The following is a 56,016-nucleotide window of genomic DNA, read 5'->3' on the forward strand; positions in this document are numbered from 1 at the left end:
GGCGGCCGAAGCCGATCTGGCGATCGCGACCGGGAACCAGGAGGCCGGGCGGGAGATCCTGCTCGCGACCATCAAGAAGGCGGAGGCGCGCGGGGATTCACAGTTCGCGACCGCGTACCAGCAGATCCTGGATGCCCACGACCAGGCCGACTGAGCTCAGGGGAAGCGGGTGGCGGTGGCGATCGAGGCGGCGCCGGCCAGGAACGTGAGCAGCATCGCGATACCGGCGAACCGGGACGTGATCTCCTTGTCCTGCTTGTCGTAACCGACCGACGAGCCGATGTCCTTGTACACGTCGTCGAGCTGCCCGGCCGACTGCGCGGTGTACGCGTGACCGCCGGTGATGCCGGCGATCTGCTCCATCTCGCCGCGATCCGGTGGTACCCGCTGGCGGATGCCGTCCATCTCGATGTACCCGGAGTCGGTGCCGAAGGTGATCGTGTACACCGGCACGTTCTTCGCCTTCGCCGCGGCGGCCGCCTCCTGGATGGTCCGGCCGACGGTCCGTTTGCCGTCCGACTCGAGCACGATCCGGGCCGGCGCGGGCTCGGTCGGGTGATCCGGGTCCGGCGGTACCTGAGTGATCGCCTGCAGCGCGGCGAAGATGCCTTCGCCGGTGCCGGTCGACTCGGCCAGTTGCAGGCCGTCGATCGAGCGCATCACGACGGCCCGGTCGGTGGTCGGGGGCACGACGATGGTGGCCGTACCGGCGAACGCGACCAGGGCGACGTTGAACTTCTTCGGCAGCCGGCTGATGAAGCTCTTCGCCGACTTCTTCGCGGCCTCGAGCCGGCTCGGTTCGATGTCGTTGGCCATCATCGACAGCGACACGTCGATGGTCATCACGATCGTGGCGCGCTCCCGCGGTACCTTCACCACGCTGCTCGGCCGGGCGAACGCGACCACCGACGACGCGGCCGCGAGCAGTACGAGGCCGACCGTGAGATGGCGCCGCCACTGCGGACGGCGCGGCACGACCCGATCGATCAGCGCGATGTTGGTGAACCGCGCGGCGTACGTCGCGCGGCGGCGGCGCAGCACCAGGTACGCGGCGACGGCCGCCGGCACAAGCACCAGCAGCCACAACCGCCCAGGGTCCAGGAAGCTCATCGCCCGCGGTCACCGCAACCGGCGCCCGCCACGATCATGTCGGCATCCCGCCACCGCAACTCATGGTCCTGCCACTGTAACCCCGGCCGGCGAAGGAGGTACTGGCAATACCTGGATCACCAGGGACTCCCACCGCACCGGATGCGCGCGTTCACTGATACCCCAACGGCCAAACCCTCCACGTCGCCGAAGGCAACCTTCTCGAAGGCGTGTACGAAGCACGTCTCCCGACCGGATACTGAGGAATTCTGATGCGTGCCACCTATCTGTACGGCGCCGGTGACGTCCGCGTGATCGACGTGCCGGACCCGATCGTCAAAGAGCCGACCGACGCGATCGTGCGGGTCGTACGGGCCTGTGTCTGCGGGTCGGATCTGCACCCGTACCACTCGATGCCCGCGACCCCGGGAGGGACCTCGATCGGGCACGAGTTCGTCGGCATCGTCGAAGACGCCGGGGCCGAGGTCCGCTCGGTGAAGGCGGGCGACTTCGTGATCGCGCCGTTCGCCTGGTCCGACGGTACGTGCGACTTCTGCCGTGAAGGTCTGCAGACGTCGTGCCGGCACGGCGGGTTCTGGAACTCGGGCGAGGTTGGCGGCGGGCAGGCCGAGGCCGTCCGGGTGCCGCTCGCTGACGGGACGCTGGTCGCGGTTCCGGTCGAGGAGAACAGTCCGCTGGTGCCGTCGCTGCTGACCCTGTCCGACGTGTACGGGACCGGGTACCACGCCGCGATCAAGGCGCACGTCGGCCCGCGTACGACGGTGACTGTGGTGGGCGATGGTGCGGTCGGCCTGCTTGCGGTTCTGGCCGCGCGGCAGCTCGGTGCGGAGCAGATCATCTTGATGGGGCGGCATGCCGCTCGTACTGACCTCGGCCGCGAGTTCGGTGCCTCGGAGGTCGTCGCCGAGCGTGGCGAGGAGGGCATTGCCCGTGTACGTGAGCTGACCGGCGGTGACGGTACGCACGTCGTACTGGAAGCGGTGGGTCACATGCCCGCGTACGACCAGGCGGTCGGCGTCGTGCGTGCGGGTGGTGTGATCAGCCGGGTCGGCGTACCGCAGTACGACGATGCGCCGGTCGGGTTTTCGAGCTTGTTCGGCCCGAACATCACGCTCACCGGCGGGCCGGCGCCGGCCCGGGCGTACATCGAGACGCTGCTACCTGGCGTACTCGACGGCAGCGTGAACCCGGGCCGGGTCTTCGACCTGGAGCTCCCGCTGGCCGGCATCGCCGACGCCTACCGCGCGATGGACAACCGCGAGGCACTCAAGGTCATCATCCGCCCCTGACGTGGACGCCCGGGGCCGCTGTCAGGTACCGGAGCGGCTCGCGCCGAGGGTGGCCTTCGCCTTGTCGGCGGCGGTCGTCATCGCACCTTCGAGGTCCTCCGGCAGGCCGGCAACGACGGTGATGGCCAGCAGCACGTCGTCGATGCCTGTGGTGGACATCGTGATCTCCAGGCCGTCCATCGACCCGCCACTCGCGCTGAACCGGACCGCGACCGGATCGGTCCCGGCCTTCGGCGCCGACACCTCGCGTACGTTGATGGTGGACCGCCCTTGACCGGCGATCGTCAGCGTCATCGAGCGGCATCCGGCGATCGCCTTGCGGAACGACTGCTGGAACGCGCCGACCGCCGCCTTCGACCCGAGCGCGTCCAGGCTTTCGTCGACGAACGGACCCTGCTCGCCGCCGGAGTACGACCGGCCGGCCGACGCCTTGGAGCCGGGCAGCTTGTCGGCGTTGGTCAGCGCGACCAGCCGCGCGCACTTCGGGTCCTTGGACGAAACCTTCACCCCGGACCCGTCGTCGCCGGCATCGGTGTCGATCGCGAACCCGGCGGGCAGATCCGTCAACGCGAGTAACGCCTTGGTCAGCTCGGCCGCGGTGCGCGCCGGCACGCTCGGCGCCGCAACCGAAGGACTGGGTGGCGGGGTCGCGACGGTAGGAGTCGAAGAGGTGGACGGGGTGCTCGGCGTGGGGGAGGAGCTGCTCGGGGACGCTCCGGCCGCATCGGTAGCTGCCTTGTCCGAACCACCCGAGCAACCACTGACGACCAGCACCACGGCCGCACCGGCGACGGCAACAGAACGACGAACTCTCGACATCTTGGGCTCCTCAGGTTCTCGGGCAGGTGACAGCACATCGCCGACCAGACTTCCCGGCACACCTGAAAGCACCGCCCCGTACGGGTACTTGTCCGGTAAATCGCGGTGCCGCCCACTCGCGTTACAGCAGTCACCGGATCGTGACCTCCACCCCGGGACGGGTACGCTTCGTGTGCTCCCGGCCCGGCGGAGTAAGGTTTCGGTCTTATGCCTGCTCCTCGTACGCGTCGTCCGCGCCCGCCCGACATGACCATCCCGAGCGGAGCGCGCTCGGTGTTCACCGACGGTGCCTGTTCGGGCAATCCTGGCCCCGGTGGCTGGGCGTGGGCGCTGTCGAAGACCGAGTTCGCCTCCGGTCACGAGGCCGTCTCCACGAACCAGCGGATGGAGATCCGCGCCGCCCTGGAGGCCGTCCGCGCCAACGACGGTCCGCTGCTGGTCGTCTCGGATTCCACGTACGTCGTCAACTGCTTCCGCGACCGCTGGTACGCGGGCTGGCTCGAGCGCGGCTGGACCACGTCCGCGAAGAAGCCGGTCGCGAACCGGGACCTGTGGGAGCCGCTCGTGGAGCTGGTCACCGTCCGCGGCGACGTCGCCTTCCAATGGGTAAAGGGCCACTCCGGCCACGAAATGAACGACTACGTCGACAAACTGGCCGTCGCTGCCTGTACGGGTCTGCGGTGAGGATTGTCACCAGCTGAGCGGCTCCGGCTCTCGTACACTGATGGTGGGACCTGTTGATCGGGTCCGCGGACGAGGGAGCCGTACCCGCCCACGACAAGACGGCCACGAATAGGTGGTCGTGATGGCATGGCTGGTGCTTGTCCTGGCCGGCGTCCTGGAATCGGTCTGGGCGACGGCGTTGTCGGAATCGAAGGGCCTGACGCGTGTACGCCCCGCGGTGCTCTTCGTGGTGTCGCTGGCGCTTTCGATGGCCGGTCTGGCGTGGGCGATGAAGACGCTGCCCACCGGCACGTCGTACGCGGTCTGGGTCGGCATCGGCGCGACCCTGACCCTGCTCTGGGGTTTCAAAACCGGCAAGGACCGGGCCACCTGGACCAAGTCCTTGCTCCTGGTCCTCCTGGTCGGCTCGATCGTCGGCCTCAAGGTGGTGAGCTGACATGCCGTGGATCGTTCTGCTGATCAGCGCGGTCTTCGAGTCCGTCTGGGCCACCGCCCTGGGCGAATCCGCCGGCCTGACCCACCTGACCCCGACCATCATCTTCTTCGTCGCCCTGACGATCAGCATGGCCGGCCTCGGTTGGTCCGCCAAGCACATCCCCATCGGCACCGCGTACGCCATCTGGGTGGGCGTAGGCGCCGCGCTGACCGTCCTGTACGCGACCATCGCCAACCACGAACCCATCTCGGCCCTGAAAGTCCTCTTCCTCACCGGCATCATCGCCGCCGTCATCGGCCTGAAACTGGCCCCCGGCAAAGCGACCGAAGAAGGCTGATCGTCGTGAAGTAGTTCCGGTATGGACCCTTTGCTCGGTGAGAATGGCCGGCATGGCGAAGGTGGAACGCAGGTTTTCGTGGGGTTGGCTGGTTGTGGTGCTTGCCGTCTTGGTTGCCGGGGGCTACATCTGGTGGTCGCGGCAGGATCACCGGGAACGCGCCGCGCTGGGACGGGTCGTGCGGGCGGGGGCGTTTACTTCCGGTCAGGTGATCACGGTGATGACGCCGGCGGGCAAGGTGACCGTGCGGGTGGCGGATCGGGTGCGTGAGCTGCCGGAGGGTGCCGACGTCCGGGCGAGCGACCTGCGGGCGCCCGCGGAGGGCAGCTTCGTCGGGGTCAGGATCGATGCGGCGGAGCTGAGCCGGCCGATCCTGCGGACCGCGACGGCCACCGAGGTGAAAGTGCCCGAGCTCACTCTCGTTGCCGACGGCCACCGTTATCCGCTCGGCAGCCTGCGCCCGGGCCGGGCGGACTCGCTCAGCGGCTTGTCCGGCACCAGATCCGGGTACGTCGCCGTGGCGGGGACGAAGGGCCCGGCGCAGCTCGAGGTCGCCTTCGACGGTGAGCGCGGCAGCTTCGGGCTCTGGGACGGCGGGACCGATCCCGGCCGGTTCGGGAGCTCGGAGGAGCCGCCGTACCCCGCCGACAAGGTGACCTGCGACGAGCCCAGGACGATCTCACCGGCGTACGCGCTGCAGGACATGCGGTTGTCCGCCTGCCGCTACGCCAGCGTACGAGCCGCGTACGTCACCGGCCTCGGCTGGGCCGCGCCGGGCAAGGACTGGCTGGCCGTCGCCGTCGGCCTGAAGCCGAAGGTCGTCGTGGCTCCCGGCAGCGCCGTCTACGGTCCGGTCGGCAGTCCGGTCATGACCTATGTCTTCGGCGCGAACACGAAACCCACCGCCACCAATTCGCCTCGCGGTGCGACGCCGATCCTGTTCACCGCAATCCCGACCAGCGCCAACCTCACTCTCACCGCCAGCGTCCGCTACACCGCGACGCAGGAGGATTGGGCGGCAAAGGCGAACCACAGTCCCAAGTCCCTTGCCATCGCCGCAACCTGGATCCTCCCGGTCGCCTAGCCCTGGTGGTCAGCCGCCAGCAACCGGCGCAGGTTCGCGCCGTAGATGCCGGTCCGGTCGGCGATCGGCAACGCCCGCAAGGGCGGGAGCGCGATGGTCTGTTCGTACGTCATGTGCCCGAGGGCGGGGGAGAAGTCGCTGCCCCAGAGCAGCCGGTCGGCGCCGGCGGCCGCAAGCAGCCAATCCATCCAGGCCAGGCTCGCCGCCGACGGGTCCTGGTCACCAGGTCGCGCGCAGGCGTAGGTTCCGGACAGCTTGACCCAGCAGGGGTGGTTGAGGACGAGGTCGCGAGTGGCGGCCAGTCGGTCGGAGTCCGGAGCCGGCGCGACCCCGGGCAGACCGAGGTGGCTGAGCAAGATCCTCGCCCCCGGATGCCTGCCGGCCAGCTCGGCGATCGTGGCGTGGGTCGCTGCCGGCGCGTTGATGCTCAGCAGCGCGGAACGCGCACCTGCCAGCGCGAAGATCTGGTTCGCCCAATCCTTCCAGCCGGCTGATGCGCATTGGCCGGGATCGACGTACACCGAGATCCCGGCGTATCCACGGTCCAGCAGGGCGGCTGCATGATCCGGGTCCGTGGATTCGTCGACGTACATGACGGGGTGGAGCCAATTGCGACCGTCGGCCAGGCCCAAGATGTACGCGTTGTTGCCGGCGAACCTCGCATCACCTTCGTAACCGATGACGAGGGCGTCCTCGATGCCGTACGTGGTCCGGATGCTCTCGTACTGAGCCAGCTCGCCTTCCGGGTGACGCTGACGCAGCTCGTCGCTGAACGAGTTGGCGAAGAGATGGATGTGCGCGTCGGCCAGTCGTAGCGAGGTCACCATGAAGACCGCCCGTCGAGTGGAAGCGGCTATTTGTAGAGGCCCGCGTGCTTCGACGCGATTGTCTGCAGTACGTCGATGAGTTCGTGGGCCGACTCCTCGATCTCGGCGCGGGAGAAATCCGGGCCGTGGTACCAGGCGCAGATGTCCGCGATGAGCTCACCCTTCAGCTCGCCCTGCTCCAGCCAGTCGGCGCCGCGGGATCGGGCCGTCTCGATCGCGGTGACGCGGTCGCTGAAACGGGATGGGTAGTACTGCTCGATGGCCGGCTGCTCGAACGTGATGAAACGATCCGGCGGCCACCGGGTGAAGGTCGTGGCCAGCTTGGTGGCCGCCCGCTGTCCTGACTGGTCGCCGTCGACGAGTACCCAGGCGCGCGGCTCCGGCTCCGGGTCGTCCGACTTCTGGACGAACAGCATGAAGCGGCGCAGATCCTCGAACGTCCGCTGTACTTTGCCGGTTCCGCCGGCGGCGAGTACGCGGAAGCCGGCCAGCTTGGGCACGAACTCCGGGATCAGGATCTCGCGGAAGAACCGTTCGGCCGTACTCTCCTCGAAGATCAGCCAGCCGACCGGCGCGCTGACGTCGTACCCGAGGTCGGCGAGTGCTTCGCGGCGTTCGATGGCGCTGCCGAGCCGCGTGTACGTGGTGGTCGGCACGCCGTCGGCGGACGGGGCCTGCGTGGTCCGGTAGATGACCGCGTCGGTCGCGGAGCCGAGCGTTCGGAGGACGACATCGCTGTGCGTCGAGACCACGACCTGGTACCCGTGGTCGGTGACGGCCTCCAGGATCACGTTGAGGAGTTCGTGCAGCGCTTCGGGGTGCAGGTCGTTCTCGGGCTCTTCGAGCAGCAGGACGCGGCGGCCGGGGCTGGCGAGTTCGGCGAGGATGGTGATGACGCCACTCACGCCTTCGCCCATGCGGTCCAGCGAGACACCCTGGTACTGATTGAGCTGGAACCCGGGTTGCTGGCCGTTGTCGGTCGCGTACGTACCGATGGACGCGCCGTCACCGAGCACCCGCTTGACGAGCTGACGAAATCGCTGGCCTGCGGCGTGCTCGCCGGACAGCGAGCTGATCAAGGCGGTCAGATCGTGATCGGTCACCGCAACACTTCTCGAACGGGCCGCGTCGACGCTGGAGTCATACGCGCTCACCTTGCGGCGGGAGAAGACCGGTACAAACAGATGATTCGGACGCGCAGAAGGCATTGCAGCGGCTTGAGTGGCAGCTCGGCCATTGTTCCAGACAAGAAGACTGCTGACACTCTGCGCCGCCTCGACCTTGAACGCCAGATCGGCCGGTACGGTTCCCTGACGGCCCTGGCTGCGGTAGTAGGCATCCAGCACGGGCGGGGCGTACGGGGCTGCCACTTCCATGACAACTTTGGACGATTGATAGCTGAGCAGTCGGCGGTCCCCCGTGGAGAATCGTGCACCGCCCTGCGCCAAGTACATTGCTCTGAGCAGGGCTGACTTGCCGGAGTTGTTGCGGCCGATCAGTACCGTGACCGGGCCGAGTTGCAGTGGGCCGGAGGTGTCGATGGAGCGGTACGCGTCGACGCTGACCGACTTGATGATCACTGACGGGCTCCCGGTCGGAGGGCGGATCGTGTCATTCGGGTTTGGTCCAGGCGATCGTGTGGCGGAAGCCGAGCCGGTGCCGCATCTCGGCGCCCGGCATCACGTCGTCGACGAGCCCGCGCAGTTCGTCGAAGGACTGCGCCGGGTCCTGGACGGGGAAGGGCGGCGGCTGTTTGCCCGCCGGGCTCGGCCAGGGGTGTTTGACGTACCCGATGACGGGGTTGGTCACCGCCGACGCGAGGTCCCAGGCGTGATCGCGGAGGTTCCGCGGCGTCGCGAGGCCGACGGCGAGGAACTTGCCGCCCGGGGCGAGCAACCCGCGTACCTCCCGCAAGGCCTTCGTGACGTCGAGGTGGTGCAGCACCGCGATCATCGTCACGAGGTCGAACGGGGCGCCTGGGCTCGCGGTCCAGTCGACGGACTCGACGGCGACGTTGGCCAGGCCGCTGCAACGTCGCGCGGCCTCTTCGCGCATGGTCGCGTCGGCGTCGGCGCCGTGGACGCTCGCGAAGTGTGGCGCGAGCGAGGCCAGCAGTTCGCCGCGCCCGCACCCGACGTCGAGCGCCGACTGCCGTCGCTCGGGGAGGTTCGCGAGAATCCAGCTGTGGAAGTGATCGTTGTGACTCCACGGGTGCCGCGCGTTCAGGCTCTCCATCGTCGCGAGCACGGTCCCGTTGGCGAACGTCGCCGCCCATCGTCGTAAGGCCATGCCGGCCATTCTGCCCTGCTGGTGACGGCGTAGGTTACTAACCTGATGTAAGAAATGCGGGAGGGAGCCGGATGGCTGGGAACGTCGGTCGGCCGAGCGCGGCGGAGACCTCGGATGCGATTCTCGGTCTGATCCGTTCGATCGGTTCGGTGAGCCGTACGGAGCTCGCGACCTCTACCGGCCTGACCGGCGCGACGATCACCCGGGTCGTACGGCAACTGCTCGATGCCGGCCTGATCGTCGAAGGCGGGCAGGCGGCCCGTTCGGCGCCGGGGAAACCGCGGACCCTGTTGCGGATCAACGGCCGGGCACGCAGCGCCGTCGGCGTCTCGCTGGACTATCTGCGGACGAGCTACGTGCTGGTGGATCTGGACGGAACGCTGATCGCTCGGCAAGTCAGCAAGGGGGCCGGGAGCAGGCGGCCGGCGGAGGTGACGGCGCAGCTCGTCGAGGAGGCCCACCGCCTGGTCGGCCAGGCCGGTATGGGCGGCAACGCGCTGCGCGGAATCGGAGTCGCGGTGGCCGGCCATCTGAACGTCCGCGAGCTGGCCTACCGGCTGAACCCACGGACGCATTACTGGCGGCAGTACGACCTGGAGTCCGCGCTCCGATCGATGACGTCGGCACGGGTACTGGTCGAGAACGACTCGACCTGCGCCGCGGTAGGGGACTTCTGGCTGGGCCGGTATCCCGAGTCGACGAACTTCGCGACGGTGTACATGGCGACCGGTTTCGGTCTCGGGCTGATGATCGACGGCAAGCCGTACCGCGGCAGCTCGGCGCTGGCGGGGGAGATCAGTCACATGGTCGTCGACCCGTCCGGCCGGGAGTGCGCCTGCGGCCGGCGGGGTTGCCTGCACACCATCGCCGCGGCGGAGTCCCTGGTGGAACACGCGCTGGCCAACCCGGATCTGGTGTCTCGGCTCGGGCTGAAGGGCAGTCCGCGTTCGCTGCGGGCAGACTTCAACCGGCTCGCGAACGCCGTACCCACCGACCCCGACGCGGCCGCCCTGATCCGAACCTCGGCGGAGGCCCTCGCGTCCGTCATGGTTTCGGTCACCAACCTCCTCGACCTGGAGCGCGTAACGCTGGCCGGACCGGGCTTCGCCGCCGCGGGTGACGTGTACGCGGACGTACTGCGGCACGAGTTCGAGAACCGCGCCTTGTCCCGTGGACGGCACCCGATCCACGTCGAACTGTCCACCCACGGCGACGATGTAGCGGCGCTCGGCGCCGCGAGTCTGGTACTCAGCTCGGGTGTTGCTCGATCCAGCGTTGGGCATCGGGGCGGAGGTCGTTCAGGCGGCTGAGTAGCTCGGTCGGGAGGTTCGCCGCCAGGGACTGGATGAGTTGGTCGACTCGGGTGGGCTTGCTGATGCCGGCGACGGTGGCGGTGATGGCCGGGTTGTCGACCGAGTGCCGGAGCGCGGCGGTGGCCAGGTCGATGCCGTACTCCTGACATGCCTTGTCCATTTCGGCGACGGCGGCGAGCAGTGCGGCCGGGGCGTCCCGATAGGCGTACTTCGTCGCGCCCGCCGGGTTCGCGAGGATGCCGCCGCCGTACACGGCCGCGTTCACCACCGCGATGCCGTCCGCGCGCGCCCGGTCGAAGATGCCCTGCGCCGAGTGGTCGACCAGGCTCCACCGGTTGTGAACCAGTAGCACCTCGAACCCACCAAGGTCCAGGTAGCGGGACAGTTCGCGGGTATCACCGCCGGCCAGCCCGACGTGCCCGATCTCGCCGTCGGCGCGCAGCTGCATCAGGGTGTCGACGGCGTCGCGCATGGTGTCGAAGTCGTGGAATTCCGGGTCGTGCAGATACACCAGTGGCAGGTCGTCCAGCCCGAGCCGTTCTTTGCTCTCGGCAACACTCGCGCGGACGCGGGCGCCGGAGTAGTCGCCGTCGCGGGCGTCGACCTTCGTGGCGACCAGGAAGTCGTCGGGCAGTCCGCCGTACTCGGCGATGGCCTGGCCGATCCGGGTCTCGCTGGCGCCGTCGCTGTAGCCGTTGGAGGTGTCGATCCAGCGGATCGGGCTGTCCAGGAGCCGGAGCACGACGTCGACTGCCTGCCGGACCGGCACGTCGTACCCGAAGACCGCCGGCATGCCGCCGATGCCGCTGCCGCCGGCGCAGACCGCGGTCACGGTCAGCCCGGTCGAGCCCAGCGGCCGCAAGAAGCCCGTCATGAGGCGACTGGGTAGGAGACGAAGGCGAACCGCTCGTTGTCCGGCGACCAGCTGTTCACGTTGATGGTGCCCTGACCGCCGAAGAGCGGATAACGCTGCAGCGGCACCGACCAGTCGGCCGTCGCCACTACCCGTACTTCGACGTCGAGATCGGCCGGATGCCCGAGCGTACCGGCCGGGAAGGAGATGTACGTCGCGTGCCGCGCGTCCGGCGCGACGTGCGGGAACCAATCGACGGTGTCGCTGGTGACGAGCCGCTTGGTCGTACCGCCGGAGTCCGCGATCCGCGCCAGCTGGGCGTGCCCTGGCGTACTGGTGAAGGTCTCGGTGTTGAAGTAGATCCACTTCCCGTCCGCGGACCACTCCGGCCCGTCGAGGTGACCGGCGCCGGTGTCGACGATGGTCGGCGATCCGTTCGGCGCGATGATCGCGAGGCGGCCCGGTTCGGCGAACGTGCTGATCTCGACGTACGCCAGCCGCTGTCCGTCCGGCGCGACCCCGTGCAGGAAGTGCCACTTGCCGTCGTCGGGCGTGACCCGCTGGACGGCGCCGCCGGTGAGCGCGCCGCGGTAGATGTGGCCGTCCATGGCGGAGAGGTAGATGTGCTCGCCGTCGGGGTCGAGGACGTGGTCGTTGTTGATATCGGGCAGGTCGTCGTACTCGATCCGGCTGAGGCCGGGGGTGGCGACGTCGAGGCGCCAGAGGGCGCCGTTCCCGTTGACCAGGAGCGCGGAGCCGTCGAGCGACCAGTTCGGCGCCTCGATCAGTAGGTCGGAGGTCTCGAAGAGGAGCTCCGGCTCGGTCCGGCCGGGGCCGCCGATCCAGACCTGGGACCGTTGTCCGGTGGCGAGGGTGCGGTAGTTCGGCACGTGCTCAGCCTTTCAGTTGACGGGCTCGGGGGCGTACCAGGTGGCGTGCTGGCCGACTTCGTTGATCACGAGCAGAAGGTTGTCACGCTTGATGCCGAGCGCGGACACCTCGTCGACAATAGCGGCCATCGTGGCCTGCTTCTGGGCGTCGCTGTAGCCCTTGCTGGCGACGAGTTCGATGAAGACGATGTCGTCGCGCTGCTGGTTCGGGAAGGTCGGCGAGTAGACGAGTTCGCCCGGCTCGTGCAGCCGGAAGATCTGGAACAGGTCGTCCGCGGGCATCTCGAAGCCGGTCACCATTCCGCGCAGGATGGCGGCGCTGATGTCCGCCATTCGCGGCTCGAGGGAACGGTGCATGTCGATGCGTGCGTGGGGCATGGAAGTCCTTTCACTTGAGTGCGCCGGCCGCGAGGCCGCGCTCGAAGAAACGCTGGAAGCTGATGTAGGCGATCACCACGGGTAGCGCGGTGAGCACCGCGGCGGCGAGTACCTTGGTCTGGTCGTTGTTGTACTTGCCGACGAAGTACTGCGGAACGAGCGTGATCGTCTGGTGCTCTGGTGTCTGCAGGAACAGCAGCGGGAACAAATAGCCGTTCCACGAGCTGATGAAGACGAGCACGACGATCGCGGCGACGATCGGGCGCGTGAGCGGCACGATGATGTGCAGGAAGATCTTCCAGGTCACCGCGCCGTCCACCCGGGCGGCCTCGATGAGCTGGCTCGGAATGCCGTCCATGAAGTTGCGGGCGAGCAGCACGCCGAACGGGATCTGTAGCGCCGCCGCCGGGATGATGACGGCCCACAAGGTGTTGTAGGCGCCGGCCGCGGTGACCGTGGCGAACAGCGGCGCGAGCAGTACCACTTCCGGCAGCGTCAGCGCCGCGAGCAGCATCCAGAAGTAGATCTCCTTGCCGCGGATCGCCAGCTTCGAGAACCCGAAGGCCGACGTCAGCGTGCAGAGCAGTACGAGCGCGATGACGCCGACCGAGATCAGCGCGCTGTTCAGGAAGAACCGGGGGAGCAGGTCGAGGGACAGTACGGTCCGGTAGTTTCCCCAGCCGAGCCCGGCGAGCGATCCGCGCACCATCGCGACCAGCGGGAACACGAACGGTACGACGAGCAGCGTGAGGATCACCTGCGCGATGACGACGTGCCGGCGGAGCCGGAGGTCAAACATGCTTCTCCTTGCCTGCCGCGTTCAGAATGATCGCCATCGTGAGCGCGAGGACGAGCAGCACGATCGACAGCGCCGCGCCGTACCCGACCTGTCCGAGCGCCACGCTGACGCGATAGATCTGGGTGCCGAGGAACTCGGTGGAGTACGTCGGTCCGCCCTGCGTGATCAGGAACGGGATGTCGAAGGTCTTGAGCGAGCCGATCGCGGTCAGGATCGCGATCGCCAGCGTCGTACCGCGGACGCCGGGCCAGACGATGCTGGTGATGACCCGGAGGCTGCCGGCACCGTCGAGCCGGGCCGCCTCCAGGACGTCGTCGTCGATCTGGCTGACGGCCGCGTAGTACAGCACGAACACGACGCCGGTGGACTGCCAGATCGCGACCGACGCCACGATCAGGAAGGCCGCCGTACCGTTGGCCAGCCAGGCGTAGTCGAAGCCGCTGAGGCCGAGCGCGCGCAGGATCTCGTTGAGCTGACCGTCCGGCGCGTAGATCTGCCGGAACACCGGTGCCGCGGTCGCCGGCGCGATCACGACCGGGATGAAGATCAGGACCTTGTACACGCCGCGCAGCCGGACCCGGGAGTGCAGGATGACGGCGAAGGTCAGCCCGAGGAACACCTGCACCGAGAACGTCATCACGAAGAAGACCGCGGTGTGCGCGAGCGACCGCCGGACGATGGGATCGCTGATCAGCTGGCTGTAGTTGCGCAGTCCGACGAAGAGCCGTTCCGGACTCGCGCCGTCCCACTTCGTCATCGAGATGAAGCCGGTGTAGCCGATGCAGTAGTACAGCACGCCGACGGACAGGATCAGTGCCGGAACGATCCACGCGAACCCGGAGCTGCGCCGTGATCGCAGCATCTCAGCCCGAGACCGGGTTCGCATCGAAGACCTTCTGTACGCTCGCCGCTGCCTGCTCCGGCGATTGCTTGTGGGTGAGCACGGCCTGGTTGGCGTCGAGCAGCGCCTGCACGTTGACGGCCGGCAGCAGCCCGGTACGCGACTCGGTGGTTTCGGCGGCCTGCTTGTAGAGGTCGACCAGGAGCGGCTTCTGTACCGTTGGGTTGACCAACTTGATCGAATCCCAGTCGGCGGTCACGCCCTTGAGCGTCGGCAGCGAGTCGACGTTGTTCGACACGGCCGCCTGGCCTTCCTTGCTCCCGCCCAGCCAGAGCGCGAAGGTGGTGGCGGCGTTGCGGACCTTCGACTTCGCGTTCACTGCCTGGGCCGCGTCCGGGTCGGCGAAGACCGTACTCGGGTTGCCCTTGCCTGCGACGTCCGGGAAGGCGATCGGGGCGATGGTGATCTTCGGGGTGTTCGCCGGTACGCCCGCTCCGGCGAGCGCGGCCTGCAGGCTGTCGACGGTCGCGTACTGGGCGTACCAGGAACCCATCTGGACCATCGGGACCTTGCCGGACAGGAACGCATTGTTCACGTCCGGGTACTGCTGGATGCCGACCGCGCCGGGGTCGAGAATGCCGGCGCCCTCCAACTGGCCGAAGATCCGGTACGCCTCGACGATGCCGGGGTCGGTCCATTTGGCCTCGCCGTGTGCGGCCTTGAGGAACAGGCCGGGCTGCACGCTGTTCACGATGCTGTGGAACGTGTCGACGTCGAAGCCCGCGCCGGCGCCTTCCTTCAGGCAGCCGAGCCCGTTGGCCCGGAACGTCTTGCAGACCTGAGTCCATTCGGCGAGCGTCTTCGGCGGCTTCAGGTGGTACTTGTCGAACAGCCCCTGGTTGATCCACATGTTGCCTGCGGCCACTTTCGCCCAGGGGAACGCGGCCAGCTTGCCGTCCTTGCTGAACGCCTTGGTGCTCTGCTCGTCGACCTTCGACTGCCAGTCCTTGCCGAGCAGTTCCTCGGTCTTCGGCGTCAGATCGAGCGCGTACGAGGCGAAGACGCCGACCGCGCCGGTCGTACCGCTGGCCGAGACGGTGAAGACGTCCGGCCCGTCCTCGGAGGCGAGCGCGGGCCGCAGTACGGCGGTGTAGTCGTTGTTCGGGACCTTCTTGTAGATCACCTTGATGTTCGGGTACTGCCGGTTGAACGCGGCGATCTCCCGCTCGGCGAGATCGTTGTCCGGGGTCCAGCTCCACCAGTGCACGGTGCCTTCGTTGGCCGGACCACCGTCGCCGGCGGCCTTCGAATTGCCCGCGCAGCCCGCGAGCACGAGTGCCGGAACGCCTGCCAGCGCAAGGATTCGGGCGATGAGTGAGTGACGGCGCACCACGGTCGGACCTCCCTGGATCTTGAACCCTGCTGTTTCGAGGAGCGTAGGATCGATCCGGGAACTTAGCAATAGTAGGTTGCGAAAGTTATTATGAGTTCGCCGCTGGTGACGAGTAGCGGACAATGAGGGACGAGATCCGGACGACAGGGAGGTTCGACGGTGGCGCGCAGTCCGTTCAGAGGTGGGACGGCGGTGGAGACGGTAGGAGCGATCCTGGATCTGATCCGCTCCGGCGGCACCGTCAGCCGGACCGAGCTGATCGAGCAGACCGGGCTGACCGGCGCGTCGATCACGAAGATCGTTCGGCAGTTGCTGGACGACGGTCTGGTCGTCGAGACCGGCTCGGGTGACTCGACCGGCGGCAAACGCCCGACGCTGCTCCAGCTGAACCCCGCTGCCCGGGTGGCGATCGGTGTTTCACTGGACGAGGACCGGGTCACGTACCTCGCGGTGAACCTGGGCGGGCAGGTGGTCGCCCGAAGCTCGTCCAAGGGCACCGGAAGCCGGAAGCCTTCGGAGGTGGCGCCGCGGATGGGGGAGGAGATCGCCGCGTTCGTGGAGTCGTTGGAGCTGGACGCGGTGGTCGGGATCGGCGTGGGGATTCCCGGCCGGCGGGACACCGCGTGGTTCGACGCGACCGCCTGGGAGCACCGCGCGCTCGAGGACGCGCTGATGCAGGCCACCGGCCGGAAGGTGATGGTGGAGAACGACTCGACCTGCGCGGCGATCGGCGAGTACTGGGTCGGGCGGATGGCTTCGACCGACGACTTCGCGACGGTGTACATGGCCAGTGGGTTCGGGTTCGGGCTGATGATCCAGGGCCAGACCTATCGTGGCTCCGCTGCCAACGCGGGCGAGCTCGGCCACGTGCTGGTCGACTCGCACGGCGAGCCGTGTATCTGCGGGCGGCGCGGCTGCCTGCATGCGATGGGCGGCATGGTCCGCATCGTCCAGCTCGCCCTGCTGGACGAGGATCTGGCGACGGAGCTGCGGCTCCGCGGGACCGCCCGGACGACACATGCGGACTTCGATCGGATCGCCCGGGCCGCGGTGAAGGGTGACGATCGGGCCGGCGCCTTGATCAGGCAGTCGGCGCGGTACCTGGCCTCGGCCGTTGTGTCGGTCAACAATGTTCTGGACCTGGATCAGCTGATCCTGGCCGGTCCGGGTTTCAGCCTGGTCGGCGAGATCTATGCCGAGGCGGTTTCGGAACGCCTGTCCCAGGACAGTTGGTCGCGCACGGCGACGACCGTACGCGTCGGCCTGTCAGGCCTCGGTAACGACGTCGCCGCGATCGGCGCCGCGACCCTCGTCATGCACTCCGAGCTGACCCTCCAGAATCGCCCGCGCCGGAATCGGGACTAGCCGCGTAGCCGTCGAGGAGCTCGGCCAGCTCGGTCGGGCGGCTGAGTGAGACGCAGTGGCTGGCGGCGATCTCGTTGGGAGTGACGCCAAGGCGCTCGATCGCGAGTTTGCGCAGGAAGTCCGGCGGGAAGCAGCGGTCCTCGGTGCACAGCACGAACCTGGTCGGGATGTCCGGCCAGGCCCGCATCGGCCACGGCTCGGTGCGCCCGGCCGGCGACGGGTGTTCCCGCGACCGGCGCATCGCTTCGTCGGCGAGTTCGCGGGGTACGTCGTGGAGGAAGCCGACGTACGGATCGTCGCTTCCGGTCAGACCGCCGTCGAGTGCTGCCTGTGCTTTCACCGCCTCGGTGTAGCCGGTGTTGCGTCCCCAGTCCGCCGGTGACTCACCGGGCGCGGGGATCATCGCGGCCACGAGTACCAGTTGCTTGGCCGCGAGGCGATCGGCGACCATCGGCGCGGTGTACCCGCCGAACGAATGCCCGACGACGATCACGTCATTCTGGTTGCCGACGGCCTCGATTACCGCGTCGGCGTAGTCGGTGAAGGTGGCGGACTCGTCGCCCGGCAGATCCGGGGTCAGCACCTCGTGACCCCGGCCCCGGAGCTCGTCGGCCACCAGGTGCCAGGACCATCCGACGTCGCCGCCGCCGTGGATCAACACATACGTACTTTTGCTGGTCATGGCTCAACCCTAAGGCGACGCTTGAATCACGAAAAGCGATGATTCACGATCATTTCGATCGCCGATGCTTATGATGTGTGGATGGCGGACGTCGAACTGCGGTACCTGCGGACCATGGCGGCGATCGCCGACGAAGGCACCTTCGGGTACGCCGCGGCCAGGCTCGGGTACACCCAATCGTCGGTGAGTCAGCAGATCGCCGCGCTGGAGAAGGCCGTCGGTGGCCAGGTCTTCGACCGGCCGGGCGGGCCGAGGCCTGTGCGGATCACACCGCTCGGCGAGGTGGTACTCGCCCACGGCCGCGAGCTGCTCGCGAACGCGGAAGCACTGACCAACGCCGTCGATCGTTTCCGGGCGGGCAACGGCCGGATCGACATCGGCACCTTCCAGAGCGTGTCGAACCTGATCCTGCCGACCATCATCCGCCGCCTGCTCGACGAGCATCCCGGCTGCGACATCAGGCTGTCCGAGGTCACACCGGACGATCCGCGAATCGGCGAGCTCGACCTGCTGTTCCACGACGGCCCGGTCGAGGGTGACGTCGAGCGTGTGAAGCTCTTCGACGAGCCGTACCTCCTGGTGGCCGGCGCGGGCACGTTCCCCGCCGGCCCCGTCCGGACGAAGCTGCTGGACGACGCCCCGATGGTCGGCTGGCCCCTGACCTACCACCAGCGCTGGCTCGAACGAACCCTCGCCCACGCCGGCGCCCACCCACGCTTCGTCTTCCGCACCACAGGCCACGAAACCATCCTGTCCATGGTCCGCACCGGCATCGGCTGCGCCGTCCTGCCCTGGCTGGCCCTCCACGGAGCAGACGCCTGGTCCGACAACGCCCTGACCATCCACCCCCTGAAACCGTCCCCCTCCCGAGAACTCTCCCTGTACTGGCCGTCCGCCCGCACCGAGTCCCCTCTGACCCGGCGAACCCGAGAAATCGCCCTTGAGGTAGCCCACGACCTCGGCCGCCAGATCTAGCAGTCACCCGGCGCGGCGGTGCTTCGGCGGGTTAGGTGCCGCGGCGGCCGGAGTGGAGCATTGCTCGGTAGAGCGCGGTGGGAGTCGGTGCGGCAGGTAGGGGTGGGAGGTCGGCTTCGGGGGTGCCGTATGCGCGCAGCATGTGGCCGACGAGGCGGCGCCACGTGTCGGGTGCGTCGTCGCCGGTGGCTGCGACGACGCCGGCGTTGGCCATCAGGAGGATGACTAGGTCCTCGGGGCTGAAGTCGGCGCGCAGCCGGCCGGTGGCTTTCGCTCGGGCGACCAGTTCGACGTACCCGTTGTACGCCTCGGTCCGCCGGGCCTCGAGTGCTTTCGCCGCCGGGAAGGTCATCGCCAGGACGTCGGCGAATCCGCGGTCGGCGGCCTGCATCGCGCAGACGGCCTCCAGGTAGCCGGTGAAGCCGTGCCATGGGTCCGGGTCGGTGAGTGCCTGGCCGACCGCGGCGGCGTACGCGTCCATCCGATCGGCGAAGACCGCGGTGACGAGCTCGTCGCGGGTCGCGAACCGGCGGGACAGGGTCGCCTTGCCGACGCCTGCCTCGCGCGCGACCGACGCCATCGAGACGGCGAGGCCCTCGGTCGCGTACAGGCGGCGCGCGGCGGCGAGGATGCGATCGCGGTTCCGCTCGGCGTCGGCACGCAGCTCGTTCATGTCCACAGTCTAGCTAACTAGAACGCACGGCCCACTTGTGGCTATGCTGGAGCTGGAAACGGGTAGGCCGTTCCACTTATGAAAGGTGATGGACATGCGCGCCGTACTCCTCGACTCCACCCCCTCGACCCCCGCGATCGGCGAGGTGGAACGCCCGCGCCCGGTCGCGGGCGAGCTGTTGGTGAAGGTCGCGGCCTCGTCGGTGAACGGGTTCGATGCCGCCACGGCCGCCGGGTATCTGCAGGGAATGATGGAACATCGGTTCCCGCTGGTGGTCGGGATGGACTTCGCCGGGACCGTCGAGGCGGTTGGCGACGGCGTACTCGGGTTCGCCGTCGGCGACGCGGTTTTCGGCGTGGCGCGTAGGCCGTTCCTGGGCGCCGGCTCGATGGCGGAGTACGTGACCGTACCGGCCGGTGCCGGCGTCGCGGCGATCCCCGCCGGTCTGCCGGTGGCGCACGCCGGCGCGCTGGGCCTCGCCGGGTCGGCGGCACTGGACGCCGTCACCGCGGTGAACCCGGCGGCGGGGGAGACGCTGCTGATCTCGGGCGCGACAGGCGGGGTGGGCGCGCTGGCGGTTCAGCTCGCCGCCGGTCGAGGCGTACGGGTGATCGCCACCGCGCGCCCCGGCGCCGAAACCGACTTCGTCTTGGGACTGACCGGGACGAAGGTGTATCCGGTCGACTACACCGCCGACCTGGAGTCCCAGGTACGCGCCGTCGCGCCCGACGGGGTCGACGCCGTGCTGCACCTCGCGGGCGACCCCGAGCAGTTGGCCGGCCTGCTGCGTCCGGGCGGGCGGCTCGCCTCGACGCTCATCCCCGGCGCGGACGCGATCGCCCGCGCGGACATCGACGTACACGCGGTGATGGCCGACACCAGTACACAAACCCTGTCCGACCTCGCCACACGGGTCGCGGCGGGGGACCTGCGCGTTCCGATCACGTCCACCTATGCACTCCACGAGGCACCGGCGGCGTTCGCCGCCTTCACAACCGGTGCCCTCGGCAAGCTTTCGATCACCTGCCCGTAAACCCAGCAAAAGAAGGAATTCTGAATCGTGTCCACTATCGCTGTCATCGGCGCTGGATCAGGTCTGGGTCTCGCGATCGCCCGTACCTTCGGCCGCCGCGGCTTCGACGTCGCGCTGATCGCGCGTACGCCGGAGAAGCTCGATATCCTGGTCGACCAGCTCGGCCAGGAAGGCATCAAGGCCGCCGCGTTCCCGGCCGACGTGATGGATCGGTCATCCCTGACCGCCGCCCTCGAGCGCGCGGCGGCCAGGTTCGGCGGCATCGACGTACTGGAGTACTCACCGGCACCGCACACGCCGGTATCCGGCTTGACCATGGTCACGCCGAGCGAGACGACCGTCGACGACCTACAGCCTCAAGTCGAGTACAACCTCTACGGCGCCGTCACCGCGGCCCGCGCCGTGCTCCCCGCGATGCGCGAGGCCGGAGCCGGTACCCTGCTGTTCACCACTGGCGGCGGCTCGGTCAACCCGATCCCAATGCTCGGCAACGTGAACGCCGCGGCCGCCGCGCTCCGCAATTGGGTTCTGAACCTGCACAACGAACTGAGCGGCACCGGCGTGTACGCCGCCCACGTGGCCATCAGCACCTGGATAGGAGCCAACGCGCCGGAAGGCTTCCCCTCGGCCAGCCCAGAGCAGATAGCCCCGATCTATTGGATGCTCCACGAGGAGCGATCCCACCCCGAACATATCTTCACCGGATAGGTACAACCGCGGGTTCAGCGGATGGTTGCGGATGGTGCGGTGGGGGTTTCGTTTGACCAAGTGGACTGGAGGAGGAGGTGCTGTACGGGCTTGTCGGTGGTTGCCAGGGTGAGGAGTTGGCCGGATGCTGGGTCGACGATCAGGCGGAGTCCGCCGGTCCACGCGACCTCGGTGCCTACTCGGCCGAGGGAGTCCCGTACCTGCGGGGTGACCTGGGCTCCGGGTTGGGTGGCGAGCAGCTTGAAGGCGGTTGCGCGGACCTGCGGCGAGGTTGGCAGGTCGAGGAGGAGCTTCGACAGCATCACGGGCAGCCACTTGGCTTCGGGCGTACCGGACGGCTTGTCGCGTAGGAGCCGCTGCCGCAGCAGGGCGGGGTCGGTCGGTAGTTCCTTGACCTGTTGGAAGGTCAGACCGACGGGGCTGCCCAGGTAGAACTTGGCTGCCGCACCGCTGGCCGCACTGAGGGTTGGGGCTGATGCCGCACCCGAGATTGTGATCGGCTTCCCGCTTGCCGTGTCCGGGTGCTCGATCGCCCAGTTCGTCGGGCTGCCGGCCGCGCGCCACTTGGCTTCGTCGGCCGGCGTCGCCGGACGGGCGCCGAGCTTTCGGACCCCGAACCACATCCGCGAGCCATCGGCCGCGAACCAGGTCTCGGTGATCGTACGCTGCTCCACCGTGTACGCCGCCGCGCCTGAGCCAGTCCGGAACGACGTGTCCGCGTCGAGAACCCGAGTCCGGTAGAACTTGCCCGCGGTTGTCTCGGCGCGGGTCTGGTACGAAGCGGCCACCAGCATCAGGTCCTTCGCGGACGACTTCGTCAGAACCCGGTCAGCCGGTGCGGGAATCGCGGTTTGACTCTGCGCGGGCGGTCCCGCCGGCAACGCGTTCACGCCGACGACCAGGCCGGCCGTGAGTACGAGGCTGACCCCGGCGACCTGACGGCGGCGACGGCGAACCAGCGCTCGCCCCTTGCCGATCTGTCGCTCCAGATCGATCCGCTCGGCGCCGGGAGCGTCCTCGCTGAGGTCCTGCAGCAGTTCCTTGATGTCGTGACTCATCGTGCCTCCTCGATGTCTACCGAAGCGGTTCCGCCGGCCGGTAGGTGGGAGCGGACGTTGGACAACGCCCGCTGAGTGAGCTTCTTGACGGCCGCGCTGCTGATCTGCAGCAGTTGAGCGGTGTCGTCGACTGACAGGTCCTCGTAGAAGCGCAGCACCAGGACTGCGCGCTGCCGCACCGGCAGCCGATCGAGGAGGCGACGCAGGTCCGCTCGCTGCAGCGCTACCTCGGCGGCTCTGTCATCCACTGATAGTTCCGGCAGGTCGGCCGTTGGTTGCTCCTGCCGCCAAGACCGCCGCTGCCCGTCGATCCAGGTCCGCACAACCACCTGACGCGCGTACGCCGCGGGATGCTCGGCCCGGACCACCCGCCGCCACGACCGGTACAGCCGCACCACGGCCGTACCGACGATGTCCTCGGCCAGATGGTGATCTCCACACAGCAGATAGGCCGCCCGCAAAAGATGCGGCATCCGGTCACTCATGAACAACCGGAATGCCTCTTCTTCGTGACCCCTCATTCGCTCCCTTTCGTCCGCCTACCTCTAAGACGGCTCAAGCCCCCAACCAGGTGACGCTCCTTCGCCGCGGCCCTGACGTCCACTGGATGCGCCCTCGAACCCCGATGATGTAGTGGACGGACCAGTCGTCGAGGTTGCCAAGGAGGAATTGTGGGACGTTTCGATCGTCGTCGCGGTCACCTGCTGCTGAGCTGCGCGTTGGCTCTCGGACTGCTGGCCGGACCAGCCGTGACCGCGAGCGCCACGCCCGGACCGGCGTCGCAGTTCACGCCGGGCGCGCCGGGCGCCGGGGACCCGTACTTCCCTGACATGGGCAACGGTGGGTACGACGTCAGCCACTACGACATCAGGCTGGCGTTCGACCCCCGTACCAAGGCGATCAGTGCGACGACGACGGTCATTGCCAGGGCCACCCAGAATCTGTCCCGGTTCGACCTGGACTTCAGGGGACCGCTGACGATCAGCAAGCTCACGGTCAACGGGCGTGCCGCGGCTTTCACCCGCAGCGGTGCGCAGGAGTTGGCGATCACCCCTCCGCACGGCCTGCGACGGGGTACGACGTTCGTCGTGGCGGTGACGTACGCGGGTGTTCCGCGGCGGATCGACGACCCGGCGCTGGGAGTTTCCGGCTGGGTCGCCACCAAGGACGGCGCGGTCGCACTCAACCAGCCGATCGGCGCGGCGACCTACTACCCGGTGAACGACACCACCGGCGACAAGGCGACGTACACCCAGACCATCACCGTACCGACCGGCCTCACCGTGCTGGCCAACGGCGAACCCGGCCCGACCACCAAGCACAACGGCCGGACCACCTTCCGCTGGCAGATGAACCAGCCGATGGCCAGTGAGCTCGCGATGCTGGCGATCGGGAAGTACAACGTCACCCGCGGCGTGACCGCCGATGGCCGGCCGAACCTCACCGCGATCGGTCAGTCGATCGACACGAAGGCCGGGCAGGGCAAGGTGTTCAACCGGACCACGGCGCGGATCGTTCAATGGGAGTCGTCGCTGTACGGACGTTACCCGTTCGGCTCGACCGGCGGCGTACTCACCGATGCCCGGGTCGGCTACGCCCTGGAGACGCAGGGCCGACCGGTGTACGACCAGCGTACGAGCGAGGTCGACGGTGACCTGCTCGCACATGAACTCGGCCACCAATGGTTCGGCGACAGTCTTACGCCGGTGCACTGGTCGGACATCTGGCTGAACGAAGGCTTCGCCACCTACTCGGAGTGGCTGTACCAGGAGAAGTTCAACGGCGTCCCGGTGCAAAAGAGCTTCGCCGAGACATACGCGGGGGAGAAGGACTGGTCCGGCAAGGTGGCCGACCCTGGACGGGATCAGATCTTCGACGACCTGGTCTACAACCGCGGCGCGATGACGTTGCAAGCGCTGCGGATGAAGATCGGCGACCGTGCCTTCTTCCAGGTGCTCAAGCAGTGGCCCGCGACGTACCGGCATGGCAATGTGTCGACGCAAACCTTCATCCGGTTCGTCGAGCGCCTGACGCACCGCGACCTCGGCGCGTTCTTCCGGACCTGGCTCTATCAGCCGGGCAAGCCGAAGATCTGACCGTTCGGATAGCGTCGGGGCGTGTTGCTGCCTGAGTCGTCGGTGCCGGGGGCAGAGCTGCCCGTCCGAGCGGTGCTGCCTGCCACGGTCGAAGCGGTGCGTTCGCGCGGTACGGCGGTGCTGGTCGCGCCGCCCGGATCGGGGAAGACCTCGCTGCTGCCGCTGGCGCTGGGCGACGCGCTCGACGGGACGATCATCGTCGCGGAGCCGCGGAGGTTGGCGACCCGTGCCGCCGCGACCCGGCTGGCGATGCTGGTCGGCGAGCCGCTCGGGCAACGGATCGGGTACGCGATGCGCGGGGAACGCAGCGGTGGGCGAGGGCTTCGAGTCGAGGTGGTGACGACAGGTCTCCTCGTACGGCGCCTGCAGGCGAACCCGGAGCTGCCGGGGGTCGCGGGGATCGTGATCGACGAGTGTCACGAGCGGCATCTTGATGCGGATCTGCTGCTGGCGTTCTGCGTCGACGTACGGGCGAACCTGCGGGAGGACCTGGCTATCGTCGCGACCTCGGCCACGCCGGACACGGTCAGGCTGAGTCGGGCGCTGGGTACCGACGAGGTTCCGGCGCCTGTCATCACCGCGTCCGCCGCGCTGTTCGACGTGGCCGTCGAGTGGGCGCCATCGCCGGTTCCCGTGCCGCTGCTTCCGGGCGGGCGGGTCGATCCGCGCCTACTCGATCATGTCGCGGCCGTTGTCCGGCGGGCCTTGATCGAGAACGACGGCGACATCCTCGTGTTCGTACCGGGGGAGGCCGAGATCAACGGCGTGACGCGGCGGCTGGCCGGTGCGAACGTGCTGGCGTTGTTCGGTCGGCAGACCAGGGCTGAACAGGAGCGCGCGCTGGTCCCGACTACCACTCGCCGGATCGTGGTGACGACGTCGGTCGCGGAGAGTTCGCTGACCGTGCCCGGGGTCAGGGTTGTGGTCGACTCGGGTCTCGCCCGGGAGCCCCGGACCGACCAGTCCCGTGGGCTCGGTGCGTTGGTCACCTGCCGGGTGTCGAGGTCGTCGGCCGACCAGCGGGCGGGTCGCGCCGGCCGGGAGGCACCCGGGCGGGTCTATCGGTGCTGGTCGGCCGCCGACCACGCACATCTCGACGATCATCCGGCGCCGGAGATCGCGATCGCCGATCTGGCGGCCTTCGCGCTTGATCTCGCGGCGTGGGGTACGCCTGGGGGTGACGGGCTGACTTTGCTGGAGGCACCGCCGGCGGTGGCGATGACTGCCGCTACCGAACTGTTGCGTCGCCTGGACGCTGTTGACGACAGTGGCCGGATCACTGAACGGGGACGGCGGATGGCGGCGATCGGGGCGCATCCCCGGTTGGCCCGGGCGCTGATGGACGGCGCACCACGAGTCGGCGCCGACCGCGCCCGCGAGATCGTCGCGATGCTCACGGACGACATCACCCGCGCCACCGACGACCTCCCAACCCACTGGCAATCCCTCCGCCGAGGCAGCAACCGCGCGGACACCACCCGCTGGCAAGAAGAAGTCAAACGCCTCACCCGCGCTGCACGGGTGGACCGCGCGGCGGATGTGTCGGGTGGTGGGTTGGTGGGTGGGGTGCCGGATGAGGTTGCGGTGGGGGTTGTGGTGGGGCTGGCTTATCCGGATCGGATTGCTCGGGTTCGAGGAGCTGAGTCGGTGACGTATCAGATGTCTGGTGGTACGGGTGCCGCGCTGGACCCGCACTCGCCGTTGCGCGGTACGACCTGGCTGGCGATCGCGGTTGCTGACCGGGCGCCCGGTCGGGCCGACGCTCGGATCCGATCCGCGGCGCCGATCGACGAGCGGACCGCCCGCGAAGTCGCGGCCGAACTCGTCTCGACCACTGACCAGATCCGCTGGGACAACGGCCGGATCGTGACGCGGCGGGTCGAGACACTCGGCGCGATCGTGCTCAACGACCTCCCGCTGGCAAAACCAGATCCGCTACTCGTACAAGCCGCCGTCCGCGACGGCATCCAACGCAGCGGCCTCGCCGTACTGCGCTGGTCCGACGCCGCTCGAGCCTTGCGCGAACGGCTCGCGTTCTGCCACGCCCACCTCGGACCCCCCTGGCCCGCCGTCGACGACGGAACTCTGCTGACCGTCCTCGACGCCTGGCTGGGCCCCGAACTCACCTCGGTACGAACCACGCGCGACCTGACCCAGATCGACGTGACCTCAGCGCTCCGGCGCCTCCTGCCCTGGCCCGAAGCATCCAGATTCGGCGACCTCGCACCCGAACGCCTCAAAGTCCCCTCAGGCTCCGAGGTACGACTCACGTACGCCGGCGCGGAACCGCCCGTCCTGGCAGTGAAACTACAAGAAGTATTCGGCTGGACCACCACCCCGACCGTCGCCGACGGACGCGTCCCAGTCGTCCTCCACCTACTGTCGCCCGCCCGCCGCCCAGTCGCGATCACCAGCGACCTGACCTCGTTCTGGAAACAGGGCTACCCCCAGGTCCGAGCAGACCTACGAGCCCGCTACCCCCGCCACCCCTGGCCAGAAAACCCCCTGACCGCCACCCCGACCAACCGCCCCAAACCCCGCGCCTGAACCGGTCAGCTGATCGTGAGAACAGAACAGCGCGCGACCCCGGGTGGGCCGCGCGCCGTTGTGGGTTGCCGATCAGACCTTCTTCGCGAGACCTGCCATCAGGATCCGCTGGTACGCCGCGAGGTCCTCCGCGGCCGGGACGTCGGCGTCCGGGTCCTCCGGGTACCAGCGAGCCAGGAAGTCCAGGCCGGGCTCGACCAGCGGCATGCCGAGGAAGTGCTGCGTGATGCGCTCCGGGGTCCGGATCCAGCCGTTGCCGAGGCTCTCGAGGCCGGCCCGTTCGATCGACTTCTGGAGCGGCTCGCCGGTGTCGACGAAGTCGGTGATGAACAGGTAGCTGCCCGGGGCGAGCGCGTCCATGATGGTACGGACCCACTCGTCGGGCTTCTCGTCGTCGTGGAAGTGCATGTGCAGGCCGACGACCATCAGCGCGATCGGACGGGTGAAGTCCAGGTGCGCCCTGATCTCCTCGTTGTCGAGGATCGACTGCGGCTCGCGCAGGTCGGCGGTGACAACGATCGTGCTGTTGTTGGTCGCCAGCAGCGCGCGGCCGTGCGCGAGCACGATCGGGTCGTTGTCGACGTAGGCGGCCTTGGCCTCAGGGTTGATCTCCTGCGCCGCCTGATGGGTGTTCTTCTGCGTCGGCAGGCCACTGCCGATGTCGAGGAACTGGTCGATCCCGGCCGTCCGCACGAGGTACTGAACCCCTCTGACCAGGGCCGCGCGGTTGTCGATCGCGCAGCGCCCGGCGTCGGGCACGTACTTCAGGTACAGCGCGGCGCCCTCGCGGTCGGCCGCGAAGTTGTCCTTACCACCGAGCAAGGCGTCGTAAACGCGGGCGATGGTCGGCTGGGAGGTGTCGAAACCCGGGTTGTAGTCCGGATCGTCTGATGGGGCCATTTGGCGCAGCCTTCATGTCGGGAGATAAACCTGCTGTCATCCTAGGGGAGCCGAAAGTCACTTTGCCTGCGGGTACGGCCTGTCGGAACGCCGGACCGAATCCTCGGCAAAGTAGCTGATTCTTCAAGTGATAAAGGTGCTCGGGACTCGGGGTGCTTCAGAGGGTGGACGTCAGTGGGTCCCAGTCGCTCGGGAGGACCGGTGGTACCTCGGCGGTGCTGTGGACGGTGATCGACTGGTGTTGCTCGGCTGATTCGGCGATCGAGATCATGATGTCGAGCACGTGGTACGCCAGTTCGCCCGAGGCACGTTCGGTACGGCCGGCGCGGATCGCGCGGGCCAGTTCCAGTACGCCGAGGCCGCGCCCGCCGAACGTTGGCTGGGACGCGAGCTGTACCGGCTCGGTCGTACCGTTCCAGAGGCTCGTCGTGCCGTCGAAGTTGTTCGGGTTCGGCAGCACCGCGGTGCCGTCGCTGCCGGAGATCTCGACAAGCCCGTCCCGGCTCAGGCCCGACTCGAAGCTGAACGTGCACTGAGCGGACTGCCCGCCCGCGAACTCGATCAAGGCCCCGATGTGCGTCGGCACCTCGACCGGGAACTCCGTCCCGGCCCGTGGACCCGCTTGGATTACCCTGGTACGCCGGGCGAGTGACGCCGCCGCCGTGACCTTCGAGACCGGCCCGAGTGTGCACACCAGCGTGGTGAGGTAGTAGGGCCCGATGTCGAACAGCGGCCCGCCGCCGGCCGCGAACAGGAACTCCGGGTCCGGGTGCCATCGATCGGGGCCTGGTCCTTGCATCATGGTGACGGCGGTCAGCGGCCGGCCGATGCTTCCGGACTCGATCGCCCGCCGCGCCTCCTGGAGGCCGGGACCCAGTACGGTGTCCGGCGCGCAGGCCAAGCGCAGTCCCGAAGCCTTTGCGTGGTCGAGCAGGGCACGCGCCGACTCGCGATCGGTACCGAGCGGCTTCTCACTCCACACATGTTTGCCGGCCGAGAGCGCGCGCAGGCCGAGGTCGACATGCGCGGCCGGATTCGTCAGGTTGACAGCGATCTCGATGTCCGGCCGGGCGAGCAACTCGTCCACCGACCCGGCGCCCGGCACGTCGTACTTCGCCGCCCGGGCGCGCGCACGATCGGCATCGAGATCCGCGACGAACAGCACCTGCAGATCGGGAAACCGCCCCAGCGAGTCCAGGTACTGCTCGCTGATGTTGCCGGCGCCGATCAGGCCGACGCCGACCGGGCCGGTCGATCCGTTCGCCGGCATCAGGCGCCGGCCGGCTTCAGGTTCTGGAAGAGCATGGTCGTCTCGGGTCCTCCGTACGGGACCGGGATGTAGGCCGGCTTGGAGTCCGCGGTCGGCATGCCGGTCCACTTCTTGCCGGACATCTGGACGAAGTTGCCGGCCTGGTTGTAGGTGACGTACGGGCGGTCCGCGACGAGGGCCCGCTGCACCACGTACCCGAGCTGGGTGATCCGGTCCTCGTCGAGGGACGAAGCCATCTCGTTCAAGGCCTTGGTGACTTCAGGGTTGCCGTACCGCATCGCGTTCGTGGTCGCCGGGTCGCCGAGGGGTACGGCGTCGCCGCCGTTCAGCCCGGCCGACCCGCCGGCGAAGAAGTCGCTCAGCAGCGATCCGCCGCCGCCGAACTCCATCGCCAGGTCGAAGTCGCCGGCCAGCACCTGCTTGGTGTGCTGGTCGCTGGTCAGCTTGATCACCCGCAGGTCGAGCCCGAGTCCGGTCTGCAACTGCTCCTTGAACCCGTCGGACCAGGTGGACCAGTCGGTGTACTGCGACACCGTCTTGAGCGTCAGCGTGTACGACTTCCCGCCCTTCACCAACTTGCCGTCCTTCACGGTCCAACCGGCCGCGGCCAACTCCGACTTGGCGCCGGCGACATCGGGCGCCAGCAGCTTCCCGCGGAACTCCGGCGCGAGCTTCTCGCCCCAGACCGCCTCCGCCATCCCGGTGACGTTGGCCAGCGGCGTCCCGACCGGATACAGCGTCAGTACCTTGGCGAAGTCGATCGACATGCTGATCGCCCGGCGTACCGCCTTGTCGGCCGTCGCGCCCTTGGCGCAGTTGAACAGCAACGCCTGCCCGCCACCGGTCGGAAAGACCTGGTAGGTATTGCCCTTCCCCTTGTCCATAAAGGTTTGCTGCGCGTTCGGCCAGGCCATCGTCGCCAGGTCGAGCTTGCCCTGCGACACCAGGGCCCGGCCGGAGTCCTCGTTGGCGAAGACGGTCCAGCGGCATTCCTTCACGAACGGAATCGGTTCGCCCCAGTAGTCGTCGCGGCCCTGGATCGTAATCTGCTGCGGCGAGAAGGCCTTGACCGTCCACGGTCCGGTGCCGACCGGTGAGTCGTTGGTCCAGGTGGCCAGATCCTGTTTCGACACGATGTGCTGCGGCAGCATGTTGATCGTGGCCAGGTCGACCAGGTGGCCGAGGCCCGGCTCCTTCATCGTCACCTTGACGGTCCGGGCGTCGATCTTGGCCACCCGCGCGATCTTGTAGTCGGGCACGACCAGGCTGGTGCCCTTGTACCGCTCCGGTGCCGTCAGGGTGAAGACCACGTCATCCGCGTCGAAGGCCTCGCCGTCGGACCAGGTGACCTTGTCGCGCAGGGTGAACGTGAGCTCGGTACGCGCGTCGTTGATCTCCCACTTCTCGGCGAGCCACGGCTCGGCCGTGAACCCGGCGTACCGGTTGATCCTGATCAGCGGTTCGTAGAAGTACGCGGCGCCGATGCTCTTGTTCTCGGCCGGGGTGAAGGGGTTCCAGTTCCGGTAGTACGTCGGACCCGGGCCGAGGAAGTTCATCGTCAGTACGCCGTCGTTCGCGGCCCCGCCACCAGCGGCGCCCGCGTTCGGCTTGGTCCGCTCGGCGCTGCAGCCCGCTGCCACGGCAGCCGTGGCGAGCGAGGCGCCCAGGAAGAGCCGCCGGTTCAGACGGGTCGAGGTGTTGATCACGATCGTGCTCCTTCGCCATCGAGGTCAGAGGTCGGTCGCAACAGTTCGGTGCGATCGAGGTGGCACCGGGTCCAGTGGCCGCGGCCGAGTTCGGTGACCGGTGGTTCGGTGGTACGGCAGATCCGCATCGCGTACGGACAGCGCGGGTTGAACCGGCAGCCGGCCGGTGGGTCGATCAGGCTCGGTGGTTCGCCGAGGTCACCGGCGCCCGCGTACCTGCGCGGCCGGCCTTGATCCTGAGCGGCCTCCGGGTTCGGCGAAGAGGCAAGCAGCAAGCGGGTGTACGGGTGCGCCGGGTGCTGGATCACCTGCTCGGTGGGACCGGATTCGATCATCTGCCCCGCGTACATCACCTTGATCTCGTCGGCGACGTACCGGGCCGAGGCGATGTCGTGGGTGATGTAGAGCAACGCCAGGCCGTCGTCGCGCAACTGTTTCAGCAGGTTCAGGATGTCCAGCCGGATGGACACGTCCAGCATCGAGATCGGCTCGTCGCCGAGCATCACCCGCGGCCCGACCGCGAGCGCGCGGGCAATGACGATCCGCTGCCGTTGCCCGCCGGACAACTCATGTGGGTACTTGTCGATGTAATCCTCGGCCGGGGTCAGATTGACCCTGCCCAGCAAGGCCAGGATCGCCTGCTCGACCTCGGCCCGGCCCTTGGCGCGCTGATGGATCCGCAGCGGCCGGCCGAGGATGTGCCGGATGCTGTGCAGCGGGTTCAGCGATGCGAACGGGTCCTGGAAGAGCAGCTGGACCCGCCCGTAGTAGCGCCTGATCGAGTTGTTTCGCTCGTCGATCGTCCGGCCGTCCAGCTCGATCGTGCCGTCGGTCGGCGGGCAGTAGCGGGCGAGTACCCGGGCAAGAGTCGTCTTGCCGGAGCCGGATTCTCCTACCAGGGCGACGATCGAGCCGCCGTGCAGCTCGACAGTGGCATCCTCGAGTGCGCGGACCGTCCGGCGGCCGCGGACCTGGAAGTGCTTGGTCACCCGCCGGGCCGCCAGTACCGGCCGCCGCTCGGTCTCGGTCAGTTCTTCGGTCATTCCGCGGCTCCGGAGTGCAGGAGGCAGGACACCTCGGTGGTGCCGATCGTGATCGGCTGCGGGTCGTCGTGCCGGCAGGCGTCGTACGCCCGTGGGCAGCGAGGTGCGAACCGGCACCCCTTGGCCGGCTGCCGCAGGTCGGGCGGTGAGCCGGGCAGACCGTGCAACTCGGTCAGTGGCGCGTGCAACGGTGGAAAGGAGTCCCGCAAAGCCTGCGTGTACGGGTGTTTGGGGTCGCGGTAGAGCTCGGCTGCCGGGCCGACCTCGACGAGCCGGCCGGCGTACATGATCGCGACCCGGTCGGCGAGTTCGAGCAGCAGCGAGAGGTCGTGCGTCACGAAGATCACCGCGAAGCCGAGCTGGCGTTGCAGGTCCAGCACCTTCGACAGGATCGATCGTTGCATCACCACGTCCACCGCGGTGGTCGGCTCGTCCATCACCACCACGTCGGGGCGGCAGGCGAGCGCCAGGGCGATGAGCGCACGCTGGCGCATCCCGCCCGACATCTCGTGTGGATAGGCCGACAGCCGCTCACCGGGAATGCCGGCCAGCTCCAGGAATTCGGCGGCCAGCGCCACGGCCGCGGCCTTGGACAGCGAGCGGTCATGGGTGCGCAGTACGTCGACGAACTGGGCGCCGAGCCGTTTGACCGGATTCAGCGCATCCATCGCCGACTGCATGACGATCGACATCCTGGTCCAGCGGAGCCCGCGCAGTTGGCGTTCGGTCAGCGTGAGGAGGTCGACCGGCTGCTCGGCGTCGCGATGCAGGGTCACTCGGCCGGCCGATGTGATCGCCGGTGGCCGCTGCAGCCGCAGCAGCGCCGTGATCAGGCTCGACTTGCCGGAACCCGACTCGCCGGCCAGTCCGAGGATCTCACCGCGGTGCAACGTGAAGCTGACGTCGTCGACGGCTCTGACGGTGCCGGACCGGCTGAGATAGTCGACCGACAGGCGCTCGACCTCGAGGACGGGCCGCTCCTCGGGCCCGTCGAAGGACACTGCCGCGGCGCTCATGCGGCGTCACCTGCCGCCTGGAGCTCACGTGCCTTCCGGGCGTGCGCCCGCACCACCGCACGGTTAGCGGTCCGCAGCCGTGGGTTGGTCACCTCGTCCAGCCCGAAGTTGATCAGGGCCGTCGCGGTACCGATCAGCGCGATGCACAGGCCCGGCGCGAGGAACCACCACCACCAGCCGTACGTGAGCGCGCCCTGGGTCTGGGCGTTGGCGATCATGGTGCCCCAGCTGATCGTGCCCTGGGTGGCGACGCCGAGGAAGTTCAGGCTGGCCTCGGCGAAGATGCCGGCCACCACCGCCCGCAGGAACATCGCCGAGATGATCCCGGTCAGGTGCGGCAGTACCTCGACCACGATGAGCCGCGCCGTCGACTCACCGGTCATCTTGGTGGCCATCGTGAAGTCGCGGCTGCGCAGCGACATCGTCTGGCTGCGAAGGTAGCGTGCACCGCTCGGCCACTCGAAGATGCCGATCAGAATCGCCATCACGACCAGACCGATGGCCGGCTCCTCTGCTCCACCAGCGGAGCCGAGGTAGCCCGCCACGATCAGCGTCATCGCGAACGACGGCAGCGTCAGCACCACGTTCGTCGCACTGTTCAGCGCATGATCGACAGGCCCGCCGAGGAAGCCGCTGGTCACACCGATCAGCACCGCGAGGACGGTCGCCAGTACGCCGGACAGCAGGCCGACCGTGATCGATCCACGGGCACCGGCGATCAGTTGCGCGAACACGTCCTGGCCACTGATCGTCGTACCCAGCCAGTGGCCGTTCGTACCGGGGGAGGCGTGGAGGTTGTCGTAGTCGACGCTGAACGGATCGACGCCGTACCACTTCAGCAGCAGGTCGCGGAGAGCGCCGACCAGGACGAAGATCGCGAGCACCACACCACCGGCCCGGACCCGCCCGTTACGAAGGAATCCGGAAGTCATCAGCGCACCTCCCGGGTCCGCGGGTCCAGCAGCCCGTAGGTCAGATCGGCGACCAGGTTCGCGACGATCATGATCAGGGTCAGCATCAGCAGGACGGTCTGCATGACCGGGAAGTCGTGGCCCGTGATCGCCTGCTGCAGCAGCAGTCCCATGCCCGGATAGGTGAACACCGTCTCGACCAGGATCGCGCCGCCGATGACACCGCCGATCGCCATGGCGAGGCCGGTCACGTTGGGCAGCAGGGCGTTCCGCGCCGCATAGCCGAGCAGTACCCGCGGGGCGGACAGGCCCTTGGCCCTCGCCAGCAGGACGTAGTCCTCGGTGACCGTGCTCACCATGACGTTGCGCATCGAGAACAGCCAGCCGTTCAGCCCGAGCAGGACCAGTACGGCGGCCGGCAGCACGCCGTACCGGACGACGCTCAGGAGGAACCAGATGTTGTTGATCTGGAACGGCACGTCCGGGTCGTACGCGCCCGAGATCGGGAACCAGCCCAGCTGCATCCCGAAGACCCACAGGACGACCAGCCCGAACCAGAACATCGGCAGCGAACTGGCGAAGGTGGACAGCGGCAGCGCGACCGAGTCGAGGACGTTGCCCGGCCGCCAACCGAGGTAGGCGCCGGCCAGTGTCCCGACGATCCAGGCCAGGAACGTCGTACTGCCGATCAGCACCAGGGTCCACGGCAGCGCCTGCAGGACCATGTCGGCGACCGGTACCGGATAGTGCGCCACCGAAACCCCGAAGTCGAAGTGCGCCAAGGCCTTCCAGTAGTCGAGGTAGTCGCCGATCAGGTTCGAGGTCGGATCTCCGTAGAAGCGGCGGATGGCGGCCATCTCGGCTCCCGACGGCGGCGCTCCGGTGGTGATCTGGATCTGCCTGATCAAGGCGCCGGCCGGATCGCCGGGCATGAACCGGGGGATGGCGAAGTTGAGCGTGATCGCGATCAGCGTGGTGATCAGGTAGAAGCCGGCCCGGCGCAGGAAGTAGTTGGGGCGGCCGGCGCCGCGGAATCTCCGGGGCACCGCGGCCGGGTCGATCGCCGCCCCGGCGGGCGGCGCTGTCGCCTGGGTCACTGCTCCTCCTACGTCGATGGGACGGATCTGCGTCAGGGCAGGGTGATCCGGACGATTCGCGCCGGAGCGGCGCGAATCGCCGGTGTTGAGTGGAGCGGGGTGGCTGGCGGCAGAGCGCTGCCACGACCCCGGGCTGGGGAACGGTCGCGGCGATGGTTGCGGTCAGCGCTGCACGGCGAACCGCAGGTCGTACATGTCGCCGCGGTACATCGAGGTGGTGCTCTCGATCGGACGGTCGCGTTGGTCCAGACCAATCCGGTGCACCCGCAGGGCGGCGGAGCCCGGCGGCTGGCCCAGCAGCGCCGCCTCGCCGACGTCCATCACCACCGACCGGACGACCTGCTCGGCGCGTACGACGCGCAGGCCGTACTCGGCCTCGAGGATGCCGTACAAAGAGGTGCTGAGGTCGTGGTCGAGCAGACCGGGAACCCCGTCGGCGGCGAGATGGACCGTCTCCATGCAGATCGGCGTGCCGTCGGCCAGCCGGATCCGGCTCACCCGGATCACCTCGTCCTCCGCCGCGATGCCGAGATCGTCGGCAATCTTGCCGCCGGCCGGCACCTGATCGGCCGCCAGCAGCCGCGAACTCGCCGTCCAGCCACGAACTTCCATGTCCTCGGTGAACGAGCTCAGCGACAGCGTCTTCGAGATGGCGGGACCCGCGGCGAACGTGCCCGCGCCCTGGACCCGATAGACCACGCCCGCGTCGCTCAGCGCGTCCAGCGCGATCCGGATGGTGGCCCGGCTGACCCCGTGGGTGGTGGCGAGGTCCCGCTCCGAGGCCAGCGCCGAGTGCGGCTCCAGCCGGCGGATCTCGGCCGCCAGGGAGTCCCGCACCTGCTGGTGTTTCGGTGCCGGCCTGGCGGCGTTCTGCTCTGACATACGACAACCTCCTGATGTGCGCACCAGTCTGGTCTCAGACTTCTTGAGCTGTCAAGATTGGTACATACCTATCCGAGAGGATTCTTCTGTGAATTCCCCGCTCGCACTCCAGCTTTACACCGTCCGCGATGCCTGGGAGGCCGATCCGGGCGAGACCCTCGCCCGGGTCGCCGCGATCGGCTACGGCGCGGTCGAACCGTACGACATCCTCAGCGATCCAACCGGTCTGCGCGACCTGCTGGACCGGCACGGCCTGGCGATCTGCTCGACCCATGCCCCGGTGCTGGCCGAACGACAGGACGAAATCTTCGCCGCCGCCGCGGTCGTCGGCGTGGACACGATCATCGCTCCGGGCATCACGGCCGAACATTGGACCGGACCAGCGGCCGTTCGGACGATCGCCGATCGCCTCAACGCCGCGGCCCGCGCGGCGGCCGGCCACGGGCTGCGGATCGGCTACCACAATCACTTCTGGGAGCTGGAGCTGATCATCGACGGCCGCCCCGCCCTGGAGGCACTGGCCGAATGGACCGACCCGGAAGTGATCCTTGAGCTCGACGTGTACTGGGCGGCCGCGGCGGGCGTCGACGTACCCGACCTGCTCGGCCGCCTCGGTGACAAGGTCCGCTACCTGCATGTGAAGGACGGGCCGGCCGACAAGGTTGGCCCCTGGACCGCGGTCGGCGCCGGCCGGGTGGACATCCCGCCGATTCTGGACGCCGCGAAGGCGGCCGAGTGGTGGGCGGTGGAACTCGACGAATGCGCCACCGACCTGTTCGACGCGCTCGCCGAGAGCCACACCTATCTGACGGAGTACCGCGGCAACTGACACAACCCGTGCGGCACTGCCCAGGCTCAACGAACCTGGGCAGTGCCGCGCCTCACGCCAGGGACAGCGCGAAGACGTGCAGGGCCGGCGTCCACAGGGTCCGGTTACCCACCGGCGGCAGGACCACTGAGGCCACCGTCTTGGCCGGATCGAGCTCGACCGCGTGCACGAACGTACTGGTCGGGCGCTGCACCTGACCCTGATAGTTCCGGTACGGCGCCACGAACGCAGTCACTGCTCCAGGTGGTGTCGGCCAGGCCGTCCAGTCCGGTTCGTCCAACTTGAACGTACTGCTCGTACCGTCCGTGTAGTTGACCGTGCCGACGGCCGACAGCGGCCCGAACGAAGCACTCGTCAGCAGACCGAGACGGCTGCCCCGACCGGACAGGGCAATCGTCTGGCCGTTCGCCAGCGCGTTGTTCGGCTGCCCCGGCGCGACGTCCGGCCACCGGAAGGTGAATCCGTCCGCGGCGACCTCGCCGCCCGGCCGGATGCCGATCCCGGCCAATGCCTCCGCCGAGAAGCTCGAACCCGAACCGTCGAAACCACCGTTCAACGTCGGCGGGTCGAGGTCCGCATCGGTGGTGACACCAACGTTGTCGAACGCCGCCGCCAGCCCCGGGTACGGCACGCCTGCCTTCATCGTCAGCGCCTCGAACTGGCGCTGCTGATCGCCGTACCTGGCCAGCACCGCGACCTCGACCGGACGGATGCCGGGATCGGCATGATCCTGATCGAGCGCGACGGTGACCGCCGACGTACCACCGGCAGGCACTTGGACCGAGCCACTGGCCGGTGTGGCCTTGAGGCCTGGCGCTCTGGTGGACCAGTCGACCGACACCGGCTTCGCGCCCGCGTTCCGTACCGTGAGGGTGGCATGACCTGGAAGCACGACGGTCTGCGGCGTCAAGGTGGCGGTGATCGGTGTCGCCACCTCGAACCGGTGCCGGCCGGCGGAATTCACCGAGGCACCACGATCGACCGCGCTGGTGTTGGCGATCGCCAGATAGCCGCCGCCGGAGGTCAACCCCGGACTGACCGCGAATCTCGCCGAGACAGTGCGGCCCGGCGGCACGACCGGGTAGCTGTCCTGATCGAGCGCCCGCACCGGCAAGGTCGAACTGTCGTCGCTCGACAACGCGGTCAGGTTGAGCCGTACGTCGCGCAACGCCCTCCCACTGGTGTTGGTGAAGCTCGCCGTCAGTACGCCGTCAGCGAGTGGACGTACGGTGTCCGCGCCGGTGACCGAGGTCTTTCCCGGCCCTTGCCTGGTCTGGAACTGGATCTCCCCGACATTGCCGTGGCCGCCGTTCGGGCTGACCCAGCGAAGCCAGCGATAGGCCCGCGAATCGGTGACCGGGAGCGTTCGCCAGTCCGCGGTGGGCCGCCATTCGACTGTTGCCAGCGGATGACAACCCGCGGCCGGGCCGTCCGTACATCCCTCGAAGCGGCCGCCGACCATTCGCATCGTCGGCTCGACGTCGTTGCCGCGGGGCAGGAAGCGGATCTGATCGACAGTCGCCGCGCGGCCCAGGTCGATTCCGACGTACCGGCCGTCGGCCGACTGATCATCGGCAAAGGTCGCCGGGTTTCCGTCGAAGGCGGCAGTCGGGTCGCCGACGTTCCCGTACGGCGTCCCGTTGAGCGTCTCGGCGTCGTGCTGCAGCGGCGTCGGCAGCCCAGGTGCGGTACCGATCCGATCGGCGGCGTCCTGGAGTGCGAAGACAGACGGGTACGCCCGGTGGTCAGGTCCGTGCCAGGTCGTTTCGGCCAGCACCTCCAACGGCCGCGTGGCGAACCAGTCGGCGTACGAGTCGGTCACGTCGAGCAGATCGTCGCCGAAGAGCGAGACCTCGTACCCGAGTACGCGCTCATGCCGGCTGTAGTCCCACTCGCCGTACATCATGGAGGTGTTCGCGACCCACCAGTCGCCCGGCGGCTTCGTCGGCACCACGTAGAACTGCGGATCCGGTGACACGACCACGGTGTAGCCGGCGTCCAGGTACGCCTGCGGTGTCCCGCCGTACCAGGCGTTGATGATGATGTTCTTGTCCGGCGTGATGGTGGCACCGCCGATGTAGTCCCACCAGTTCCAGATCTCCGGCCGGCGTCCCAGCTCCGTCACGCCCTTGGCCAGCTTGTTCTGCCAGTCCACGAAGACATCGACGGTCGACTTGTACCCGTGCGCCGCCGCGTAGTCGACCAGTTCGCGGCAGGACTTCTGCTGATCGACGCCGGCGTACTCGTCGCCGCCCAGATGGAGGATCGGCGAGTCCGGGAAGAGCCGCGCCCACTCCTTCACGAGTTGCAGTACGACGGTCAACGACTCCGGCTTGGTCACGTTGACGTTGCCGATCGCCGACAGCGAGTTGCACTGCCAGGCCAGTGCGGGGATGCGCTCGGTCAGCCGATTGGCGTGTCCTGGTACCTCGAACTCCGGGATGATCGTGACGTGGTACCGGCGCGCGTACTCGACGATCTCCTTGAGTTGCGCCTTGGTGTAATGCCGTTCACTGGTCAGCTCCGGATGGCTCTCGCTCGGCAGCCGGATGGCGTACGAGTCGGTCAGGTGCCAGTGCAGGATGTTCAGCTTCTGCCAGGCGGCCGTCCGGATATGCCGTTTCACATCAGCCACCGAGTAGAAGTGCCTGGCGGAGTCGAGCAGGAAACCACGGTGCACGTACGACGGTCCGTCGGCGATCGTGCCGCGCGCGACGGTCACCCCGTCCGGCGCCTGGCGTAGCAGTTGTTGCAGTGTTTGCTGCGCGTAGAACGCGCCGTCGGAATCGGCCGCGGTGATTGTGATCCCAGCGCCGATCTCGATCGCGTACGACTGTGCTTTGCCGGACGTCCGAGTGATCACCAGGTCACCCGGTCGCGGACGGGAAGTGGTGACGTCGAGAGCGAAGCCGGTGCGGAGCGAGAGGTCCTGGGCGAACGTCCGGGCGTCGGACAGCACTCGGGACGCGTCCGCGCCGGACCAGTTCACCACGATGCGGGTATGCGGAGTGAGCGACGTGCTACCACGGTCGGCGTGCCACTGATCGACACTGGGCAGCAGCTGCGGTGCCGCATTCGGGTCCGGGCCCGCCGACGCCGGCGAACCGGCGACGGCGAGCGGGACGAGCATGAACAGGCCGACCAGGGCGGCCAGACATTTCCGCCTCATCGGATCGTCTTGCCTTGTACGAAGTCAGCCACCAGGTCGTAGAGCTCACGTACCTTCGGGTCCTGGCTGCGTGAGAAGGTGAGCATCGCGTCGACGCCCTGGTAGTAGGCGACGTACGCGTTCTGGAAGCCTTCCGTACTGCCGGCCCGGAGGTAGTCGAGCAACCGTTGCCGCATGACCGGATCGGTGGCGGCCCGTTCGTCGAACTCCATCTCGACGCCCATTCCGTACGACCGCGCGATGCCGGCCGCGTCGGCCAGGCGGCGCGGGTCAGTCTCCTCGAAGAAGTAGTTCGGCTGGAACGAGGCCGCGTCGAAGCCGGCCTGCTTCCACAGAAACGCCCGGTAGGCAAGGAAATGCGGGATCCAGAACGCCTTCAGCTGGTGCTCGTGGACCACGTCGGTCACCCGGCGAGCCTGCTCGGGGCCGTCCGCGCCGACGTCGATCTGCTCCGGGAGCCAGTACATCCCGACCAGTTCGAGGTTGTGATAGCCGGCCGCGTTCCAGCGCTTGATCAGATCCTCGGTCCACCAGCGAACGACCTTCTGCTGGTTGTCCAGAGCCTGCTCGCGACCGACCGCGTCCGGGCTGAGGTTCTCGCTCACCCCGTCGCCGTCGACGTCGCCGAAGTCGATCCAGCTGCCGGTGTTCGGGATCGTCAGCACAACCTTGGTCTTGCGATCCGGTCCGCGCAGCGCGGCGTTCACCGTACCGGCCGCCTGATCGAGTTGCTGGAGATCACCACCGGCGGCGAACGTCTTGTCCCGGTACCACTCCCAATCGGCCTTCCGGGCGTTTCCGGAACCGAGGTCGACGCCGGTCGGCGTTTGCAGCCCGAGCATCAGGACGCCGTCGAACAGCCGGGAAACCGGCTTGCCGGACTGATCGACCCGGGCGAGATACGGCTTGAGCTTGTCGGCGGTCCAGTCGCCGCGGCCGTTCTCGTACTGCCCGTTGTAGATCAGCGCCAGGTCCTTGATCCCGGCGGTGTCCGCGCCCGGCTTCAGGTAGTGCGGCTTGTCCGGCGCGGGCGTGACGGCGCCACGGATCCGGCCGTCCTCACCTTGCACCTGGATCTCGTCGATCAGCTGCGCGGCCCGGGTGTGCACCGAGAAACTGACCTTGACGTACCGGCCGTACGCGGCGGTCGCCTGCGGCTGATCCGGGACCCCGTCCCGCTCCTCGGCCCAGCTGAACCACTCGTCCCGCGCCGGTCCGTCACCCCAGAGCAGCTGGGTCGCCTGCCGGCCGACCGTCGACCAGGTCCGGCCCGACGTCGACACCGCAAAGGAAACGTTGAGCGGGACCAGCGTGGAGCGGGCCGGCCAGTCCTGCAGGAACCGCGCCCGCACCCCGGTGATCGACTTCGGGGCACCCAGATCGATCGTCACCTCCCGGGTCTTGCCCCTGGTGCTGCCGACCCAGGCCGGGTCATCCACATCCAGCGCCCCGAGCTTGCCATCGGTCAGCTGCCCGCCACGGTCCGGCCGATCCGCATCCGGCGCATCGGACCAGGCGTAGGCCTTGCCGAGCGCAAGGTTCCGCGGCGCTGCCGCAGCCACCTGCCCACCAAGCGGCACCAGCGCCGCAGCAGCCACCAACACCAGCCCGGTACAGGCCAATTGCCGGCTAAATCTCGCAAAAGACGGCGTACGCATCCGTCCTCCCTCACTAAAAGCGAACTTTGGTAAGTACCAATCGAGGAGGACCGTAGCCCCATCCCCGCCCCCCGACAAGACCCAACGCGGAGCAAGCGAGTACAACCATGAGAGGCCGGATCGGCAGAGGGTTGTCCCTGAACGCACAAAAGGCCAGCCCGAAGGCTGGCCTTGTCTGTGTCCGAGGGGGGACTTGAACCCCCACGCCCTAAAACGGGCACTAGCACCTCAAGCTAGCGCGTCTGCCTATTCCGCCACCCGGACGAGTGGTCTGCACCGCTGGTGCGGTGCCGACCGGAGAACAGTAGCAAACTTCAGGGGTGGAATTCACATCGGGGAGATCGGCGGGGTGGAGGGGGTTGAGAAGGGTGCTGGGGGTGGGGTGGATCACAGGTCGGGGGTGGGCTGGGGAGTGCTTGGGGGGAGGGGGTGGGGGAGGATGCGGGTATGACTACTTCTGCCGCCGGGGATCGTTTGTCGTATGCCGCTGACGGTGAGGTGGTGGAGCTTTGTAGTGAGTTGATCCGGATTGATACGACGAACTACGGGAACGGGAAGAGCAAGGGGGAGCGGGGGGCGGCGGAGTACGTCGCGGGGAAGTTGGACGAGGTCGGGATCGAGTCGACGATCTACGAGTCGGAGCCGGGGCGGGCGACGTTGGTGGCGCACTGGGAGGGGGAGGACCAGAGCGCGGACCCGCTGCTCGTGCACGGGCATCTGGACGTCGTACCGGCGGATCCGAAGGACTGGAAGGTGGACCCGTTCGCGGGGGAGATCTTCGACGGGTGCGTGTGGGGGCGCGGCGCGGTCGACATGAAGGACTTCGACGCGATGGTGCTGTCGGTGGTGCGGGCGCGGCAGCGGGCTGGGGTGAAGCCGCGGCGGCCGGTGCGGCTGGTGTTCACGGCCGACGAAGAGGCCGGCGGCGTGTACGGGGCGCAGTGGCTGATCGACAACCACCCGGACACGATCGCGGACTGCACCGAGGGGATCGGTGAGGTCGGCGGCTTCTCCATCACCGTCAAGGACGACCTGCGCCTGTACCTGATCGAGACCGCCGAGAAGGGCATGAACTGGATGCGCCTGAAGGCCCGCGGCACGGCGGGTCACGGCTCGATGGTGAACACCGACAACGCGGTCACCAACTTGGTCGAGGCGGTCACCCGGATCGGGTCGCACGAGTGGCCGCTGCGGGTCACGCCGACGGTCCGTGAGTTCCTGAAGACGCTCGAGGACATACTCGGGACCGAGCTGGACCCGGAGGACATGACCACGACGCTGGCGAAACTCGGCAGCTTCAGCCGGATGTTCGGCGCGACGATCCGCAACACCGCGAACCCGACGATGCTGAACGCCGGCTACAAGGTGAACGTGATTCCGGGTGACGCCGAGGCGCATGTCGACGGGCGGTTCCTGCCCGGGTACGAGGACGAGTTCTACGCGACCATCGACGAGCTGATCGGCGACAAGGTGCAGCGGGAGACGGTCGTCACGGACATCGCGCTGGAGACCGAGTTCAGCGGCGGCCTGGTCGACGCGATGAAGGCGTGCGTGCAGGCCGAGGACCCGCAGAGCCGGTTCGCGCCGCTGCTGATGTCGGGCGGTACGGACGCGAAATCGTGGAGCCGTCTGGGCGTACGCTGCTTCGGTTTCGTACCGTTGCAGCTGCCGCCGGATCTGGACTTCATGGGCATGTTCCACGGCATCGACGAGCGGGTGCCGACGTCGGCGCTCGAGTTCGGGTCGCGCGTACTCGACCGGTTCCTCGATCAGGCCTGACGGACGACGGTGGGTACGGCGAGCAGGCCGGAGCTGACGTAGCCGGCCGCATGCTCGATGTGCTGAAGGTCGAAGCGGCGACCGAACTGTGCGGTGACGTCCGCCGCGGTGTCGATCAGGTGCCGGTCGGCGGACAGCGCGTTGGCGGCGGTGTTGTGTACGACGATGCGCAATGTGTTCACGCCTGGCCGGGTGGCGGCGGTGATGTCGACGCGGAACGGTGGTGCCCAGATCGCGCCGCAGTGGATGTCGTTGAGCCAGATCTCGGCCGCTACTCCGATCGGTGGGGTGATGAGGGCACGGTACGAGTTCGGCGGGAGGTAGGACTCGGTGCCTGGGGCAACTGGTTCGCCGGGGCCGAAGTCGAGGAGGAGGCGGGTGCGGTCCTCGTGTGAAGAGATCGTGTTGCTGGGGAGGTGCAGGTTGGTGGTGTAGGTGGCTGAGCCTGAGTACGCCGGCAGCTCGTCCTCCCAGCGGTGTGGCAGGTCGACGGGGCGCGATCCGTTGCCGAAGTCAACGAACCAGGGTCCGGCGACAGGCACGGCGGTGGAAGCTGCCGGGAGCGGTTGGGTGGTGGTTGTGGGGAAGAGCGCGGCCGCCTCGTACGGGTGCAATGTCACGACCTGACCGGTGAGGGGTTCGGCGGCGCGCGTACTCCACTGCTCCATTGGCCGGTCCAACGTTATGGTCCGGACCGACGTCCCGGTGTTCGCGACGAAGTAGACCTCACCGTCGGCCAACCGTCGATGGACCACCCCAACCTCCGGCGGTACCTTGATCGGTGCCCGCGGCAACGTTTCCGCAAGCGTCGCGGGATCGGAGACGATCGTGCCCCCGGCCGCGCGCACCGCGTCCAGCCAGCGCGCGGTCGTCGGCCATTCATCCTCGGGTACGACGATCAGCCGCACCTCAGCCGGATCGAGCACGGCGATCGCGTCGTCGTCGACCAGGTCGAAGTCCAGCCCGGCTTCCCGGATCGTCCGCGGCACGCTCTCCGGAATCACCTTCCGCGCGGCCCGGTACAAGTTCAACTCGCCCGACGGAGGCACGTAGATCTTCACCGGCCGCACCGGCGTCCCCTGCCGAAGCAGCCAGGAGAAGCGGTGCAGCGCCCCGAACAGCTCAGCCGCCACCGGCCACCACGGATTGCGGTCGTCCAGCGCCCCGGCGGCATAGAAGATCCACCCGAGCCCAGGCCCATCGGACGGCGAGTACGGCCACCCGTGCCCGATCAGCTGATTCACACCGGACAGGAAATGCTCGTGCGCCTCGCCCTGCAGATCCAGCGGCGTCGCGCGGAACGACGGCGAGTGCACCCACGTCCACACCTCCGCCGACACCACCGACCGCCCGTAGATGTTGGCCGCCGACGAAGCCCAGCGCGTCTCCGGAATCCCCGTCCACCCCCACCCCTCGCCCTCGAACAGATCGGCGAAGCGGTAGCTGCTCATCGTCGCGGGCGGTTCGCCGTAGCTCTGGATCCGGAACGGTACGCCGTGCCCAGCCGCCCACCGCTGGAACACCTTGACGAAGTTGTCCTCGTACAACTCCGACAACGTCCGCCGGAAGTCGGTCCGCAGCCGGGTATCGGACCGCAGTTCGTACAGGCGCGGCCGCAGTTCGTACCCGCGCCGGCTCGCGAACTCCTCGAAGATCGCCGGCGTCCAGTCGGCGTCGTACACCTCAAGGCTGTCGCAGAAGACCGAGCCGAGCAGTTCCGGCGTCGCGGCGCGTACGAGCGGATCGGCGACGTGGCGGATGTGCGCCGCGGCCGCGGCGGCCGAGTAGTGGTCGAGCGCCGGCCCCTCCGCGCCCGCGGCGGCGCGTTTCACGTTCTGCCCGGTCAGCCGGGAGGTCGCGATCAGTACCTCGCGCGGCTGACCGCCCGCGGGTACGTGGATCGCGCCGTCGCTGACCGGCACCTCGGCGTACGAAGTGCCATCGCCGACGTACGCCGCGACGAACTCGTCACCCGGCCAGGCCTGCACGATCCGTACGTCGTACGCGCCGCCGCCGATCTCGCGCCGGTCCCAGTGCAGCCGCCGGGCCGCGTGCTCCGGCCCGATGTGCCCGCCGCCGTACGACCAGCCGCTGCCCAGCGTCACGTCGAACCGCAGCCCGAGCGAGTGCGCCGTACGCGCCGCCTGCCCGACCAGTTCGAGCAGCGCCGGCGAACCGAACGGCGCGGTCACGGGACCCATCGGGTACACGAAGGCGACCTCGACGCCGCCGAGCCCGGCCGCCGCCATCGCGTGCAGCTCGCGGTCCAGCTCGGCGGGTTCGATCGAGGGACCGAACCACCACCAGCGCATCATCGGCCGCGCCTCGGGCGGCGGGTTCCGGAACTGTCGTCGTACTTCGTCGACGGTCACCATGCACTTCACCCCATAGCGCCCACCGGCCGAAGGTCAACGCGGATGACCACTACCGGTCAGATCGTCCTGCCTGGTGGCGCCGGAGGCGAGCAGGTACTGGCCGACGGTGTACGTCGACATGACCAGCGCGCCGCGCCCGCGGAAGTCACGCCCGGCCATCCGGAACGCGATCAGACTGTCCGAGATCAGGAACAGCGCGCCGCCGAGGCCGCTGCGCGGATTGTGCCAGCGCGAGGTGACAGCGGTTGCCGTCAGCAACAACGCGTACGCCGCGACCGGTACCCGCCGGCTACCGAGGCCCGGCGCGAGGATCGCGATCAGGGCAGCCCACAGCGCGGCGTACGCGGCCAGCACCCGCCACGATCGCTGCGCCGGATTCGCGAGGAACACGGCGAGATAGCAGGCATGTGCCGCCGCGAACGCAGCCATGCCGGCGATCTCCTGATCGGCCTCCAGCAACAGATCACCGGCCGCCGAGGCCAGAATCGCCGCCTGCAGCAGCGGCGGCGCGCCCTGCGTACGCGACCACTGCCACAACAACGGCATCAAGGCCGGCTTGCTCGCCAGCTTCAGCACCTTGACATCGGCAACAACCGCGGCAACGTGTACCACCGTCGCGCCCCAGTACGCCGCCAGCACCCGCCGCCCCCGCGCCAACCCCGCAAGCCCCATGACCCGAGTCTGCCTCACCAAACCCCCGAAACCCCTGAACTCACGACAGTTCACGACAAGTTCAACGTGGTGCGGAGGTTGGGGAGGTAGGCGAGGAGGGGTTTGGGTGGGGTGCGGGTGGTGACTAGGGAGAGGGTGAGCCGATAGCGGAAGGGGGCGGCGATGAGGTGCTCGCCGGGGCGGAGCTCAGTGGCCAGGGCGGTGTGGGGGACCAGGGCCAGGTGGGAGCGGCGGCGGGCCATGGCGACCGTGGTGCCGAGGGTGACACCGCGACGGGGGAGGGCGCCGAGGGCGGTGAGGCGGTTGTGGATCTCCTCGCTGCCGCGGTCGTAGGTGGAGAACGCGATCGGGCGGTTCTTCAGCGGCTGGCGGCCGCGGCCCGGTGGGCGGGCGCCGGGTGGGACGAACAGGACCAGCTCATCACGGCCGACCCGGCGGTGTACGGCGCCGCGGGGGAGTGTCATTTGTTCGGCGATCGCGATGAACGCGGCGTCCATGGTGCCCTCGGCGACGCGATCGACCAGGAAGTGGCCGTGGTCGACCTGCTGCTGGATCTCCAGCTCGGGCAGGTCGGCGTCGAGTACCGGGAACAGGATCGGCGCCAGGCTCGCGAACGTACCGACGACGAGCCGTTGGCCGGCGGCGGCCGCCCGCGGGGCGTCGTACACCTCCTCGAGGTGGCTGAGGATGTGGTCGGCGCGGCGGGCGAACTCGGCGCCGGCCGGCGTCGGGCGGGCGCCGCGGGTGTCGCGCTCGAACAGCTTGGTGCCGCAGCGCCGTTCCAGCCGGGCCAGCCGCTGGGACGCCGACGGCTGCGAGATCCGCAGCTCGCGGGCCGCGGTGCCGACCGCGCCGGTCCGGTTGACGGCCTGGACCAGCCGCAGATCCTCGACCGATGGTAATGAAGCCATAGGTTCAGCCTATGGCAAGCAGGCAAGGTTCGGCGGCTACCCGGGGATCGGCGGAAAGCCAAGAATCAAAGGCATGAGAGCGAAGGCAGAGGCGCTGGCGCTGCTGGCCGGGAGCGGTACGGCGGACTTCGCGTTCCGGCTCGCGCAGGTGGCGCTGCCGTTGGTGATCCTGCGCGAGACGGGTTCGGTGGCCGCGACCGGGCTGGTGGGTGGCGCGGCCGGAATACCGGTGCTGCTGTCGCCGTGGTGGGCGCGGAAGGCCCGCCAGTGGGTCGACTCGGGACCGCGGCTGGCGATCGTGGCGTGCGTCTCCGCGCTCGCGCTGGCATCGGTACCGACCGCAGCCGTACTTCAAGTACTGTCGCCCGCGCTGCTCGTCCTGAGCGGCCTGCTACTCGGCTGCGGCGACGCACTGTCAAACCCAGGCCGCTCGGCCCTGCTGGCCGACACCGGAGATCGCTGGGGAGATGGCCGCGCGGTCCTGCTCCTCACCTGGCAGGACGGCCTCCGGCGCATCGGCATGCTGCTAGGCCCGTCGGCAGGTGCCTTCGCCGTGGCAGCCGGCTTCACCAATGAACTGCTCTGGGTAGAAGCATTCGCGGTCGCAGCGGCCGGGCTACTGGCCTGCACAGTGCAACCAACCCGAGCAGCAGACGCGCCCGAGCTGCCCCCATCCATCCGTCAGAGCCTGCAAGGCCGGCGCGACGTCCTGTACGGCTGGATCGTCCGAGGCACCGGATGCGTGACCTGGTTCGCGTTCACCCTGGGCCTGTCGGTGCTAGGCGAAGAGCGCGGCAAACCAGGCGTGTACTTGGCAGCAGGAATGACCGGGTACGGCGTCGGCGCCCTACTGGGCACCACCATCTCACTGGCAGTCGTACGCCGAACGAAACCAGTCGTAGCCGCGTCAGTCGCCTGGGCCTGGATGGGACTGTGCTGGGTCGGAATGGGCGTCTGGACCACCCCGGTCGTCGTCGCGGTCATGGGTGCACTGTCCGGCGTCACCGTGGTGATCGGCATCGCCGCGATCTCCATGCTCATCACGCGCACGTCAGCCGGCGCCGAGCGGCGTACGTTGCTGTCCGGCCAGACCGTCGTCGTGAACGCGGGAAGCGCGGCCGGTCTGCTCGCGGGCGGACCGATCATCGGGGCAGTCGGTGCAGCGAGTGCACTGGTTGGCTCCGGCATCGTCACCACGCTCATCGCCGTACTGGTGCTGATCCGCAGCGGTCAGCGCGCAAGCCGGCTGAGCAACGATGACGCGGCGCAGATACCGGCGATCGCGGCGACGATCAGGACGGCGAAGTCGAGCCAGTAGTTCGTCGGCGTGCCGATGAGCAGTCCACGCAGAGCGCTGACCTCGTACGTGAGTGGGTTGGCGTGCGACAGTGCCTGCAGCCAGCCCGGCATCAGACTGACCGGATACAGCGCGTTCGAGGCGAAGAACAGCGGCATCGTGATTGCCTGCCCGATACCCATCAACCGGTCCCGGCGCAGGACCAGGCCGGCGATCGTCATGGACAGGCAGGAGAAGAACGCCGCGCCCAGTACGACGACGGCGAACACCGCGAGGATCTTCAACGGGTTCCACGTCATGCTGACACCGAGCAGCGCGGCCACGATCAGTACGACGATCGCCTGCGAGATGGTCCGTACGCCCGCCGCGAACGCCTTGCCCGCGACCAGCGCCGAACGCGGACTCGGCGTGACCAGCAACTTGGTGAGAATCCCCGCGTCGCGTTCCCAGATGATCTGGATGCCGTAGAAGATCGCGACGAACAGCGCGGACTGCGCGATGATCCCGGGCGCCAGATAGTCCAGGTACGGGACATTGCCGGTCGGGATGGCCCGAATCCGGCTGAACGTCTGACCGAAGATCACCAGCCACAGCACCGGCTGGATCGCCCGGGTGACCAGCTCGGTCCGGTCGTGCCGCAGCTTCTGGAGCTCGACCAGGCAGAACGTGCCGATCCGGGAGACCAGTCGCAGCGCGGCGCGCGGCCGGCTCTCAACCCAGGCGCTGGGCGGTGCGACGCGTGCCACGGACATCCCGCAACCCTCCCTCCCCGGCCCGGCCAGAGCGCCCGGACCGGCCGGACCGACCAGACCGCCCAGAGCGATCCGGCTGCCCGCCCGCCGCGAGGCTCTCCCCGGTGTGATGCCGGAACACGTCCTCGAGACTCGCGTCCGGCCCGAGCGCCGCCTTCAGCTCGGCCGGCGTACCGATCGCCCGCAGCCGGCCGAGATGCATCAAGGCAACCCGGTCGCACAGCAGATCGGCCTCTTCCATGTAGTGCGTGGTCAGCAGCACGGTCATCCCGAACCGCTCCTGCATGTCCTGCACGCGCGCCCACACCGAATCCCGCGCCACCGGGTCGAGACCGACCGTCGGCTCGTCCAGTACGAGCAGCGCGGGCCGATTGACCAGTGCCTGTGCAAGCTCGAGCCGGCGCACCATGCCACCCGAGTACGTCGACGCGAGCCGATCCGCTGCTTCGGTGAGGTCGACCAGTTCAAGCACCTCGGCGACCCGGGCGGCGCGTTCCCGGCGCGGTACGTCGAACAGTCGCGCGAACCAGGACACGTTCTCCCGGCCCGACAAGGCGCCTTCGATGGACAGTTGCTGCGGTACGTACCCGAGCAGCCGACGTACTGACATCGCCTCGCGCCGGACATCCAGGCCGAAGACGCGTACGCGGCCGGACTGCGGTGGGTAGAGCGTGTTGAGGACCCGCAGCGTGGTGGTCTTGCCGGCGCCGTTCGGGCCGAGCAGGCCGAAGCACTCGCCGGGGGAGACGGTCAGGTCCAGGTTGTCGACCGCGACGTGGTCGCCGAATCGGTGACTCAGTCCGGTCAGCTCGGCGGCCGGCGCGGGGTCGAAGCTGGGTTCCGCACTCATACGCGCTCCAGTTCTTCGGGGTGTAATCGCTCGGCGAGGACTGCCAGCACCGGCAGGGCCGCTCGGAGCGCGTCCTGGTCGGCCGGGGCGAGGTCGTCGATGGCGGCGGTGACGAGGGCGGTCCGGCGGTCGCGCCAGGCCTCGACCCGTTCGCGGGCCGGGTCGGTGAGGGTGAGGCGGGCGATCCGGCGGTCGGCCGGGTCCTGGGTACGGAGCAGGAGGCCGCGCTCCGTGAGCTGACCGACCAAGGTGGAGACCGTGTTCGCGACCAGGCCGAGCTCGGCGGCGGCTTCCGCGACCGAGATGCCAGGGCTGCGACGGACCGTCCGGACCAGCTCCGCCTGCGCGTCGGTGAGCGCCGAGAACGGGAACGGCCGCCCCGCCGACCGACGCAGATGCCGCCGCACCAACCCCATCGTCACCAACAACTCTTCAGCCAGCACTCCATCCACACCTTCACAATACCTCTGCCCCAGAGATATTCCCCGAACGAACTTGCCCCTTGAGGTGCAGGGTTGCCCCGTGGAAATTCGAGGGGCAACCCTGCGCTTCAAGGGGTGCCCCCTCAAACGGAGGGTTCGGCGGGCGATGCCTGGGTCGCCCGCGGAAGGTGGCGTGGCGGTGCGTGGCGGTGCGTGGCGGCGTCGCGGGGGTGTCGCGAGCGCGGATGGGCCGGCGGAGTGCCGCGGCGTGCGGGCGAGTGCGGCGGCGTGCGGGCGAGTGCGGCGGCGTGCGGGCGAGCGCGGGGCTCGGGGGAGTCAGAGGGTGCGCATTACGCGGATTATGCGGCGGCGGAGCCAGACTTTTCGGGTGCCGTCGGGGTAGCGGCGGAGGCGGGCGAGTTCCCAGCCGCCGTATTCGGCGTGTTCGGTGAGCAGTTTGCGCACCGCCCCACGGGACTCCGTCCTGGACACCTCGAACTGCTGCAGCTCGTATTCGGCCATCCGCACCTCCAGCTACCTCAACAACAGTTGCCTCACGAAACATCCTCCAGCGCCGCCGCGATCGCCGGCGGCAGCGTGAGCTCCTCCACTCCGAGGATCGATTTCAGTTGCAGTGCCGTCCGGGCCCCGGCGATCGCCGCCGACACCCCGGGCCGGTCCCGCACCCAGGTGAGCGCCACCTCGAGCGGGGTCCAGCCGAGCCCGTCGGCCGCGCGCGCGACCGCTTCCACGATGCCCGATGCGCGGGCGTCGAGATAGGGGTCGACGAATCTGGACAGATGCTGAGACGCCGCCCGGGAGTCCGCGGGAATGCCGGTCCGGTACTTCCCGGTCAGCACGCCACGACCCAAAGGTGACCAGGCGAGGATGCCGATGCCGAGCCCGGCCGCCGCCCGGATCGCGTCCATTTCGGCGTCGCGGGCGAGCAGCGAGTACTCCACCTGGTTCGCCACCGGGACCGCGCGGCCGGGCCAGGCCTGCTGCCAGGTGACCGCGCGGGCCGCTTTCCAGCCGGCATAGTTCGAGACCGCGACATACCGCACCTTGCCGGAGCTGACCGCGTGGTCGAGCGCGGACAGCGTCTCCTCCAGCGGCACGTCGTCGGACCAGGTGTGCAGCTGCCAGAGGTCGATGTGGTCGATGTTCATCCGCCGCAGCGAGCCCTCCAGATCGCGCAGCAGGGCCCCGCGGGAGGTGTCGGTGATCCGCTCACCCCGGCGGACGCTGAAGCCGGCCTTGGTCGCGATCACCAGGTCGTCCCGATCCACGACGTCACCCAGCAGCGACCCGATCAGCAGCTCGCTGTCACCGTCGCCGTACGCCGCCGCGGTGTCGATCAGGGTGCCACCGGCGGACACGAACGCGGCCAGCTGCTCGCGGGCCTCGTGCTCGTCGGTGTCCCGGCCCCACGACATCGTGCCCAGGCCGAGCCTGCTGACGGCGAGTCCACTGTGACCGAGATAGCGCTGTTGCATGGACCGAGCCTATTGCGGCCCACCGACAACCTCTCGCTAGGCTCGCCAGTCATGCGACTCGGACTCAACATCGGCTTCGTCTACGGCGGCGACGACCATCTGGACCACCTGAGGCTGGTGAAGGAGGCCGAAACCCTCGGTTTCTCGGTCACCTGGGCCGCGGAGGCGTACGGATCGGACGCGGCCACGCTGCTCAGCTGGATCGCCGCCCAGACCACCACCATCGACGTCGGCGCGGCGGTCTTCCAGATCCCGGCCCGGACCCCGGCGATGACCGCGATGACCGCGGCGACGCTGGACCGGCTCTCGAACGGCCGGTTCCGGCTCGGCCTCGGCGTGTCCGGCCCGCAGGTGTCCGAGGGCTGGCACGGCGTACGGTTCGCGCAGCCGCTGCAGCGGACGCGGGAGTACGTCGACATCGTGAACTCGGCGTTGCGCCGCGAGACGGTCGCGTACGAGGGCAAGTACTTCACGCTGCCGCTGCCCGACGGACCGGGCAAGGCGCTGAAACTCACCGTCCGGCCGATCCGCGACCACGTACCGGTCTATCTGGCCGCCGTCGGCCCGAAGAACCTGGAGCTGGCCGGTGAGATCGCCGACGGCTGGCTCGGCATCCTGAACGACCCGGGTTTCCTCGGCGAGCAGCTCGCGCACATCCGGACCGGTCGCGGCCGGGAGCTCGACGGCTTCGACGTGGTCGCGTCCGTGCCGCTGATGCCCGGCGCGGACCCGCAGGCCGCCGCCGACCCGATCCGCGGGTACGCGGCGCTGTACATCGGCGGGATGGGCAGCCGGGAGAAGAACTTCTACAACGCGCTCGCGGTCAGGATGGGGTACGCCGACGAGGCGAAGGAGATCCAGGACCTGTACCTGGCGAAGAAGCACCGCGAGGCGATGGCCGCCGTACCGTTCGGGTTCCTGGACTCGATCTCGCTGCTCGGTGACAAGGCCCGGCTCGCGGACAAGCTGACCGCGTACGCCGAAGCGGGCGCGACGACCGTCGCGGTGACGCCGTTCGCGCCGACGGTCGAGCAGCGGATCGCCGACCTGCGGACGCTGGCCGAGGCGCTGGATCTGGCTGGGATCGGCAACTGATGACGATCTGGGACTCCATCATCCTCGGCATCGTCGAGGGCCTGACCGAATTCCTGCCGGTCTCCAGCACCGGCCACCTGACCATCGTCTCGAAGATGCTCGGCCTGAAGATCGACGACCCGGCGATCACCGGGTACACCGCGGTGATCCAGATCGGCGCGATCGCGGCCGTGGTGCTGTACTTCTGGAAGGACATCCGGCGGATCGCGGTGGCCTGGGTCCGCGGGCTGGCCAACCCGGAGCACCGCGGCGAGTTCGACCACCGGATGGGCTGGTACGTGATCGTCGGTTCGCTGCCGATCGTGCTCGTCGGCTTCCTGGCCCGGGACCTGATCTCCGGCCCGCTGCGCAGCCTGTGGTGGGTGGCCGGCGCGCTGATCGGCTGGTCGTTCGTGATGGTCGCGGCCGAACGGCTGAGCTCCAAGGCGCGGCCGCTGGAGCGGATCACGCTGGTGGACGCGATCGTGATGGGCGTGGTCCAGTGCCTGGCGCTGATCCCCGGCGTGTCCCGGTCCGGCGCGACCATCTCGGCCGGTCTGTTCCGCGGGCTGGACCGGGTCGCGGCGACCCGGATCGCCTTCCTGCTGGGCATTCCCGCGCTGGTCGGCGCGGGCGTCTACGAGCTGAAGGACGCCCTGAACGGCGGCGTCGGCGCCGTACCGCTGATCGTCGGCACCGTCGTCAGCTTCGTGGTCGCGTACGCGTCGGTGGCGTGGCTGCTCCGATTCGTCGCCAAGCACACCATCGAGGTCTTCGCGTTCTACCGGGTGCTGCTCGGGATCGTGCTGATCATCCTGCTCGCGACCAGCACGATCACCGCCACCTGACGGGGTACGCCACGGCCCGGGCAGGACCGGGCGCCTCGCGGGCGGTCAGCAGTTCATCCCCGCGAGGCCGTCGTACGGCCACCGGTTCTGCTTCGCGATCGGGTCGGTAATGCTCCAGATTGCCCTCGGCCAGCCGCCCTCGCGCTGCATCTCCAGCAGGATCTTCCAGGAGCGCGCGGTGCCGAGAGCCGCGCGCGCCTCCCCGACGCCGGCCTGGTCGCCCGCGCGCTTCGCGGTCCGCCACTGGTCGACCCAGGCGCAGACGACCTTCGTGGTGACGACCACGCCGATCTGGTACCGGTTGCTCACGTCGGCCTTCTTGTCCAGGGCGTCGCGGTTGAACCGTGGCGGCAGTGGGATTCCCTCCAGCGCCTCGGCCACCACCTTGGCGTGGTCGCCGGGCAGGACCGCGCTGGCCGGCATGGCCGCGAGCCAGCTGTCGATGTCCGGGATCCGCAACGCCGCGAGCATCTCCCGGTACGCCGCCTCCGACCCGAGCGCGCCCTGGATGTCGACGAAGGTCTCGCCCTCGACGGGGAAGACGGTGATCCAGTTGTCCTTCCTCGCCGGGCCCTCGAACAGCTTCGCGGTCCGGCCGAGCACCTTGACGGACTCCTCCTTGCCGCCGGGAAGGCGGTCGACGGAGTAGATCTGGTACTGGTCCTTGGGCCGCCAGTTGATCCGTACCTCATGCTTGCCGTCGGTGAAGATGAGCTCACCGCCATGCGCCGAGAACGGCGTCCCGATGTCGATGGCCTTCCAGGGCGGACCGAGCAGCATCCGCGGGTTGTGCTCGGCGAACTCGCGCGCCTCCGCGTACGCCGGGACCGGCGCCGCCGGATTGCCGCCCGGGATCACCGCACCGGTGACCGCGACGATCGCCACGACGACCGCCACGGCGACGGCGATGTAGATCGGGCGGCGACGGGAATCCCGGGTACGTGGCGTCGGCGCCTTGCTGGTGATGATCTCCTCGAAGAGATCGGTGGCGGCGTCCGGGCTCGGGCCGGCGCCGAACGGGTCGGCCCGCGTGACCAGGAGGTCGAGGTCGTTGTCGTTCATCACTTCTCATCCCGGGTAGTCGGGTCGTCCTGGTGTTCGTGGCAGTCGAAGGCGTCACCGAGCAGATTTCGCAGCCGTTTGCGGGCCCGATGGAGCCGGGTTCGGACCGTCCGGGCCGGTAGGCCGAGCACGGTCGCGGCCTCGGCCGGTTCCAGACCGTCCCAGCCGGTGAGCATCAGCAGCTCCCGGTCGCTGTCGTTCAGGCGCGCCATCGCGGCCCGGACCACCACCCCCGAGTCGCTGGTCTCGGCCGGGTCCGGGACGGCGCTGACCAGTTCGAGCCGGAGCTTCTCGCCGAGCCGCTCGCGCCGGATGTCGCCGCGGCGCCGGTTGGCCAGCACCCGCCGCGCCACGCCGTACAGCCACAGTCGCGCGGCGTCGCCAGGCGGTACTTCGCCGATCCGCCGCCAGGCGACCAGGAACGTGTCCGCGACCACATCGGCCGCGTCGTCCACCGACTCGGCGCGGCGGATCGCGTACCCGAGCAGCGCCCGGAAGTTGCCGTCGAACACCTCGCGGAACCTGGCCGCGTCGTCCGTACGCACCGCCCGAAGCCCCACCACGGGTGGCGAGGGCGCGGCCGTTGAACTCGTCATACCTCGCTCGTGTCCGGCTGGACCGCCGGCGTTACAGCCAGCCGACCTTGCGGAAGAAGCGGTACATGGTGAAGCAGACGACGGCCATCAGCAGGAGCACGGCGTAGTAGCCGAAGTGCCAGCGCAGCTCGGGCATGTTGCCGAAGTTCATGCCGTAGATGCCGGCCAGCATCGTAGGCACCGCCGCGATGGCCACCCAAGCAGAAATTTTTCTCATATCGTCGTTCTGCTGCACCGACACCCGGGCCAGATGGGCGTTCAGGGCGGACGTGAGCAGCGTGTCGATCGCCTCTGTCTGGTCGGAGACCCGGCTGAGATGGTCGGCGACGTCGCGGAAGAACGGGCTCGCCTTGGCGCTGATCCCGCTCACGCCGTGCGCGAACTGGACCATCGGTTCGCGGAGTGGATCGATCGCGCGGCGCATCTCGAGTACCTCACGCTTCAGCCGGTAGATGCGCTCGGCGTCGCTGGTGCGCTCGGACGAGAACACCGACGACTCGACCTCGTCGACATCGATCTCGACCTGCTCGGCGACGGTCTCGTAGTCGTCCACGACCGCGTCGCAGATCGCCCACAGCACCGCGGCGGGTCCGTGCCCGAGCACCGCGGCGCGCTCTTCCAGCTGGTGCCGGGTGGTCGCCAGTTCGCCGCCTTCGCCGTGCCGGACGGTGACGACGTACCGCGGGCCGACGAACACCGTCACCTGGCCGGTCTCGACGGCATCGCCCTCGTCGACGTACCAGAGGGTGCGCAGCACGACCAGGATGGTGTCGCCGAAGCGCTCGACCTTCGGCCGCTGGTGGATCTGGAGCGCGTCCTCGATGGCCAGGTCGTGCAGGCCGAACAGCCGCTGGACCCGCTGCATCTCCGCGCCGGAGGGCTCGTGCAGGCCGATCCAGCCGAAGGCCCGGCCGTCGCCGTC

Annotated in this window: 54 protein-coding genes, 1 tRNA gene and 1 riboswitch (2 of these 56 only partly in view); of the genes, 18 read left to right on the forward strand and 37 right to left on the reverse strand. The window is 68.6% G+C overall.

All coding sequences use genetic code 11. The features are described 5' to 3' along the window. On the forward strand, positions 1-154 hold the end of the coding sequence (locus HDA44_RS06240; protein WP_184832101.1) for an AfsR/SARP family transcriptional regulator. 2,765 nt of this gene lie to the left of the window's left edge; only the last 154 of its 2,919 coding nucleotides appear in the window; its start codon lies off the left edge, out of view; the stop codon is at positions 152-154. Between the two features lie 2 nt (positions 155-156). Here the strand turns inward: HDA44_RS06240 and HDA44_RS06245 are convergent, their stop codons facing one another. Next, entirely contained in the window at positions 157-1,110 is a 954-nt protein-coding gene (locus HDA44_RS06245; RefSeq protein WP_184832102.1) for a VWA domain-containing protein, read from the reverse strand. Between the two features lie 251 nt (positions 1,111-1,361). Between HDA44_RS06245 and HDA44_RS06250 the strand changes: the two genes are divergently transcribed. Further along, the gene (locus tag HDA44_RS06250; RefSeq protein WP_184832103.1) at positions 1,362-2,399 is read left to right on the forward strand and encodes a zinc-binding dehydrogenase; all 1,038 of its coding nucleotides are present in this window, start codon (positions 1,362-1,364) and stop codon (positions 2,397-2,399) included. Positions 2,400-2,420: 21 nt separating this feature from the next. On the opposite strand, the gene HDA44_RS06255 is transcribed toward HDA44_RS06250, so the two are convergent. Next, positions 2,421-3,218, reverse strand: coding sequence for a hypothetical protein (locus HDA44_RS06255; RefSeq protein ID WP_184832104.1), 798 nt, complete (start codon positions 3,216-3,218; stop codon positions 2,421-2,423). A 207-nt stretch (positions 3,219-3,425) separates the two neighbouring features. Here HDA44_RS06255 and HDA44_RS06260 point away from each other — a divergent pair, with 207 nt between their 5' ends. The 4 genes from HDA44_RS06260 (at position 3,426) to HDA44_RS06275 (ending at position 5,759) form a co-directional block, all read left to right on the forward strand. Then, positions 3,426-3,902: a ribonuclease H family protein gene (locus tag HDA44_RS06260; protein ID WP_238352374.1), complete on the forward strand. Its 477-nt coding sequence runs from the start codon at positions 3,426-3,428 to the stop codon at positions 3,900-3,902. Positions 3,903-3,945: 43 nt separating this feature from the next. After that, a riboswitch (guanidine-III (ykkC-III) riboswitch) is annotated at positions 3,946-4,011 on the forward strand. Positions 4,012-4,023: 12 nt separating this feature from the next. Next, a complete protein-coding gene (locus HDA44_RS06265) occupies positions 4,024-4,338 on the forward strand; it encodes a DMT family transporter (protein WP_184832105.1) in 315 nt (104 codons plus the stop codon). A 1-nt stretch (position 4,339) separates the two neighbouring features. After that, positions 4,340-4,675 (forward strand): DMT family transporter, encoded by a 336-nt coding sequence (locus HDA44_RS06270; protein ID WP_184832107.1) that lies wholly within the window; start codon positions 4,340-4,342, stop codon positions 4,673-4,675. A gap of 52 nt (positions 4,676-4,727) precedes the next feature. After that, entirely contained in the window at positions 4,728-5,759 is a 1,032-nt protein-coding gene (locus HDA44_RS06275; protein ID WP_184832109.1) for a hypothetical protein, read from the forward strand. On the opposite strand, the gene HDA44_RS06280 is transcribed toward HDA44_RS06275, so the two are convergent. The 3 genes from HDA44_RS06280 to HDA44_RS06290 are packed head-to-tail and all read right to left on the reverse strand — an operon-like array spanning position 5,756 to position 8,875. Next, positions 5,756-6,583 (reverse strand): amidohydrolase family protein, encoded by an 828-nt coding sequence (locus HDA44_RS06280; protein WP_184832111.1) that lies wholly within the window; start codon positions 6,581-6,583, stop codon positions 5,756-5,758. The genes HDA44_RS06275 and HDA44_RS06280 overlap by 4 nt on opposite strands. 29 nt (positions 6,584-6,612) lie before the next feature. After that, positions 6,613-8,166, reverse strand: a complete 1,554-nt coding sequence (locus HDA44_RS06285; protein WP_184832113.1) for an AAA family ATPase — start codon at positions 8,164-8,166, stop codon at positions 6,613-6,615. Positions 8,167-8,197: 31 nt separating this feature from the next. After that, positions 8,198-8,875 (reverse strand): class I SAM-dependent methyltransferase, encoded by a 678-nt coding sequence (locus HDA44_RS06290; RefSeq protein WP_238352376.1) that lies wholly within the window; start codon positions 8,873-8,875, stop codon positions 8,198-8,200. A gap of 71 nt (positions 8,876-8,946) precedes the next feature. On the opposite strand from HDA44_RS06290, the gene HDA44_RS06295 reads away from it, so the two are divergent. After that, positions 8,947-10,185 (forward strand): ROK family transcriptional regulator, encoded by a 1,239-nt coding sequence (locus HDA44_RS06295; RefSeq protein ID WP_184832115.1) that lies wholly within the window; start codon positions 8,947-8,949, stop codon positions 10,183-10,185. Here the strand turns inward: HDA44_RS06295 and HDA44_RS06300 are convergent. Genes HDA44_RS06300 through HDA44_RS06325 form a run of 6 tightly spaced genes read right to left on the reverse strand, consistent with a single transcriptional unit; the run spans position 10,124 to position 15,342 of the window. Beyond that, positions 10,124-11,062, reverse strand: a complete 939-nt coding sequence (locus HDA44_RS06300; protein ID WP_184832116.1) for an aldo/keto reductase — start codon at positions 11,060-11,062, stop codon at positions 10,124-10,126. The two genes, HDA44_RS06295 and HDA44_RS06300, sit on opposite strands and share 62 nt — an antisense overlap. Beyond that, a complete protein-coding gene (locus HDA44_RS06305; RefSeq protein WP_184832117.1) occupies positions 11,059-11,931 on the reverse strand; it encodes a TolB family protein in 873 nt (290 codons plus the stop codon). The genes HDA44_RS06300 and HDA44_RS06305 overlap by 4 nt, the downstream gene beginning before the upstream one ends. A 12-nt stretch (positions 11,932-11,943) precedes the next feature. Beyond that, entirely contained in the window at positions 11,944-12,309 is a 366-nt protein-coding gene (locus HDA44_RS06310) for a tautomerase family protein (RefSeq protein WP_184832118.1), read from the reverse strand. Positions 12,310-12,319: 10 nt separating this feature from the next. Further along, positions 12,320-13,108, reverse strand: coding sequence for a carbohydrate ABC transporter permease (locus tag HDA44_RS06315; protein WP_184832119.1), 789 nt, complete (start codon positions 13,106-13,108; stop codon positions 12,320-12,322). After that, positions 13,101-13,994 carry a carbohydrate ABC transporter permease gene (locus HDA44_RS06320; RefSeq protein ID WP_184832120.1) on the reverse strand — a complete coding sequence of 298 codons (894 nt, stop codon included), beginning with the start codon at positions 13,992-13,994 and terminating at the stop codon, positions 13,101-13,103. Before HDA44_RS06320 ends, HDA44_RS06315 begins: the two co-directional genes overlap by 8 nt. Next, positions 13,972-15,342 (reverse strand): extracellular solute-binding protein, encoded by a 1,371-nt coding sequence (locus tag HDA44_RS06325; RefSeq protein ID WP_184832121.1) that lies wholly within the window; start codon positions 15,340-15,342, stop codon positions 13,972-13,974. Before HDA44_RS06325 ends, HDA44_RS06320 begins: the two co-directional genes overlap by 23 nt. Before the next feature lie 192 nt (positions 15,343-15,534). Between HDA44_RS06325 and HDA44_RS06330 the strand changes: the two genes are divergently transcribed. Beyond that, complete coding sequence (locus tag HDA44_RS06330; RefSeq protein ID WP_184832123.1) at positions 15,535-16,707, forward strand: ROK family protein; 1,173 nt, start codon at positions 15,535-15,537, stop codon at positions 16,705-16,707. Here the strand turns inward: HDA44_RS06330 and HDA44_RS06335 are convergent. Beyond that, complete coding sequence (locus HDA44_RS06335; RefSeq protein WP_184832125.1) at positions 16,655-17,389, reverse strand: alpha/beta hydrolase; 735 nt, start codon at positions 17,387-17,389, stop codon at positions 16,655-16,657. The two genes, HDA44_RS06330 and HDA44_RS06335, sit on opposite strands and share 53 nt — an antisense overlap. 81 nt (positions 17,390-17,470) lie before the next feature. On the opposite strand from HDA44_RS06335, the gene HDA44_RS06340 reads away from it, so the two are divergent. Further along, positions 17,471-18,364: a LysR family transcriptional regulator gene (locus tag HDA44_RS06340; RefSeq protein ID WP_184832127.1), complete on the forward strand. Its 894-nt coding sequence runs from the start codon at positions 17,471-17,473 to the stop codon at positions 18,362-18,364. A 31-nt stretch (positions 18,365-18,395) separates the two neighbouring features. On the opposite strand, the gene HDA44_RS06345 is transcribed toward HDA44_RS06340, so the two are convergent. Then, entirely contained in the window at positions 18,396-19,037 is a 642-nt protein-coding gene (locus tag HDA44_RS06345; protein WP_184832129.1) for a TetR/AcrR family transcriptional regulator, read from the reverse strand. A gap of 94 nt (positions 19,038-19,131) precedes the next feature. Between HDA44_RS06345 and HDA44_RS06350 the strand changes: the two genes are divergently transcribed. Further along, entirely contained in the window at positions 19,132-20,070 is a 939-nt protein-coding gene (locus HDA44_RS06350; RefSeq protein WP_184832131.1) for an NADP-dependent oxidoreductase, read from the forward strand. 27 nt (positions 20,071-20,097) lie between these two features. Beyond that, positions 20,098-20,778, forward strand: coding sequence for an SDR family NAD(P)-dependent oxidoreductase (locus HDA44_RS06355; protein WP_184832133.1), 681 nt, complete (start codon positions 20,098-20,100; stop codon positions 20,776-20,778). A 14-nt stretch (positions 20,779-20,792) separates the two neighbouring features. On the opposite strand, the gene HDA44_RS06360 is transcribed toward HDA44_RS06355, so the two are convergent. After that, complete coding sequence (locus HDA44_RS06360; RefSeq protein WP_184832135.1) at positions 20,793-21,836, reverse strand: CU044_5270 family protein; 1,044 nt, start codon at positions 21,834-21,836, stop codon at positions 20,793-20,795. Next, complete coding sequence (locus HDA44_RS06365; protein WP_184832137.1) at positions 21,833-22,357, reverse strand: SigE family RNA polymerase sigma factor; 525 nt, start codon at positions 22,355-22,357, stop codon at positions 21,833-21,835. The genes HDA44_RS06360 and HDA44_RS06365 overlap by 4 nt, the downstream gene beginning before the upstream one ends. 150 nt (positions 22,358-22,507) lie before the next feature. On the opposite strand from HDA44_RS06365, the gene HDA44_RS06370 reads away from it, so the two are divergent. Together HDA44_RS06370 and hrpB are read left to right on the forward strand one after the other, a co-directional pair. After that, positions 22,508-23,932, forward strand: coding sequence for a M1 family aminopeptidase (locus tag HDA44_RS06370; protein WP_202887209.1), 1,425 nt, complete (start codon positions 22,508-22,510; stop codon positions 23,930-23,932). A gap of 21 nt (positions 23,933-23,953) precedes the next feature. Next, positions 23,954-26,479, forward strand: coding sequence for an ATP-dependent helicase HrpB (hrpB, locus tag HDA44_RS06375; RefSeq protein WP_337905673.1), 2,526 nt, complete (start codon positions 23,954-23,956; stop codon positions 26,477-26,479). Between the two features lie 72 nt (positions 26,480-26,551). Here the strand turns inward: hrpB and HDA44_RS06380 are convergent, their stop codons facing one another. The 8 genes from HDA44_RS06380 to HDA44_RS06415 all read right to left on the reverse strand — a co-directional run bounded on the left by HDA44_RS06380 (position 26,552) and on the right by HDA44_RS06415 (position 35,304). Then, on the reverse strand, positions 26,552-27,379 hold the full coding sequence (locus HDA44_RS06380) for an SAM-dependent methyltransferase (protein WP_184832139.1): 828 nt from the start codon (positions 27,377-27,379) through the stop codon (positions 26,552-26,554). 157 nt (positions 27,380-27,536) lie between these two features. Next, positions 27,537-28,649 (reverse strand): Gfo/Idh/MocA family protein, encoded by a 1,113-nt coding sequence (locus HDA44_RS06385; protein ID WP_184832142.1) that lies wholly within the window; start codon positions 28,647-28,649, stop codon positions 27,537-27,539. Continuing rightward, entirely contained in the window at positions 28,649-30,355 is a 1,707-nt protein-coding gene (locus HDA44_RS06390; RefSeq protein ID WP_184832144.1) for an ABC transporter substrate-binding protein, read from the reverse strand. The genes HDA44_RS06385 and HDA44_RS06390 overlap by 1 nt, the downstream gene beginning before the upstream one ends. Next, a complete protein-coding gene (locus tag HDA44_RS06395; protein ID WP_184832146.1) occupies positions 30,352-31,398 on the reverse strand; it encodes an ABC transporter ATP-binding protein in 1,047 nt (348 codons plus the stop codon). Before HDA44_RS06395 ends, HDA44_RS06390 begins: the two co-directional genes overlap by 4 nt. Continuing rightward, positions 31,395-32,414 carry an ABC transporter ATP-binding protein gene (locus HDA44_RS06400; protein ID WP_184832148.1) on the reverse strand — a complete coding sequence of 340 codons (1,020 nt, stop codon included), beginning with the start codon at positions 32,412-32,414 and terminating at the stop codon, positions 31,395-31,397. The genes HDA44_RS06395 and HDA44_RS06400 overlap by 4 nt, the downstream gene beginning before the upstream one ends. Beyond that, positions 32,411-33,346 (reverse strand): ABC transporter permease, encoded by a 936-nt coding sequence (locus HDA44_RS06405; RefSeq protein WP_184832150.1) that lies wholly within the window; start codon positions 33,344-33,346, stop codon positions 32,411-32,413. The genes HDA44_RS06400 and HDA44_RS06405 overlap by 4 nt, the downstream gene beginning before the upstream one ends. After that, positions 33,346-34,422 carry an ABC transporter permease subunit gene (locus HDA44_RS06410; protein WP_202887211.1) on the reverse strand — a complete coding sequence of 359 codons (1,077 nt, stop codon included), beginning with the start codon at positions 34,420-34,422 and terminating at the stop codon, positions 33,346-33,348. Before HDA44_RS06410 ends, HDA44_RS06405 begins: the two co-directional genes overlap by 1 nt. 162 nt (positions 34,423-34,584) lie before the next feature. Continuing rightward, positions 34,585-35,304: a GntR family transcriptional regulator gene (locus HDA44_RS06415; RefSeq protein ID WP_184832151.1), complete on the reverse strand. Its 720-nt coding sequence runs from the start codon at positions 35,302-35,304 to the stop codon at positions 34,585-34,587. A gap of 88 nt (positions 35,305-35,392) precedes the next feature. Between HDA44_RS06415 and HDA44_RS06420 the strand changes: the two genes are divergently transcribed. After that, positions 35,393-36,133 carry a TIM barrel protein gene (locus HDA44_RS06420; RefSeq protein ID WP_184832153.1) on the forward strand — a complete coding sequence of 247 codons (741 nt, stop codon included), beginning with the start codon at positions 35,393-35,395 and terminating at the stop codon, positions 36,131-36,133. Between the two features lie 52 nt (positions 36,134-36,185). Here HDA44_RS06420 and HDA44_RS06425 read toward each other — a convergent pair whose 3' ends face one another. The 3 genes from HDA44_RS06425 to HDA44_RS06435 form a co-directional block, all read right to left on the reverse strand. Then, a complete protein-coding gene (locus HDA44_RS06425; protein ID WP_184832155.1) occupies positions 36,186-39,302 on the reverse strand; it encodes a family 20 glycosylhydrolase in 3,117 nt (1,038 codons plus the stop codon). Then, positions 39,299-40,864: a DUF4855 domain-containing protein gene (locus HDA44_RS06430; protein ID WP_184832157.1), complete on the reverse strand. Its 1,566-nt coding sequence runs from the start codon at positions 40,862-40,864 to the stop codon at positions 39,299-39,301. The genes HDA44_RS06425 and HDA44_RS06430 overlap by 4 nt, the downstream gene beginning before the upstream one ends. Before the next feature lie 274 nt (positions 40,865-41,138). Next, positions 41,139-41,224, reverse strand: a tRNA-Leu gene (locus tag HDA44_RS06435). A gap of 183 nt (positions 41,225-41,407) precedes the next feature. On the opposite strand from HDA44_RS06435, the gene HDA44_RS06440 reads away from it, so the two are divergent. Beyond that, positions 41,408-42,739, forward strand: coding sequence for a M20/M25/M40 family metallo-hydrolase (locus tag HDA44_RS06440; protein WP_184832159.1), 1,332 nt, complete (start codon positions 41,408-41,410; stop codon positions 42,737-42,739). Here the strand turns inward: HDA44_RS06440 and HDA44_RS06445 are convergent. Genes HDA44_RS06445 through HDA44_RS06455 form a run of 3 tightly spaced genes read right to left on the reverse strand, consistent with a single transcriptional unit; the run spans position 42,730 to position 46,697 of the window. Continuing rightward, positions 42,730-45,114, reverse strand: coding sequence for a glycosyl hydrolase (locus tag HDA44_RS06445; protein ID WP_184832161.1), 2,385 nt, complete (start codon positions 45,112-45,114; stop codon positions 42,730-42,732). The two genes, HDA44_RS06440 and HDA44_RS06445, sit on opposite strands and share 10 nt — an antisense overlap. Before the next feature lie 33 nt (positions 45,115-45,147). After that, positions 45,148-45,786 carry a lysoplasmalogenase family protein gene (locus tag HDA44_RS06450; RefSeq protein ID WP_184832163.1) on the reverse strand — a complete coding sequence of 213 codons (639 nt, stop codon included), beginning with the start codon at positions 45,784-45,786 and terminating at the stop codon, positions 45,148-45,150. 50 nt (positions 45,787-45,836) lie between these two features. Then, the gene (locus HDA44_RS06455; RefSeq protein ID WP_184832165.1) at positions 45,837-46,697 is read right to left on the reverse strand and encodes a LysR family transcriptional regulator; all 861 of its coding nucleotides are present in this window, start codon (positions 46,695-46,697) and stop codon (positions 45,837-45,839) included. Between the two features lie 73 nt (positions 46,698-46,770). Here HDA44_RS06455 and HDA44_RS06460 point away from each other — a divergent pair, with 73 nt between their 5' ends. Then, a complete protein-coding gene (locus HDA44_RS06460) occupies positions 46,771-48,015 on the forward strand; it encodes an MFS transporter (RefSeq protein ID WP_184832167.1) in 1,245 nt (414 codons plus the stop codon). Here the strand turns inward: HDA44_RS06460 and HDA44_RS06465 are convergent. The 5 genes from HDA44_RS06465 to HDA44_RS06485 all read right to left on the reverse strand — a co-directional run bounded on the left by HDA44_RS06465 (position 47,928) and on the right by HDA44_RS06485 (position 51,514). Next, a complete protein-coding gene (locus tag HDA44_RS06465; protein WP_184832169.1) occupies positions 47,928-48,746 on the reverse strand; it encodes an ABC transporter permease in 819 nt (272 codons plus the stop codon). The genes HDA44_RS06460 and HDA44_RS06465 overlap by 88 nt on opposite strands. After that, on the reverse strand, positions 48,706-49,596 hold the full coding sequence (locus HDA44_RS06470; protein WP_184832171.1) for an ABC transporter ATP-binding protein: 891 nt from the start codon (positions 49,594-49,596) through the stop codon (positions 48,706-48,708). Before HDA44_RS06470 ends, HDA44_RS06465 begins: the two co-directional genes overlap by 41 nt. Further along, the gene (locus tag HDA44_RS06475) at positions 49,593-50,048 is read right to left on the reverse strand and encodes a MarR family winged helix-turn-helix transcriptional regulator (RefSeq protein ID WP_337905678.1); all 456 of its coding nucleotides are present in this window, start codon (positions 50,046-50,048) and stop codon (positions 49,593-49,595) included. The genes HDA44_RS06470 and HDA44_RS06475 overlap by 4 nt, the downstream gene beginning before the upstream one ends. Positions 50,049-50,354: 306 nt before the next feature. Beyond that, a complete protein-coding gene (locus HDA44_RS06480; protein ID WP_184832173.1) occupies positions 50,355-50,540 on the reverse strand; it encodes a DUF5703 family protein in 186 nt (61 codons plus the stop codon). Positions 50,541-50,572: 32 nt separating this feature from the next. Beyond that, a complete protein-coding gene (locus HDA44_RS06485) occupies positions 50,573-51,514 on the reverse strand; it encodes an aldo/keto reductase (protein ID WP_184832174.1) in 942 nt (313 codons plus the stop codon). A gap of 51 nt (positions 51,515-51,565) precedes the next feature. On the opposite strand from HDA44_RS06485, the gene HDA44_RS06490 reads away from it, so the two are divergent. Continuing rightward, positions 51,566-52,609 (forward strand): LLM class F420-dependent oxidoreductase, encoded by a 1,044-nt coding sequence (locus HDA44_RS06490; protein WP_184832175.1) that lies wholly within the window; start codon positions 51,566-51,568, stop codon positions 52,607-52,609. After that, on the forward strand, positions 52,609-53,436 hold the full coding sequence (locus HDA44_RS06495) for an undecaprenyl-diphosphate phosphatase (protein ID WP_184832176.1): 828 nt from the start codon (positions 52,609-52,611) through the stop codon (positions 53,434-53,436). The genes HDA44_RS06490 and HDA44_RS06495 overlap by 1 nt, the downstream gene beginning before the upstream one ends. Positions 53,437-53,481: 45 nt before the next feature. On the opposite strand, the gene HDA44_RS06500 is transcribed toward HDA44_RS06495, so the two are convergent. The 3 genes in view from HDA44_RS06500 to corA are tightly spaced (at most 31 nt apart) and all read right to left on the reverse strand, a layout consistent with a single transcriptional unit that may run on beyond the window. Continuing rightward, positions 53,482-54,498: a hypothetical protein gene (locus HDA44_RS06500; protein WP_184832177.1), complete on the reverse strand. Its 1,017-nt coding sequence runs from the start codon at positions 54,496-54,498 to the stop codon at positions 53,482-53,484. Continuing rightward, positions 54,498-55,094 carry an RNA polymerase sigma factor gene (locus tag HDA44_RS06505; RefSeq protein ID WP_184832178.1) on the reverse strand — a complete coding sequence of 199 codons (597 nt, stop codon included), beginning with the start codon at positions 55,092-55,094 and terminating at the stop codon, positions 54,498-54,500. The genes HDA44_RS06500 and HDA44_RS06505 overlap by 1 nt, the downstream gene beginning before the upstream one ends. Positions 55,095-55,125: 31 nt before the next feature. Then, positions 55,126-56,016 carry the 3' portion of a magnesium/cobalt transporter CorA gene (gene corA / locus HDA44_RS06510; protein WP_238352380.1) on the reverse strand. The gene runs 153 nt beyond the window's last position, so 891 of the gene's 1,044 nt are visible here — the last part of the coding sequence; its start codon lies off the right edge, out of view; its stop codon occupies positions 55,126-55,128.

This window comes from Kribbella solani, from assembly GCF_014205295.1.
Classification (GTDB): Bacteria; Actinomycetota; Actinomycetes; order Propionibacteriales; family Kribbellaceae; genus Kribbella; species Kribbella solani.

Coding starts and splice junctions, on each gene's coding strand:
- HDA44_RS06320 (WP_184832120.1), bottom strand. CDS start 13,994: ATGCGAACCCGGTCTCGGGCTGAGATGCTGCGATCACGGCGCAGCTCC.
- HDA44_RS06400 (WP_184832148.1), bottom strand. CDS start 32,414: ATGAGCGCCGCGGCAGTGTCCTTCGACGGGCCCGAGGAGCGGCCCGTC.
- HDA44_RS06310 (WP_184832118.1), bottom strand. CDS start 12,309: ATGCCCCACGCACGCATCGACATGCACCGTTCCCTCGAGCCGCGAATG.
- HDA44_RS06340 (WP_184832127.1), top strand. CDS start 17,471: ATGGCGGACGTCGAACTGCGGTACCTGCGGACCATGGCGGCGATCGCC.
- HDA44_RS06315 (WP_184832119.1), bottom strand. CDS start 13,108: ATGTTTGACCTCCGGCTCCGCCGGCACGTCGTCATCGCGCAGGTGATC.
- HDA44_RS06335 (WP_184832125.1), bottom strand. CDS start 17,389: ATGACCAGCAAAAGTACGTATGTGTTGATCCACGGCGGCGGCGACGTC.
- HDA44_RS06460 (WP_184832167.1), top strand. CDS start 46,771: ATGAGAGCGAAGGCAGAGGCGCTGGCGCTGCTGGCCGGGAGCGGTACG.
- HDA44_RS06290 (WP_238352376.1), bottom strand. CDS start 8,875: ATGGCCTTACGACGATGGGCGGCGACGTTCGCCAACGGGACCGTGCTC.
- HDA44_RS06255 (WP_184832104.1), bottom strand. CDS start 3,218: ATGTCGAGAGTTCGTCGTTCTGTTGCCGTCGCCGGTGCGGCCGTGGTG.
- HDA44_RS06395 (WP_184832146.1), bottom strand. CDS start 31,398: ATGACCGAAGAACTGACCGAGACCGAGCGGCGGCCGGTACTGGCGGCC.
- HDA44_RS06265 (WP_184832105.1), top strand. CDS start 4,024: ATGGCATGGCTGGTGCTTGTCCTGGCCGGCGTCCTGGAATCGGTCTGG.
- HDA44_RS06505 (WP_184832178.1), bottom strand. CDS start 55,094: ATGACGAGTTCAACGGCCGCGCCCTCGCCACCCGTGGTGGGGCTTCGG.
- HDA44_RS06450 (WP_184832163.1), bottom strand. CDS start 45,786: ATGGGGCTTGCGGGGTTGGCGCGGGGGCGGCGGGTGCTGGCGGCGTAC.
- HDA44_RS06465 (WP_184832169.1), bottom strand. CDS start 48,746: ATGTCCGTGGCACGCGTCGCACCGCCCAGCGCCTGGGTTGAGAGCCGG.
- HDA44_RS06445 (WP_184832161.1), bottom strand. CDS start 45,114: ATGGTGACCGTCGACGAAGTACGACGACAGTTCCGGAACCCGCCGCCC.
- HDA44_RS06345 (WP_184832129.1), bottom strand. CDS start 19,037: ATGAACGAGCTGCGTGCCGACGCCGAGCGGAACCGCGATCGCATCCTC.
- HDA44_RS06350 (WP_184832131.1), top strand. CDS start 19,132: ATGCGCGCCGTACTCCTCGACTCCACCCCCTCGACCCCCGCGATCGGC.
- HDA44_RS06380 (WP_184832139.1), bottom strand. CDS start 27,379: ATGGCCCCATCAGACGATCCGGACTACAACCCGGGTTTCGACACCTCC.
- HDA44_RS06295 (WP_184832115.1), top strand. CDS start 8,947: ATGGCTGGGAACGTCGGTCGGCCGAGCGCGGCGGAGACCTCGGATGCG.
- HDA44_RS06495 (WP_184832176.1), top strand. CDS start 52,609: ATGACGATCTGGGACTCCATCATCCTCGGCATCGTCGAGGGCCTGACC.
- HDA44_RS06365 (WP_184832137.1), bottom strand. CDS start 22,357: ATGAGGGGTCACGAAGAAGAGGCATTCCGGTTGTTCATGAGTGACCGG.
- HDA44_RS06455 (WP_184832165.1), bottom strand. CDS start 46,697: ATGGCTTCATTACCATCGGTCGAGGATCTGCGGCTGGTCCAGGCCGTC.
- HDA44_RS06260 (WP_238352374.1), top strand. CDS start 3,426: ATGCCTGCTCCTCGTACGCGTCGTCCGCGCCCGCCCGACATGACCATC.
- HDA44_RS06245 (WP_184832102.1), bottom strand. CDS start 1,110: ATGAGCTTCCTGGACCCTGGGCGGTTGTGGCTGCTGGTGCTTGTGCCG.
- HDA44_RS06300 (WP_184832116.1), bottom strand. CDS start 11,062: ATGACGGGCTTCTTGCGGCCGCTGGGCTCGACCGGGCTGACCGTGACC.
- HDA44_RS06270 (WP_184832107.1), top strand. CDS start 4,340: ATGCCGTGGATCGTTCTGCTGATCAGCGCGGTCTTCGAGTCCGTCTGG.
- HDA44_RS06485 (WP_184832174.1), bottom strand. CDS start 51,514: ATGCAACAGCGCTATCTCGGTCACAGTGGACTCGCCGTCAGCAGGCTC.
- HDA44_RS06250 (WP_184832103.1), top strand. CDS start 1,362: ATGCGTGCCACCTATCTGTACGGCGCCGGTGACGTCCGCGTGATCGAC.
- HDA44_RS06490 (WP_184832175.1), top strand. CDS start 51,566: ATGCGACTCGGACTCAACATCGGCTTCGTCTACGGCGGCGACGACCAT.
- HDA44_RS06275 (WP_184832109.1), top strand. CDS start 4,728: ATGGCGAAGGTGGAACGCAGGTTTTCGTGGGGTTGGCTGGTTGTGGTG.
- HDA44_RS06360 (WP_184832135.1), bottom strand. CDS start 21,836: ATGAGTCACGACATCAAGGAACTGCTGCAGGACCTCAGCGAGGACGCT.
- HDA44_RS06425 (WP_184832155.1), bottom strand. CDS start 39,302: ATGAGGCGGAAATGTCTGGCCGCCCTGGTCGGCCTGTTCATGCTCGTC.
- HDA44_RS06470 (WP_184832171.1), bottom strand. CDS start 49,596: ATGAGTGCGGAACCCAGCTTCGACCCCGCGCCGGCCGCCGAGCTGACC.
- HDA44_RS06385 (WP_184832142.1), bottom strand. CDS start 28,649: ATGCCGGCGAACGGATCGACCGGCCCGGTCGGCGTCGGCCTGATCGGC.
- HDA44_RS06405 (WP_184832150.1), bottom strand. CDS start 33,346: ATGACTTCCGGATTCCTTCGTAACGGGCGGGTCCGGGCCGGTGGTGTG.
- HDA44_RS06480 (WP_184832173.1), bottom strand. CDS start 50,540: ATGGCCGAATACGAGCTGCAGCAGTTCGAGGTGTCCAGGACGGAGTCC.
- HDA44_RS06415 (WP_184832151.1), bottom strand. CDS start 35,304: ATGTCAGAGCAGAACGCCGCCAGGCCGGCACCGAAACACCAGCAGGTG.
- HDA44_RS06500 (WP_184832177.1), bottom strand. CDS start 54,498: ATGAACGACAACGACCTCGACCTCCTGGTCACGCGGGCCGACCCGTTC.
- HDA44_RS06440 (WP_184832159.1), top strand. CDS start 41,408: ATGACTACTTCTGCCGCCGGGGATCGTTTGTCGTATGCCGCTGACGGT.